58 protein-coding genes and 1 tRNA gene (2 of these 59 running past the window's edge) are annotated in these 55916 nt (G+C 60.3%); 33 read left to right on the forward strand and 26 right to left on the reverse strand.

Annotation, left to right across the window (positions count from 1 at the left end; all coding sequences use genetic code 11):
• On the forward strand, positions 1-159 hold the 3' portion of the coding sequence (locus tag ACP7C6_RS09100; RefSeq protein WP_010208093.1) for a SlyX family protein. It extends 48 nt beyond the left edge of the window; only the last 159 of its 207 coding nucleotides appear in the window; its start codon lies beyond the left edge, outside the window; it ends in the stop codon at positions 157-159.
• 69 nt (positions 160-228) lie between these two features.
• On the opposite strand, the gene ACP7C6_RS09105 is transcribed toward ACP7C6_RS09100, so the two are convergent.
• The gene (locus tag ACP7C6_RS09105; RefSeq protein WP_016975455.1) at positions 229-831 is read right to left on the reverse strand and encodes a cold-shock protein; all 603 of its coding nucleotides are present in this window, start codon (positions 829-831) and stop codon (positions 229-231) included.
• A gap of 415 nt (positions 832-1246) precedes the next feature.
• Here ACP7C6_RS09105 and ACP7C6_RS09110 point away from each other — a divergent pair, with 415 nt between their 5' ends.
• From ACP7C6_RS09110 to nadA, 21 genes are all read left to right on the forward strand, one after another.
• On the forward strand, positions 1247-1720 hold the full coding sequence (locus tag ACP7C6_RS09110) for a Dps family protein (protein WP_028617745.1): 474 nt from the start codon (positions 1247-1249) through the stop codon (positions 1718-1720).
• Between the two features lie 180 nt (positions 1721-1900).
• A complete protein-coding gene (locus ACP7C6_RS09115; protein ID WP_028617744.1) occupies positions 1901-2233 on the forward strand; it encodes a ribbon-helix-helix domain-containing protein in 333 nt (110 codons plus the stop codon).
• Positions 2234-2401: 168 nt separating this feature from the next.
• Positions 2402-2623: an FmdB family zinc ribbon protein gene (locus tag ACP7C6_RS09120; protein ID WP_016975453.1), complete on the forward strand. Its 222-nt coding sequence runs from the start codon at positions 2402-2404 to the stop codon at positions 2621-2623.
• Positions 2624-2730: 107 nt separating this feature from the next.
• Complete coding sequence (aspS, locus tag ACP7C6_RS09125) at positions 2731-4506, forward strand: aspartate--tRNA ligase (protein ID WP_028617743.1); 1776 nt, start codon at positions 2731-2733, stop codon at positions 4504-4506.
• A gap of 135 nt (positions 4507-4641) precedes the next feature.
• Entirely contained in the window at positions 4642-5388 is a 747-nt protein-coding gene (locus ACP7C6_RS09130) for a YebC/PmpR family DNA-binding transcriptional regulator (RefSeq protein ID WP_028617742.1), read from the forward strand.
• Positions 5389-5528: 140 nt separating this feature from the next.
• Positions 5529-6053, forward strand: a complete 525-nt coding sequence (ruvC, locus tag ACP7C6_RS09135; RefSeq protein ID WP_016975450.1) for a crossover junction endodeoxyribonuclease RuvC — start codon at positions 5529-5531, stop codon at positions 6051-6053.
• A gap of 67 nt (positions 6054-6120) precedes the next feature.
• The gene (gene ruvA / locus ACP7C6_RS09140; RefSeq protein ID WP_003175802.1) at positions 6121-6732 is read left to right on the forward strand and encodes a Holliday junction branch migration protein RuvA; all 612 of its coding nucleotides are present in this window, start codon (positions 6121-6123) and stop codon (positions 6730-6732) included.
• A complete protein-coding gene (gene ruvB, locus ACP7C6_RS09145; RefSeq protein ID WP_003193867.1) occupies positions 6733-7791 on the forward strand; it encodes a Holliday junction branch migration DNA helicase RuvB in 1059 nt (352 codons plus the stop codon).
• Positions 7792-7930: 139 nt separating this feature from the next.
• The gene (gene ybgC, locus ACP7C6_RS09150; RefSeq protein ID WP_015885610.1) at positions 7931-8386 is read left to right on the forward strand and encodes a tol-pal system-associated acyl-CoA thioesterase; all 456 of its coding nucleotides are present in this window, start codon (positions 7931-7933) and stop codon (positions 8384-8386) included.
• A gap of 1 nt (position 8387) precedes the next feature.
• On the forward strand, positions 8388-9083 hold the full coding sequence (tolQ, locus tag ACP7C6_RS09155) for a protein TolQ (RefSeq protein ID WP_010208111.1): 696 nt from the start codon (positions 8388-8390) through the stop codon (positions 9081-9083).
• Positions 9084-9106: 23 nt separating this feature from the next.
• A complete protein-coding gene (tolR, locus tag ACP7C6_RS09160) occupies positions 9107-9559 on the forward strand; it encodes a protein TolR (RefSeq protein ID WP_161634127.1) in 453 nt (150 codons plus the stop codon).
• A complete protein-coding gene (gene tolA, locus ACP7C6_RS09165; RefSeq protein ID WP_426108642.1) occupies positions 9559-10632 on the forward strand; it encodes a cell envelope integrity protein TolA in 1074 nt (357 codons plus the stop codon). The genes tolR and tolA overlap by 1 nt, the downstream gene beginning before the upstream one ends.
• 17 nt (positions 10633-10649) lie before the next feature.
• The gene (gene tolB, locus ACP7C6_RS09170) at positions 10650-11930 is read left to right on the forward strand and encodes a Tol-Pal system beta propeller repeat protein TolB (protein ID WP_032864323.1); all 1281 of its coding nucleotides are present in this window, start codon (positions 10650-10652) and stop codon (positions 11928-11930) included.
• 55 nt (positions 11931-11985) lie between these two features.
• On the forward strand, positions 11986-12486 hold the full coding sequence (gene pal / locus ACP7C6_RS09175; protein ID WP_003209827.1) for a peptidoglycan-associated lipoprotein Pal: 501 nt from the start codon (positions 11986-11988) through the stop codon (positions 12484-12486).
• Between the two features lie 6 nt (positions 12487-12492).
• A complete protein-coding gene (ybgF, locus tag ACP7C6_RS09180) occupies positions 12493-13326 on the forward strand; it encodes a tol-pal system protein YbgF (RefSeq protein ID WP_016975447.1) in 834 nt (277 codons plus the stop codon).
• A 164-nt stretch (positions 13327-13490) separates the two neighbouring features.
• Positions 13491-14138, forward strand: a complete 648-nt coding sequence (queE, locus tag ACP7C6_RS09185; protein WP_010208116.1) for a 7-carboxy-7-deazaguanine synthase QueE — start codon at positions 13491-13493, stop codon at positions 14136-14138.
• Positions 14139-14154: 16 nt separating this feature from the next.
• Positions 14155-14829: a 7-cyano-7-deazaguanine synthase QueC gene (gene queC / locus ACP7C6_RS09190; RefSeq protein ID WP_028617741.1), complete on the forward strand. Its 675-nt coding sequence runs from the start codon at positions 14155-14157 to the stop codon at positions 14827-14829.
• Between the two features lie 63 nt (positions 14830-14892).
• Positions 14893-14968 (forward strand) — tRNA-Lys (locus ACP7C6_RS09195).
• Positions 14969-15284: 316 nt separating this feature from the next.
• Positions 15285-16571, forward strand: a complete 1287-nt coding sequence (locus ACP7C6_RS09200; RefSeq protein ID WP_028617740.1) for an OmpP1/FadL family transporter — start codon at positions 15285-15287, stop codon at positions 16569-16571.
• A 117-nt stretch (positions 16572-16688) separates the two neighbouring features.
• Entirely contained in the window at positions 16689-18263 is a 1575-nt protein-coding gene (locus ACP7C6_RS09205; protein WP_426108644.1) for a lactate dehydrogenase, read from the forward strand.
• 233 nt (positions 18264-18496) lie between these two features.
• Positions 18497-19555: a quinolinate synthase NadA gene (nadA, locus tag ACP7C6_RS09210; protein WP_338575642.1), complete on the forward strand. Its 1059-nt coding sequence runs from the start codon at positions 18497-18499 to the stop codon at positions 19553-19555.
• A 39-nt stretch (positions 19556-19594) separates the two neighbouring features.
• Here nadA and ACP7C6_RS09215 read toward each other — a convergent pair whose 3' ends face one another.
• The 12 genes from ACP7C6_RS09215 to arcD (ACP7C6_RS09270) all read right to left on the reverse strand — a co-directional run bounded on the left by ACP7C6_RS09215 (position 19595) and on the right by arcD (ACP7C6_RS09270) (position 33936).
• Positions 19595-20083, reverse strand: coding sequence for an RDD family protein (locus tag ACP7C6_RS09215; RefSeq protein WP_068935013.1), 489 nt, complete (start codon positions 20081-20083; stop codon positions 19595-19597).
• Between the two features lie 95 nt (positions 20084-20178).
• Positions 20179-20391, reverse strand: coding sequence for a cold-shock protein (locus tag ACP7C6_RS09220; protein WP_003365337.1), 213 nt, complete (start codon positions 20389-20391; stop codon positions 20179-20181).
• A 389-nt stretch (positions 20392-20780) separates the two neighbouring features.
• Entirely contained in the window at positions 20781-21905 is a 1125-nt protein-coding gene (gene gcvT / locus ACP7C6_RS09225) for a glycine cleavage system aminomethyltransferase GcvT (protein ID WP_028617736.1), read from the reverse strand.
• A gap of 39 nt (positions 21906-21944) precedes the next feature.
• Positions 21945-23321, reverse strand: a complete 1377-nt coding sequence (locus tag ACP7C6_RS09230; protein WP_122685505.1) for an L-serine ammonia-lyase — start codon at positions 23319-23321, stop codon at positions 21945-21947.
• A gap of 133 nt (positions 23322-23454) precedes the next feature.
• The gene (gcvP, locus tag ACP7C6_RS09235; protein WP_308907955.1) at positions 23455-26301 is read right to left on the reverse strand and encodes an aminomethyl-transferring glycine dehydrogenase; all 2847 of its coding nucleotides are present in this window, start codon (positions 26299-26301) and stop codon (positions 23455-23457) included.
• Between the two features lie 10 nt (positions 26302-26311).
• Complete coding sequence (gene gcvH / locus ACP7C6_RS09240; RefSeq protein WP_015885597.1) at positions 26312-26695, reverse strand: glycine cleavage system protein GcvH; 384 nt, start codon at positions 26693-26695, stop codon at positions 26312-26314.
• Positions 26696-27014: 319 nt separating this feature from the next.
• The gene (locus ACP7C6_RS09245) at positions 27015-28523 is read right to left on the reverse strand and encodes a sigma-54-dependent transcriptional regulator (RefSeq protein WP_122685499.1); all 1509 of its coding nucleotides are present in this window, start codon (positions 28521-28523) and stop codon (positions 27015-27017) included.
• A 164-nt stretch (positions 28524-28687) separates the two neighbouring features.
• Positions 28688-29050 carry a DUF5064 family protein gene (locus ACP7C6_RS09250; RefSeq protein ID WP_068935005.1) on the reverse strand — a complete coding sequence of 121 codons (363 nt, stop codon included), beginning with the start codon at positions 29048-29050 and terminating at the stop codon, positions 28688-28690.
• A gap of 18 nt (positions 29051-29068) precedes the next feature.
• Entirely contained in the window at positions 29069-29998 is a 930-nt protein-coding gene (gene arcC, locus ACP7C6_RS09255) for a carbamate kinase (RefSeq protein ID WP_028617731.1), read from the reverse strand.
• 140 nt (positions 29999-30138) lie between these two features.
• Complete coding sequence (locus ACP7C6_RS09260; RefSeq protein WP_016973242.1) at positions 30139-31149, reverse strand: ornithine carbamoyltransferase; 1011 nt, start codon at positions 31147-31149, stop codon at positions 30139-30141.
• Between the two features lie 69 nt (positions 31150-31218).
• A complete protein-coding gene (arcA, locus tag ACP7C6_RS09265; RefSeq protein WP_028617730.1) occupies positions 31219-32475 on the reverse strand; it encodes an arginine deiminase in 1257 nt (418 codons plus the stop codon).
• Positions 32476-32508: 33 nt separating this feature from the next.
• Positions 32509-33936, reverse strand: coding sequence for an arginine-ornithine antiporter (arcD, locus tag ACP7C6_RS09270; RefSeq protein WP_028617729.1), 1428 nt, complete (start codon positions 33934-33936; stop codon positions 32509-32511).
• A gap of 449 nt (positions 33937-34385) precedes the next feature.
• Here arcD (ACP7C6_RS09270) and arcD (ACP7C6_RS09275) point away from each other — a divergent pair, with 449 nt between their 5' ends.
• Both arcD (ACP7C6_RS09275) and ACP7C6_RS09280 read left to right on the forward strand, forming a co-directional pair.
• A complete protein-coding gene (arcD, locus tag ACP7C6_RS09275) occupies positions 34386-35813 on the forward strand; it encodes an arginine-ornithine antiporter (protein WP_236318648.1) in 1428 nt (475 codons plus the stop codon).
• Positions 35810-36673, forward strand: coding sequence for a DNA-3-methyladenine glycosylase family protein (locus ACP7C6_RS09280; RefSeq protein ID WP_426108645.1), 864 nt, complete (start codon positions 35810-35812; stop codon positions 36671-36673). The genes arcD (ACP7C6_RS09275) and ACP7C6_RS09280 overlap by 4 nt, the downstream gene beginning before the upstream one ends.
• 114 nt (positions 36674-36787) lie before the next feature.
• Here the strand turns inward: ACP7C6_RS09280 and ACP7C6_RS09285 are convergent, their stop codons facing one another.
• The 7 genes from ACP7C6_RS09285 to ACP7C6_RS09315 all read right to left on the reverse strand — a co-directional run bounded on the left by ACP7C6_RS09285 (position 36788) and on the right by ACP7C6_RS09315 (position 42296).
• Entirely contained in the window at positions 36788-38137 is a 1350-nt protein-coding gene (locus tag ACP7C6_RS09285) for a CoA transferase (RefSeq protein WP_305382558.1), read from the reverse strand.
• Positions 38138-38177: 40 nt separating this feature from the next.
• Complete coding sequence (locus ACP7C6_RS09290) at positions 38178-39521, reverse strand: sensor histidine kinase (protein ID WP_122685488.1); 1344 nt, start codon at positions 39519-39521, stop codon at positions 38178-38180.
• A gap of 68 nt (positions 39522-39589) precedes the next feature.
• On the reverse strand, positions 39590-40054 hold the full coding sequence (locus ACP7C6_RS09295) for an LTXXQ domain-containing protein (protein ID WP_016975427.1): 465 nt from the start codon (positions 40052-40054) through the stop codon (positions 39590-39592).
• A 145-nt stretch (positions 40055-40199) separates the two neighbouring features.
• Complete coding sequence (locus ACP7C6_RS09300; protein ID WP_028617724.1) at positions 40200-40877, reverse strand: response regulator transcription factor; 678 nt, start codon at positions 40875-40877, stop codon at positions 40200-40202.
• A gap of 7 nt (positions 40878-40884) precedes the next feature.
• Positions 40885-41292: a translation initiation factor 2 gene (locus ACP7C6_RS09305; protein ID WP_028617723.1), complete on the reverse strand. Its 408-nt coding sequence runs from the start codon at positions 41290-41292 to the stop codon at positions 40885-40887.
• Positions 41293-41398: 106 nt separating this feature from the next.
• Positions 41399-41698 (reverse strand): YciI family protein, encoded by a 300-nt coding sequence (locus ACP7C6_RS09310; RefSeq protein ID WP_015885584.1) that lies wholly within the window; start codon positions 41696-41698, stop codon positions 41399-41401.
• 1 nt (position 41699) lies between these two features.
• A complete protein-coding gene (locus ACP7C6_RS09315; protein ID WP_068934994.1) occupies positions 41700-42296 on the reverse strand; it encodes a septation protein A in 597 nt (198 codons plus the stop codon).
• Positions 42297-42383: 87 nt separating this feature from the next.
• On the opposite strand from ACP7C6_RS09315, the gene ACP7C6_RS09320 reads away from it, so the two are divergent.
• From ACP7C6_RS09320 to rluB, 6 genes are all read left to right on the forward strand, one after another.
• Positions 42384-43247, forward strand: coding sequence for a PHP domain-containing protein (locus ACP7C6_RS09320; protein WP_028617721.1), 864 nt, complete (start codon positions 42384-42386; stop codon positions 43245-43247).
• A 13-nt stretch (positions 43248-43260) separates the two neighbouring features.
• Positions 43261-43890 (forward strand): L-threonylcarbamoyladenylate synthase, encoded by a 630-nt coding sequence (locus ACP7C6_RS09325; RefSeq protein ID WP_016975422.1) that lies wholly within the window; start codon positions 43261-43263, stop codon positions 43888-43890.
• Positions 43891-43950: 60 nt separating this feature from the next.
• Entirely contained in the window at positions 43951-44709 is a 759-nt protein-coding gene (locus tag ACP7C6_RS09330) for a segregation and condensation protein A (RefSeq protein ID WP_171905498.1), read from the forward strand.
• Between the two features lie 12 nt (positions 44710-44721).
• On the forward strand, positions 44722-45654 hold the full coding sequence (scpB, locus tag ACP7C6_RS09335) for an SMC-Scp complex subunit ScpB (protein ID WP_068934990.1): 933 nt from the start codon (positions 44722-44724) through the stop codon (positions 45652-45654).
• A 38-nt stretch (positions 45655-45692) separates the two neighbouring features.
• Positions 45693-45884 carry a DUF1289 domain-containing protein gene (locus ACP7C6_RS09340; protein WP_028617718.1) on the forward strand — a complete coding sequence of 64 codons (192 nt, stop codon included), beginning with the start codon at positions 45693-45695 and terminating at the stop codon, positions 45882-45884.
• 144 nt (positions 45885-46028) lie between these two features.
• On the forward strand, positions 46029-47240 hold the full coding sequence (rluB, locus tag ACP7C6_RS09345; protein WP_068934988.1) for a 23S rRNA pseudouridine(2605) synthase RluB: 1212 nt from the start codon (positions 46029-46031) through the stop codon (positions 47238-47240).
• A gap of 193 nt (positions 47241-47433) precedes the next feature.
• Here rluB and ACP7C6_RS09350 read toward each other — a convergent pair whose 3' ends face one another.
• Entirely contained in the window at positions 47434-48393 is a 960-nt protein-coding gene (locus tag ACP7C6_RS09350) for a hypothetical protein (RefSeq protein ID WP_028617717.1), read from the reverse strand.
• Between the two features lie 73 nt (positions 48394-48466).
• Complete coding sequence (locus ACP7C6_RS09355) at positions 48467-48604, reverse strand: hypothetical protein (protein WP_003175756.1); 138 nt, start codon at positions 48602-48604, stop codon at positions 48467-48469.
• A gap of 638 nt (positions 48605-49242) precedes the next feature.
• Between ACP7C6_RS09355 and ACP7C6_RS09360 the strand changes: the two genes are divergently transcribed.
• Entirely contained in the window at positions 49243-50664 is a 1422-nt protein-coding gene (locus ACP7C6_RS09360; protein WP_095017415.1) for an amino acid permease, read from the forward strand.
• Between the two features lie 109 nt (positions 50665-50773).
• A complete protein-coding gene (gene arfB, locus ACP7C6_RS09365; RefSeq protein ID WP_016975416.1) occupies positions 50774-51187 on the forward strand; it encodes an alternative ribosome rescue aminoacyl-tRNA hydrolase ArfB in 414 nt (137 codons plus the stop codon).
• On the opposite strand, the gene ACP7C6_RS09370 is transcribed toward arfB, so the two are convergent.
• From ACP7C6_RS09370 to ACP7C6_RS09380, 3 genes are all read right to left on the reverse strand, one after another.
• Positions 51184-52380: an MFS transporter gene (locus ACP7C6_RS09370; protein ID WP_338575670.1), complete on the reverse strand. Its 1197-nt coding sequence runs from the start codon at positions 52378-52380 to the stop codon at positions 51184-51186. The genes arfB and ACP7C6_RS09370 overlap by 4 nt on opposite strands.
• A gap of 104 nt (positions 52381-52484) precedes the next feature.
• Positions 52485-52667 carry a hypothetical protein gene (locus ACP7C6_RS09375; protein WP_028617713.1) on the reverse strand — a complete coding sequence of 61 codons (183 nt, stop codon included), beginning with the start codon at positions 52665-52667 and terminating at the stop codon, positions 52485-52487.
• A gap of 350 nt (positions 52668-53017) precedes the next feature.
• Positions 53018-53329 (reverse strand): DUF962 domain-containing protein, encoded by a 312-nt coding sequence (locus ACP7C6_RS09380; protein WP_016975413.1) that lies wholly within the window; start codon positions 53327-53329, stop codon positions 53018-53020.
• Positions 53330-53490: 161 nt separating this feature from the next.
• Between ACP7C6_RS09380 and ACP7C6_RS09385 the strand changes: the two genes are divergently transcribed.
• The gene (locus tag ACP7C6_RS09385; protein WP_028617712.1) at positions 53491-54549 is read left to right on the forward strand and encodes an AraC family transcriptional regulator; all 1059 of its coding nucleotides are present in this window, start codon (positions 53491-53493) and stop codon (positions 54547-54549) included.
• On the opposite strand, the gene ACP7C6_RS09390 is transcribed toward ACP7C6_RS09385, so the two are convergent.
• Positions 54506-55916 carry the 3' portion of a TrkH family potassium uptake protein gene (locus tag ACP7C6_RS09390; RefSeq protein ID WP_028617711.1) on the reverse strand. The gene runs 44 nt beyond the window's last position, so the window shows 1411 of its 1455 coding nt (coding positions 45-1455); its start codon lies off the right edge, out of view; its stop codon occupies positions 54506-54508. The genes ACP7C6_RS09385 and ACP7C6_RS09390 overlap by 44 nt on opposite strands.

The following is a 55916-nucleotide window of genomic DNA, read 5'->3' on the forward strand; positions in this document are numbered from 1 at the left end:
CAGGACGACACCATCGAGACTCTCAATGACATCCTTGTCACCCAGCAGCGCGCCGTCGAACGCCTGCAACTGCAGATGACCGCGTTGCTCAAGCGCCAGGAAGAAATGGGCGGTCAGTTCGAAACGTCCGAAGAAGAAGCGCCGCCGCCTCACTATTAATAGGCGTGCATAAAAAAACCGCGACCCAGCCAGGCTGGGTCGCGGTTTTTTTTGCTACGAAGCTGAGTATCAGCGACGCGGCAGTGCAGCGATCACGTCTTCGGCCTGCAGGCCTTTGTCGCGATTCATGACGGAGAATTCCACACGCTGGCCTTCCACCAGGACGCGATGGCCTTCGCCGCGAATGGCCCGGAAGTGGACGAAGATATCGTCGCCCGAATCACGGGAAATAAAGCCGAAGCCTTTGGATGTGTTGAACCACTTGACGGTACCGGTATCCCGATTGGTCATGTCGTAGGTTTGCGACGAGGCCGCAGGGGACGAACGGTAGAAGCTGATGGCCAGGTGAAGAACAATGGCGGCCACAGCAATCACCAGGCTGAGCAGGATGGCCGGGTGGCCGCCGACTTCAGGCATGGGCGCCAGGAGGGTGAGGGTTTGTACGACGACAGTCAGAACTAACAGCGCGCTGACCAGGTTTTGCAGTTGATGACGTGTGCCTTTGTTCCAGTAAGGGATCACCGGTGCCAGCGTCAGGTTAAGAAGGCCGAACAAGGCCAGGTACAGAGCGTCGTGTTGTTCCAGATACGGCAGGCTTTCAGGCTGCAGGCTCGGGATAAAGGACAGCAGCAAAGCTGCAACGCCCGTTAGCAGGTGGACGATTTTCAACATTTTGATTAACTCACGTTAAGACGGATCACAAGGAAGAGCTGACTGGCACGGTTCGCTTCTGAACAATGGGAGGCGTTGGGCACGTGCGCGGGGTATCAGCCTATGCCGCTGCCGCAGAAAATAACGGCGTCGACACGCCGCCTATTTAACAGCAAAGGCTGTGCCTACTCAAATCAAGCATTTCGGGGTGTTGCAAGGGTGACGGCATTTCTGCGTCAAACGCTTGTCCTAGACACGTGCGGGCTTTTCCAGCAGCCTGCTGGGACGTTTCCCACATGGACTGAAGGCTTGGGCCGTGTCGTTCTGGCAGGCCAAGGCGGGACGAATTGCCGCGCCGGGCTGCGCATCACCGGCACACTTGCTAGAGTGGTCCTGCACCGGATCAATGAATGCTTGTCAATTGAAGGGGATAAACATGGCAATCGATATCGGTATCAGTGAAGAAGATCGTAAATCCATCGTCGACGGGCTTTCGCGACTGCTTTCGGATACCTATGTACTGTACCTGAAGACCCACAACTTCCATTGGAACGTCACGGGCCCCATGTTCCGCACGTTGCACCTGATGTTCGAAGAACAGTACAACGAGCTGGCGCTGGCCGTGGACTCCATTGCCGAGCGTATCCGTGCCCTGGGCTTCCCGGCACCGGGTGCCTACTCCATCTACGCCCGTCTTTCTTCCATCAAGGAAGAAGAAGGTGTGCCGAGTGCTGAAGACATGATCAAGCAATTGGTAGAAGGCCAGGAGGCGGTCACTCGCACCGCGCGCGGTATCTTCCCGCTGCTCGACAAGGTCAGCGATGAGCCGACGGCCGACCTGTTGACCCAGCGCATGCAGGTTCACGAAAAGACCGCGTGGATGCTGCGTTCCCTGCTCGAAAATCAGTAAACAACTGGCCTGAGCGGCGCCTTCCCAGCGCCGCTCGCTTGTTTCCGCGCATTTCCTGGCGTTGTCCTACGCCGATCAACTCCGCGTCTTCTGGCTGCCGCACTCTGCCTGCTGTTTTATAGGGTGATTGCCCAATGGGACACCCCATGGGCGGCTGTTTGGCAATGGAGTGTCAGGTGTATGTCACGCGGAGTGGGTAATGGAGTCATGGAAACCGGTGGTTTTCATAAAATAAAGGTCGACCCCTTTGTTAAAGGGTTCGACATGGGACTGGCCAAGCCATTGTCCCGGTCAGTGAGGCTCAACGGGTTTTCCACGTGCCTGCGGCTGGAGCAGATCTATTGGAATATCCTCACGGAAATCGCCAGGATCAATGCCTGTTCGGTCAGTGCGTTGCTGTCCTATGTGGATCGGGAAGTGCACTTGCGTCATGGCGGCGTGAAGAACTTCAGTGGGTTGGTCAGGGTGGTGTGTGTGGTTCACGCCCTGAAAGAGCGTGTTCAACCTTCTTAGCTACCGGGCTTCGGGGTCATGTCCTCCTTTAAGGCGGGCAAGGCCCCTGGGCAGAAAGCCGGCTGCGCTACCTCGATTTACCAGATATAATCCCGCGCTTTGCTGCGCGTGCCGGGTTGTTCCGGAGCAGGCGTGGCGCAGTAACGTTCTGATCGCCGAGACATCGCCATGCCCATGTACGACTATCAATGTGCTTCCTGTGGTCATCAGTTGGAAGCCATTCAGAAGATCAGCGCCGCGCCGCTGGTCGATTGCCCGGCCTGCCAAGCGCCGCAGCTCAAGAAAATGTTGTCCATGCCAGGCTTCCGCCTGAGCGGCAGCGGCTGGTACGAAACCGACTTCAAGACCGGCTCGAAGAAGAACCTGGCGGGCGGCGACAAAGCAGACTGAGTTGAACTCTACGCGCAGGCTCCTGCATTATCCGTCCCCTGCTTTAATGCACGGTGACGAGGCAAGCCTCCACCGAATTTCGAATTACGAGAAGTGAAACCACTACCATGATGCGCAGCCATTATTGCGGCCAACTGAACGAGACCCTGGAAGGTCAGGAAATCACCCTTTGCGGATGGGTTCACCGTCGCCGCGACCACGGCGGGGTGATCTTCCTCGATATCCGTGATCGTGATGGTCTGGCCCAGGTGGTGTTCGATCCGGATCGCGCCGAGAGCTTCGCCGCCGCCGATCGCGTGCGCAGCGAATACGTCGTGAAGATCACCGGCAAGGTACGCCTGCGTCCGGCCGGTGCCGTGAACAAGAACATGGCCTCCGGCGGCATTGAAGTGCTGGGCTATGAACTGGAAGTGCTGAACGAATCGGAAACCCCGCCGTTCCCGCTCAACGAATACTCCGACGTCGGCGAAGAAACCCGCCTGCGTTATCGCTTCCTGGACCTGCGTCGTCCGGAGATGGCCGAGAAGCTGCGCCTGCGTTCGCGCATGACCACCAGCATCCGCCGCTTCCTCGACGAAAACGGCTTCCTGGACGTTGAAACCCCGATCCTGACCCGGGCCACCCCGGAAGGTGCGCGTGACTACCTGGTACCGAGCCGTACCCATGCAGGTTCGTTCTTCGCCCTGCCGCAATCGCCGCAGCTGTTCAAGCAGTTGCTGATGGTGGCCGGCTTCGACCGTTACTACCAGATCGCCAAGTGCTTCCGTGACGAAGACCTGCGCGCTGATCGCCAGCCGGAATTCACCCAGATCGATATCGAGACCAGCTTCCTCGATGAGAAAGAGATCATGGGCCTGACCGAGCAGATGATCCGTAATCTGTTCAAGGAAGTGCTGGACCTGGAGTTCGGCGATTTCCCGCACATGACCTTCGAAGAAGCCATGCGCCGTTACGGTTCCGACAAGCCAGACCTGCGTAACCCGCTGGAACTGGTGGACGTGGCCGACCAACTCAAAGCAGTCGACTTCAAGGTGTTCAGCGGCCCGGCCAATGACCCTAAGTGCCGCATCGCCGCCCTGCGCGTGCCTGGCGGCGCGAGCATGCCGCGCAAGCAGATCGACGACTACACCAAGTTCGTCGGCATCTACGGTGCCAAGGGCCTGGCGTACATCAAGGTCAACGAGCGCGCCAATGGTGTTGACGGCCTGCAATCGCCGATCGTCAAAAACATCCCGCTGGACAACCTGAACGCGATCCTCGACCGCGTCGGTGCAGTCGACGGCGATATCGTGTTCTTCGGCGCCGACAAGGCCAAGATCGTCAGCGAGGCCCTGGGCGCACTGCGCATCAAGCTGGGTCACGACCTGAACCTGCTGACCTGCGAATGGGCCCCGATGTGGGTCGTTGACTTCCCGATGTTCGAAGAGAACGACGACGGCAGCTTCAGCGCCTTGCACCACCCGTTCACTGCGCCGAAGTGCTCGCCGGCCGAGCTGGAAGCCAACCCGGCGGGCGCGCTGTCCCGCGCCTACGACATGGTGCTCAACGGTACTGAGCTGGGTGGCGGTTCGATCCGTATCCACCGCAAGGAGATGCAACAAGCGGTCTTCCGCCTGTTGGGCATCAACGAAGCGGAACAGGAAGAGAAGTTCGGCTTCCTGCTCGACGCCCTGAAATACGGCGCGCCGCCGCACGGTGGCCTGGCGTTCGGTCTGGACCGCCTGGTGATGCTGATGACCGGCGCCCAGTCGATCCGTGAAGTGATCGCCTTCCCGAAAACCCAGAGCGCTGCGGACGTCATGACCCAGGCTCCGGGTGTGGTGGATGCCAAGGCACTGCGCGAGTTGCACATCCGCCTGCGTGAGACGCCTAAGGCTGAGTAAGGCTGCTGCGTGAAAGCGCACTGAGGTTTACGCAGTCTAAAAAGGCGCATCTTCGGATGCGCCTTTGCGTTAAAGGACTATTCCTCGCCTGGGGCGGGGTTGATCAAGGTTTCTATAGAATTTCGGAGTTGTGTTATGGCTGGCCATTCCAAGTGGGCGAACATCAAGCACCGCAAAGAGCGTCAGGATGCCAAGAAAGGCAAGATCTTCACCAAGTGGATCCGCGAGCTGACCGTCGCCGCCCGCCAGGGCGGTGGTGACCCCGGCTCCAACCCGCGTCTGCGCCTGGCGTTGGACAAGGCGCTTGGCGCCAACATGAGCCGCGACATCATCGACCGCGCCGTGGCCCGTGGCGCCGGTGCTGCCGATACCGACGATATGGTCGAACTGAGCTACGAAGGCTACGGCCCGGGCGGCGTGGCGGTGATGGTCGAGTGCATGACTGACAACCGCAACCGCACCGCGGCAGCCGTACGCCACGCGTTCAGCAAGTGCGGTGGCAACCTTGGCACCGACGGTTCGGTGGCTTACCTGTTCGAGCGCAAGGGGCAGATCACCTTCGCCCCCGGCACGGATGAAGACGCGCTGATGGAAGCGGCGATGGAGGCGGATGCCGACGACGTGGTGACCAATGAAGACGGTTCCATCGACGTGTTCACCTCGTTCGCCAGCTTCTATGCCGTGCGCAATGCCCTTGAAGCCGCGGGTTTCAAAGGCACCGACGCGGAAATCGTGATGCTGCCGACCACCAGTGCCGAGCTGGACCTGGATGGCGCGCAGAAAGTGCTGAAGATGCTGGATATGCTGGAAGACCTGGATGATGTGCAGAACGTGTATTCCAATGCCGACATCCCGGAATCCGTCGCCGAACAGCTCTCCTAGGCACACCGCTCCCCTGTAGGAGCCGGCTTGCCGGCGATAGGGCCCTTGAGGACGCCATCGCCGGCAAGCCGGCTCCTAAGGGGTTTCATGTCACCCTGCATGTTTTATGCTGGTTTCTCTTTACCTTATCTGCAGGCGTTATGACTTTAATCCTAGGTATCGACCCCGGTTCGCGCATCACCGGTTTTGGCGTGGTGCAACAGACCCCGCGCGGCTGTGTCTACGTCGCTTCGGGCTGCATCCGCACCGGCGCGGGCGAGTTGGCCGAGCGCCTGCAGATTGTCTATCGCGGCGTGCGTGAAGTGATCCAGACCTACGGACCGGTCACCATGGGCATCGAAAAGGTGTTCATGGCAAAAAATGCCGACTCCGCGTTAAAGCTTGGCCAGGCCCGTGGCGCTGCCATCGTTGCCGGGGCGGAGGAGGGCATGGAGATCGCCGAGTACACGGCGACCCAGGTCAAGCAGGCCGTGGTCGGCACCGGTGCGGCGAATAAAGAGCAGGTGCAGATGATGGTCATGCACATGCTCAAGCTCACTTCAAAACCGCAGATCGACGCCTCCGACGCCCTGGCCATTGCCATTTGCCATGCGCACACCCGCTCCAGCTTGCTGCCTCATGGGCTGGGTACGGCACGCAGTCGTGGCGGGCGGCTGCGTCTCTGATAGCATCAGCGCAATCGTAATTTCCGGTCAGGCCATGCGCTGACCCCAAGCTTTAAGGATCTGAACCGTGATTGGACGCTTGCGCGGCACCCTGGCTGAGAAACAGCCGCCGCACCTGATTCTGGATGTAAACGGGCTGGGGTATGAGCTGGAAGTGCCCATGACCACCCTGTATCGCCTACCGTCGGTCGGTGAGCCGATTACCCTGCACACCCACTTGGTGGTGCGCGAAGACGCGCAACTACTCTATGGTTTCATCGGCAAGCGCGACCGTGACTTCTTCCGCGAGCTGATCCGCCTCAACGGCGTGGGCCCGAAACTGGCCTTGGCGTTGATGTCGAGCCTGGAAGTGGATGAGCTGGTGCGCGCGGTTTCGGCCCAGGACACGTCGGCGCTGACCAAGGTGCCGGGTGTCGGCAAGAAGACTGCCGAGCGCCTGCTGGTGGAACTCAAGGACCGCTTCAAAGCCTGGGAAGTGGTACCGAGTATGTTCGCCCTGGTGCCGAATCAGCCGGATATGCCGGCGGGCCAAGTTGCCAGCGCCGAAAGCGATGCCGTCAGCGCGCTGATTTCCCTGGGCTACAAGCCGCAGGAAGCCAGCAAGGCCGTGTCGGCCATCAAGGACAAGAACCTGAGCAGTGAAGACATGATCCGCCGCGCCCTGAAGGGAATGATTTAAGTGATTGAAGCTGATCGTCTGATTGCAGCCACTGGCCCGCGCGACCGTGAAGAGGTCCAGGACCGCGCCATCCGCCCCCTGAGCCTGGCCGAATACATCGGTCAGCCCACCGTGCGTGAGCAGATGGAGTTGTTCATCCAGGCTGCGCGCGGGCGCAGTGAGTCCCTGGACCACACGCTGATCTTCGGGCCGCCTGGGTTGGGCAAGACCACCCTGGCCAACATCATCGCCCAGGAAATGGGCGTATCGATCAAGTCCACCTCCGGCCCGGTGCTGGAGCGTCCGGGGGATCTGGCGGCGTTGCTGACCAACCTCGAGCCCCATGACGTGCTGTTTATCGACGAGATTCACCGGCTTTCGCCGATCGTCGAGGAAGTGCTGTACCCGGCGATGGAGGACTTCCAGCTCGACATCATGATTGGCGAAGGCCCGGCGGCCCGTTCGATCAAGCTCGATCTTCCGCCTTTCACCCTGGTGGGGGCCACCACCCGCGCCGGTATGTTGACCAACCCTTTGCGAGACCGTTTCGGCATTGTTCAACGTCTAGAGTTCTATAGCACGGCGGACTTGGCAACCATCGTCAGTCGTTCGGCGAGCATTCTCGGTTTGCCGCTGGACCCGGAAGGCGCGTTTGAAATCGCCCGCCGGGCCCGTGGTACGCCTCGGATCGCCAACCGTCTGCTGCGCCGTGTGCGGGACTTTGCCGAGGTGCGGGCCAAGGGGCATATCACCAAGGCGGTGGCCGATCTGGCGTTGAACCTGCTGGATGTGGATGAGCACGGCTTCGATCACCAGGATCGGCGTCTACTCTTGACCATGATCGAGAAGTTTGACGGCGGTCCGGTAGGCGTCGACAGCCTGGCCGCGGCCATCAGCGAAGAACGCCATACCATTGAGGATGTGCTGGAGCCATATCTGATCCAGCAGGGTTACATCATGCGTACGCCGAGGGGGAGAGTCGTCACGCGCCACGCCTATCTGCACTTCGGGTTAAACATTCCGTCACGATTGGGCGAGATGCCTGTAGTAGACGAATTCCTCGATGCAGTGGACGATTAAAAGCTTCACGCCAGACGATTTATCCGAGGTTTGTGCTGTCCTAGTGGCTGGTGTCGTCATTCAGTCACTCGAAATGTTTCGATGGATTAAAAAACAGTTGCCCAGCCGGATTGGCAACCTGAGGAGTAAGCACTAGAGTATGCGCGCGCAAAACGGGGATCAGTCGTTCGCACATCGCTGTCGCGTTTATTACGAGGACACCGATGCGGGCGGCATCGTGTATTACGTCAACTACCTCAAGTTCATGGAGCGGGCTCGAACCGAGCGGCTACGGGAGCTGGGCTTTGCCCAATCCCAGCTGGCAGGGGAGGACCTGTTATTCGTCGTGCATTCCAGCGAGGCGCGCTATCACGCGCCGGCGCGGCTGGACGACGAACTGTTGGTCAGCGCTGAAGTAATCGAATTGAACCGTGTCAGCCTGCGTTTCAAGCAGCAGGTCAGGCGGGCAACGGATGCAACGCTGCTCTGTGAGGGGCAGTTCCTGGTGGCCTGTGTGCGCACCAATAGTTTGAAACCCCGGGCCATTCCCGAAGCTCTACGTGCGGCCTTTGCCGACGTAAGCGGCGCGGGTAAACAATCAAAGCAGGAGATTTAGCGTGGAACCTACCGTCGTCGACCATTCCTCCATGTGGAGCCTGGTCAGCAATGCCAGTGTTGTGGTTCAACTGGTCATGCTGACCCTGGTAGCCGCATCGGTTACCTCTTGGGTCATGATTTTTCAGCGCAGCAATCTGTTGCGTGCCGGTCGACGTGCCCTGGAGAGCTTTGAAGAGCGCTTCTGGTCGGGTATCGACCTGTCCAAGCTTTACCGTCAGGCAGGCAGCAACCCGGACCCGGATTCGGGCGTCGAGCAGATCTTCCGCGCCGGCTTCAAGGAATTCTCCCGCCTGCGCCAGCAGCCAGGTGTTGACCCGGAAGCGGTCATGGAAGGTGTGGCTCGTGCCATGCGCGTTGCCATTTCCCGTGAAGAAGAGAAGCTTGAGCAAAGCTTGCCGTTCCTCGCCACCGTCGGCTCCGTAAGCCCTTACATCGGCTTGTTCGGTACCGTGTGGGGGATCATGAACTCCTTCCGTGGCCTGGCCCAGGCCCAGCAAGCGACCCTGGCTACCGTGGCTCCTGGTATTGCCGAAGCCCTGATCGCCACCGCGATCGGCCTGTTCGCTGCTATCCCCGCAGTAATTGCCTACAACCGTTTTGCTGCTCGCGGCGAGAACCTGATTGGCCGTTACTACACCTTCGCCGATGAATTCCAGGCGATCCTGCACCGTAAAGTGCACACCAGCGAAGAATAAGCAGGTATCTCACGATGGCTTTAATCACTCGAGCTCGAACCAAGCGCAAGCCGGTCGCCGAGATGAACGTAGTGCCTTACATCGACGTGATGCTGGTGCTGCTGGTTATCTTCATGGTGACCGCGCCGATGCTCAACCAGGGTGTGAAGGTTGACCTGCCCAAGGTTTCCAGCGAAGCCTTGCCGCAAGACAACAACACCCAGGTGCTGACCATTTCGATCAAGTCCGACAAGACCTATTACTGGAACCTTGGCAGCGAAGTCGACACTCAGAAGCAGCAGGACAAGGCCCTGACCTTGCCGGCGATGACCGACGCGGTGACCAAGATCATTCGTTCCGGCAACGAAGGCGGCAAGCACACCCAGGTCTTCATCCGCGGTGACAAGGCGGTCGACTACGGCTCCGTCATGGGCGCCATGGGCGGGCTGCAGAAGGCCGGCGTGGGTAACGTTGGCTTGATTACCGAGGCGCCCTGATGCAGCAACAGCGAGAGCCGTCCGCCTCGGAAAGCTACTTCTGGCCTAGCGTCTGGGCAATTGCCCTGCACGTCCTGGTGTTTGGCATGCTGTTCGTCAGCTTTGCCATGACTCCGGACCTGCCGCCAGCCAAGCCGATCGTGCAGGCGACCCTGTATCAGCTGAAATCGAAAAGTCAGGCCACCACCCAGACCAATCAGAAGATTGCGGGTGAGGCCCAGAAGTCGGCTGCGCGCCAGACTGAAGTCGAACAGATGGAACAGAAGAAGGTCGAGCAGGAAGCGGTGAAGGCTGCTGCGGAACAAAAGAAAGAAGAGGCGGCTCAAAAGGCCGAGGAATCGAAAAAGGCTGAGGAAGCCAAGAAAGCGGACGAGGCGAAAAAGGCTGATGAAGCCAAGAAAGCCGAGAAAGCTGCCGAAGCCAAAAAGGCCGAAGAGAAACAATTGGCTGATATAGCCAAGAAGAAGTCTGAAGAAGAAGCCAAGAAGGCTGCTGAAGAAGAAGCCAAGAAAAAGGCCGCTGAAGACGCCAAGAAGAAAATAGTCGAAGACGCGAAGAAGAAAGCCGCCGAAGACGCCAAGAAAAAAGCTGAAGCAGACGAGGCGAAGAAAAAAGTCGCCGACGACGCGAAGAAGAAAGCTGCCGCCGACGCCCAGAAGAAAAAGGCCCAGGAAGCAGCGCGCAAATCCGCCGAAGAGAAAAAGGCCCAGGCCTTGGCAGACTTGCTCTCCGACACGCCGCAGCGTCAGCAAGCCTTGGCCGATGAACGTGGTGATGAAGTCGCGGGCAGTTTCGACGACCTGATTCGGGCGCGGGCAGCAGAGGGATGGACACGTCCACCTTCGGCACGTAAAGGCATGACAGTAGTGCTGCAGATCGGCATGTTGCCGGACGGTACGGTGACTTCGGTCAGCGTGTCCAAGTCCAGTGGTGACGGTTCGTTCGACAGTTCGGCGGTTGCCGCGGTCAAGAATATTGGCCGGTTGACCGAGATGCAGGGAATGAAACCAAGCGACTTCGCTCCCTATCGTTCATTCAAGATGACATTCACACCTGAGGATCTAGCCTTGTGAGAAACCTTCTTCGAGGAATGCTTGTCGTTATTTGCTGTATGGCAGGGATAGCGGCGGCGGATGAAAAGAACATCCTGGTCACCAGCGGTAGCGATCGGGCCACCCCGATCGCGGTAGTGCCGTTCGGCTGGCAGGGCGGCAGCGTGCTGCCGGACGACATGGCCCAGATCGTCAGCGACGACCTGCGCAACTCCGGTTACTACGCACCGATTCCAAAAGGCAACATGATCAGCCAGCCGAACCAGGCCAGCGAAGTCGTGTTCCGCGACTGGAAAGCGGTAGGTGCGCAGTACCTGATGGTCGGCAATATCACGCCGGCCGGTGGTCGTCTGCAAATCACCTACACCTTGTTCAACGTGGCGACCGAACAGCAGGTCTTGACCGGCAGCGTTTCGGGTACTGCCGAGCAGATCCGCGACATGGCCCACTACATCTCGGACCAGTCGTTTGAAAAGCTCACCGGTATCAAGGGTGCGTTCTCGACGCGTCTGCTGTACGTAACGGCTGAACGTTTCTCTGTAGACAACACTCGTTACACTTTGCAGCGCTCGGACTACGACGGTGCACGGGCTGTGACCTTGCTCCAATCCCGTGAGCCAATCCTGTCGCCGCGCTTCGCGCCGGACGGCAAGCGTATTGCCTACGTGTCCTTCGAGCAGAAGCGTCCGCGTATCTTCGTCCAGCACATTGATACTGGCCGTCGTGAGCAGATCACCAACTTCGAAGGCCTCAACGGTGCACCGGCCTGGTCGCCGGATGGTTCGCGCCTGGCGTTCGTGCTGTCCAAGGATGGCAACCCGGATATCTACGTGATGAACATGGCTTCGCGCCAGATTTCCCGCGTAACCAGCGGCCCGGGCATCAACACCGAACCGTTCTGGGGCAAGGATGGTTCGACCATCTACTTCACCTCTGACCGAGGCGGCAAGCCACAGGTCTACAAGGCGAACGTGAATGGTGGTGGGGCAGAGCGTGTTACTTTTATCGGTAACTACAACGCCAACCCTAAGCTTTCGGCCGATGAAAAGACGTTGGTGATGATTCACCGTCAGGATGGTTTCACTAATTTCCGGGTTGCGGCCCAGGATTTGCAGCGCGGAACCGTAAAAATCCTCACAGATACCAACCTTGATGAGTCAGCCACTGTTGCGCCCAACGGCACCATGGTAATCTACGCCACCCGCCAGCAGGGCCGGGGAGTCTTGATGCTCGTGTCCATAAATGGACGCGTAAGGCTCCCACTTCCTACCGCACAAGGCGAAGTCAGAGAACCATCCTGGTCCCCTTACCTGAACTGACGCGGCGCTACAAAAAGAAGTACTTAACACACTGGGGTTCATTAGGAGTTTCACGATGGAAATGCTGAAGTTTGGTAAGTTTGCTGCTCTGGCTCTGGCTCTGTCCGTAGCCGTTGGTTGCTCGTCTAAAGGCGGCGACAATGCCGGTGAAGGCGCAGCTGTTGATCCAAACGCTGGTTACGGCGCTAACACTGGTGCGGTTGACGGCTCCCTGAGCGAAGAAGCTGCTCTGCGCGCTATCACCACTTTCTACTTCGAATACGACAGTTCGGACCTGAAACCAGAAGCCATGCGCGCTCTGGACGTTCACGCGAAGGACCTGAAAGCTAACGGCGCTCGCGTTGTACTGGAAGGTAACACTGACGAACGTGGTACTCGTGAGTACAACATGGCACTGGGCGAGCGTCGTGCGAAAGCCGTTCAGCGCTACCTGGTACTGCAAGGTGTTGCTCCAGGCCAACTGGAACTGGTTTCCTACGGTAAAGAGCGTCCAGTTGCTACTGGCCACGACGAGCAGTCCTGGGCTCAAAACCGTCGCGTCGAACTGCGTAAGTAATTCGTCATGCGAACGTGCCGTCGTGCTCTAACTGTATTGGCTCTCAGCCTCGCACCGCTTGCGGTGTGGGCTGCGGTTCCTGTGGAAGATAGCAACTCTGGCTATAACAATAGCGGGAGCAGTTATCCGCCAGCAGGTTATGGCACGAACGGCGCCTATGCGGGGGGAGCGGCTACGTCCGCTCCCTCGGCACAGGGCGAACTGTTCAACCAGCTGCAACGCATGCAGGATCAACTGGCGCAGCAACAAGGCACCATTGAAGTACTGCAGAACCAAGTGAACCAGCTGAAGCAAGAAGGCCTGGAGCGTTACCAGGATCTTGATCGACGCATTGGAGCCGGCGTTCAACCTGCCGCAACTCCTGATAATTCTTCTGCCGGTGGCGCGCCAAGCGCTGCTGCCGGTGGTGCAGCAGCAGGGGCGGCTGCCAGCCAAGCCCCTGCCGCGAGCAGCGAACCGGGTGATCCGGCTAAGGAAAAGCTGTATTACGATGCAGCCTTCGACCTGATCAAAGCCAAGGATTTCGATAAGGCCAGCCAGGCATTTACCGCTTTCCTGCGTAAATACCCGAACAGCCAGTACGCGGGCAACGCCCAATACTGGTTGGGTGAAGTCAACCTGGCCAAGGGTGATCTACAGGGCGCGGGCCAGGCATTTGCCAAGGTCAGCCAGCTGTACCCCAAGCATGCCAAGGTGCCGGATTCGCTGTACAAACTCGCTGACGTAGAACGCCGCCTGGGTCATACCGACAAGGTCAAAGGCATTCTGCAGCAGGTTGTGGCCCAATATCCGGGGACTTCCGCTGCCCAGTTGGCCCAACGGGATCTGCAACGCTTGTAAGCGATGCAGCCCGTTTAGAAGAAACCCGCGCCTGTCGCGGGTTTTTTCGTTAGAATCCACGCCCTTTTATGAAACACGCTTTTTGGGGTCTACGCGTTGGCGGGGTCCCTCAAAGTGCCTGACGGAGGCGGACAGCCTGTTTAGCTGTTACGCCCGTGGCGACTATGCAAGACACATTACGTATTACCGAAGTTTTTTACTCGTTGCAGGGTGAAACGCGAACGGCTGGCCTGCCCACAGTATTCGTGCGCCTGACCGGTTGTCCCTTGCGTTGCCAATACTGCGACAGCGCCTACGCCTTCAGTGGCGGCACGGTGCGCACCCTCGATGACATCCTGGAGCAGGTCGCCGGCTACAAGCCGCGCTACGTCTGTGTGACCGGCGGCGAGCCGTTGGCCCAGCCCAATGCCATCCCGTTGCTCAAGCAGCTGTGTGATGCCGGCTACGAGGTCTCCCTGGAGACCAGTGGCGCCTTGGACATCTCTGCGGTCGACCCCCGTGTCAGCCGCGTGGTCGACCTCAAGACCCCCGACTCCAAGGAAGCGCACCGTAACCGCTACGAGAACATCGAGCTGCTGACGGCCAACGATCAAGTCAAGTTCGTGATCTGCTCCCGCGACGACTACGACTGGGCGAACTCCAAGCTGATTCAATACGGGCTGGACCGCCGCGCAGGCGAAGTACTGTTTTCGCCAAGCCACCATGACCTGAACGCACGCGACCTCGCTGATTGGGTGGTTGCGGACAATCTCCCGGTGCGCCTGCAATTGCAGCTGCATAAATACCTTTGGAACGACGAGCCAGGACGCTGATATGACTGAACACACAATGGATCAAAAACGCGCGGTAATTCTGCTGTCCGGCGGCCTCGACTCGGCCACCGTGGTGGCCATGGCCCAGGCGCAAGGCTACAGCTGCTACACCATGAGCTTCGACTACGGCCAGCGTCACCGCGCCGAGCTGAACGCCGCCGCGCGTGTTGCCCGTGAGATGGGCGTGGTCGAGCACAAGGTGATCGGCCTGAACCTCAACGGCATCGGCGGCTCGGCGCTGACCGACAGCAGCATCGATGTGCCGGAAGCGCCCAGCGAAGGCATCCCGGTGACCTACGTGCCGGCACGCAACACCGTGTTCCTGTCCCTGGCCCTCGGCTGGGCAGAAGTGCTCAACGCTCGCGACATCTTCATTGGCGTCAACGCAGTGGATTACTCCGGTTACCCGGACTGCCGCCCAGAGTTCGTCGAGTCGTTCGAGCGCATGGCCAACCTGGCGACCAAGGCCGGTGTAGAAGGGCAGGGCTTCCGTATCCTGGCGCCGCTGCAAAACCTCAGCAAGGCCGATATCGTCAAGGCTGGTGTAGGACTTGGCGTGGATTATTCGCTGACTGTTTCCTGCTATCAGGCAGACGATGACGGCCGTGCTTGTGGGAAATGCGACAGCTGCCGACTGCGTGCAGAAGGCTTCCAAGCGGCCGGAATTACTGACCCAACGCGTTATTTCTGATTTATTTCAAATAAGGTGTTGAATAATCCTTAGAAATCAGTATTATACGCGCCACCACACAGCGGGTCGTTAGCTCAGTTGGTAGAGCAGTTGGCTTTTAACCAATTGGTCGTAGGTTCGAATCCCACACGACCCACCATTTTTGGCGGTTTAGAAAATCCGGAAGGCCCACGCAAGTGAGGATTTCCGGGTTTTTTTTTGCCTGCTGGAATACAGAGAAAGCCCCAGGCATACGAAGTGCCTGGGGTTTTTTGTATCCGAGCCATTGTCAGGCTCTGTTCAAAACCAATGGGTCATGATCAGGCTTCAAGGTCATTATTGGGGATGAAAAACAGCTAAAGTCTTTGAATATCCTAGGATTGTCCGACAATCACCCGCATGAAAAACTCTTCATAAACCCCTCGCTCGAACGTTGGTAGCTTCCTCGTCGCTGCCCCACAATTCGAGTCCTAATAATGAATAACAAAACTCTTAAAGGCGCCTTGGCGCTCGCCGTTTCCCTTGCCTCAACCCAGCTGTTCGCCGGTGGATTCGCGCTCAATGAACAAAGTATCAGTTCAATGGGCACGGGTTATGCCGGTCGCTCCTCATCGGCCGAAGACGCCAGTACCGTGTTTGGCAACCCCGCCGGTATGTCTCGCCTGAAGCAGAATGAAGTCAGTCTCGGTGCGACTTACCTCGATGCCAAAACCGATATCAAAGACGCCAGTTCCTCGCAGTTCGGTGCCGACAACCCAGGCACCAACAAGGGCGATATGGTGCCCGGCATTGCCGTGCCGATGGGGTATCTGGTCACGCCTATCGATGAGCACTGGGCGTTCGGTTTAGGCATCTATGCCCCGTTCGGCTTGGTGACCGACTATGAGCACAGCTTCCAGGGCAATGGCTTCGGCAACAAGAGCAAGGTTCAGGTCATCACCGTGCAGCCGACGGTCAGCTATGCCTTCAACGACAAGGTGTCGGTAGGCTTCGGCCCGACCTTCAATCGCATCAATGGCGAGCTGGACTCCAATGTGCCGCTGGGTGGCGGCGCGGGCGAAAGTGTGAAGGTCAAAGGCGACGACAACGCCACCGGGTTCAACGCCGGTATCCTGGTGCAACCCCTCGAAAGTACGCGTATCGGCGTGACCTACCACTCGCAAGTGGTCTACCACCTCACCGGCAAGACCCACGCCTCCGGGGTGATCTCCGATGCCTTCGACGGTGGGCCCCAGCACTATGACGCCAGCTTGAACGTCACCACGCCATCCTCGGTGGATTTTTCGGTCACCCATCAACTGAATGACGACTGGACCCTCTACCTCGGCAGCACCTACACCCGTTGGAGCCAGTTGAAGAAGATCACCATCAACAACGATGGCGTGTCCGATCTCACTGCTCAATTTGGTGGCCTTGGCTCGATCACCGAGCAACAGCACTGGCATGACACCTGGTCCCACGCCATCGGCGCGGCGTATCGGGTCAACAAACAACTGGTGCTACGGACCGGCTTCTCGGTGGACCAGACGCCGACTAATAACACCGACCGTTCCGTGCGAATTCCTACGGGTGACCGCACTGTTTTCAGCCTGGGCGCCGGTTGGACGCCTGTCGACAACCTGACCTTCGATGTGGCGTATTCCTACCTCAAGGAAGAGCCGATCAAGGTCCGTCAGAACCTTTCCCAGGTGGGCCTGACCTACGATGCCAAGTATGAAAACAGCGCCAATGGCTTCGGCGGATCGGTGACCTACCGCTTCTGATGTTCGCAAAACCGCAAAGAGCCAGTTTTTTGGCATGGCTCTTTGCTATCTATGTGCTGTCAATCGATCGAAGTCTTGGTTAAATTGAGCATTGCTCAGCTCAAGACAGGGATCGTCATGACCACGCTTTCGCCTATTAATACTGGCAATACGCTTATCGTCCGTCCGACAGAAACGCCGCCTGCAACCCTGACGCACAACATTGAAGTCAGCCTGAAGAGGCCCTCTTCAGTCGTCAGCCTGGGCAACGTCGTCTCCGATACGCTTTCCGACACCTATTCCCGTCGCGGGCAACTACCGGGTCAAGAGACCGTGCGCGCCTGGGAAAGTGACAGCCAGGACGCGCTCAGCAAATCGCTCAACGCCAACTTCAATTCGCAGTCGACGGCCAACCGCTTCAGTGGCTTGGGTGCTGGCCTGATTGCGCAGTTCGCCAAGGGCGGGGCAGGGGTTTCCCAATCGGTGATGTTCGCGAGTGCCGACCGCGCGGCGAACGCAGGTGAAATCAAAGTTGATCAGGGTCTGCTGCACACCAAGGCCGACAACCTGGTCAGCCTCAGCATCAAGACCGCCAGCGGTAAGACCGTCACCTTCAGCCTCTCGAGCCAGACCGATGGCCTGGGCGTGCAGGCCACAGTAGACGGTGGCACCTTGAGCGATGAGGAGCTCAAGGCTATCGGCAAACTGGGCAGCGCCTTCCAGTCCGCCGTAGATGGATTGACGGCAACGCCGCCGAAGCTCGACCTGAGCCAACTGACGCAGTTTGATACCAAGCTGCTGGCGTCGGTGGACCTCAATGCCAAGCTCAAATCCCTGGACGGCCAGGACCTGAGCCTGGCCTTCCATGCGGACAGCCAAAGCCGCACCACCCGCATGAGTGGCCCGCTCGGCGAGTTGAACCTGGCCGTCGACCTGAAAAACGCCGCGATCCTCGGCAACGCCAAGCAACAGGCCAAGGCCCTGCAAAGCTATCTCGCCCAATTCGACCGGGCACAGGAGCGCGGCAGTGCCAAGCCAGAGCTGATGGCGATGTTCAAAGACGCCTTCAGCGCCATGAATAGCCATTATCCACAGGGCGTTACCCTGCCCGAAGCGTTGACGCGCAACTCAACCGATCAGGGCTTGCTGACCGGCTTGGCGGACTTCAAGGCATCCATCAAACAGGCCAGCGAATCGCCGAACCCAATGCGTCCGTCTGAGGTGGACAGTTTCGCCTATGAGGTTTCGCAAAAGACCCGCGTCGGCGGCACCAGTACCTTGGATCGCAGTGTCAGCCAGGACCAGCAGTCGAGCCTGTCCGCGAGTTTCCATAAAGGGCTCAAGGGCGGCAAAGCGCCTGCCCTGGACGGCAACGCAGAGTCGCAGAACTATCGCTACATACAAGTGCAGGACACGGCCAGCAGCTCGGCCAAGCTCTCCTACAAGGACGGCCTGCTGGCCAGTGCAACCCTCGATCAAAGTGCCAGCCAGAACACCCGCACGCAGCAGTATGTGATGGGCAAGTTGGTGGAAGACACCACGGTGCCGAAAGAGGCGTCGGTCAAGCGCGACTACCTGGTGCTGCTCGAATACGCCGCCAAGGAAAGCAAGAAGTCCAAGGATGCGCTGGAGGAGTCCACTGTTAAAGAAGCCCTGGTCAGCCTGCATGCTTCGGTAATGTTGCAGGAAGATCCGTCCGCACTGGCACGCTGACGCGGCTGTAAAAAAGGCGTCTCCAGTGATGGAGGCGCCTTTTTTTGCCCGACAGACGCACCGACGAATGCCAGATTAGGCTTTTGAAAGCCTTGGATATTCTGTAGCCTTGCGCAGCTTCACTTTAACCCGTGCTTGATGAACACAATCACTTCGTCCGGCGGCGCCCGAAGGGCTCCAGAGCCGGTGGTACACTCGACTTTCGCGCAACTGCGCCTGCAGGTCTTGCGAACATGACGCAAATTTCCGAACGCCTTCTGGTTCAAGCCCACCTCGACGCCAAGCAGCCCAAGGCTCTCAGCGCTGACGAAGAGGCGAGCCTGCGTACCGCCATCGCCGCCGAGCTCAAGGCTCAAGACGCGGTGCTGGTTGCCCACTTCTACTGTGACCCGGTGATCCAAGCCCTGGCCGAAGAAACCGGTGGCTGCGTCTCCGACTCCCTGGAAATGGCCCGCTTCGGCGCCGCCCACCCGGCCAAGACCGTACTGGTCGCCGGCGTGCGTTTCATGGGCGAGACCGCCAAGATCCTCACCCCGGAAAAACGCATCCTCATGCCCACTCTGGAAGCCACGTGTTCCCTGGACCTGGGTTGCCCGGTGGAGGAATTCTCGGCGTTCTGCGACCAGCATCCCGAGCGCACCGTGGTGGTGTACGCCAACACCTCGGCGGCGGTCAAAGCCCGAGCGGATTGGGTGGTGACTTCCAGCTGTGCATTGGAAATCGTCGAAAGCCTGATGGACAACGGCGAGACGATTATCTGGGGTCCGGACAAGCACCTGGGCACCTATATCCAGCGTCAGACCGGTGCCGACATGCTGCTGTGGGACGGTGCCTGCATCGTCCACGAAGAGTTCAAGTCCAAGCAGCTTGAAGACATGAAGGCGTTGTACCCGGATGCAGCGATTTTGGTGCACCCGGAATCGCCGACGGCGGTGATCGAATTGGCGGATGCCGTAGGTTCGACCAGTCAATTGATTGCTGCCGCTCAGCGCCTGCCGAACAAAACCTTCATCGTCGCCACTGACCGCGGCATTTTCTACAAGATGCAGCAGCTGTGTCCGGACAAGGTCTTTGTCGAGGCGCCTACCGCCGGCAACGGCGCAGCGTGCCGCAGTTGCGCGCATTGCCCGTGGATGGCGATGAACACGCTGGAGCGCACGCTGCAGTGCCTGCGTGAGGGCAGCAACGAGATCTTCGTCGAGCCGTCCGTGATTCCGCAGGCAGTGCGCCCGCTCAAGCGCATGTTGGATTTCACCCAGGCCGCCCGCCTCAAGCTGGCCGGCAACGCATAACCTTGCAGGAGCCGGCAAGCCGGCTCCTGCAAAGAGCGGTTACTTTCTCTGTTTGGGGATACGAACCAGCTGGCTGTCGGAATAGATGTCATGCCAGCTGCGTTTGCGCTTATCCACCAGCGACCAGATAAATCCCAGCCCCACGCACAACCACGACGCAATCGACACCACAAAGCGCAACAGCGCCTGCCACAGGCTGATCCGTGAGCCATCGGCGTTCTGCACGCGCACGCCCCACACCTGCATGCCCAGGGTCTGCCCGGAATGGGTCCAGAACTTGGCAAAGAAGCCGAACAGCACAAACAACAGGATCGTCGACAGCAACGGGTCGCCGTCCAGCGCGCCGGACTCGGTGAGGGTGCGCATCTTGGCTTCACCGACAAACGCGATCCAGATCAGCTTGTAGGCGAACGCGGTGACGATCAGCAGGGCAGTGCACAACAGGAAGTCATAGAACATCGCTGCCAGGCGACGGCCCAGGCCAACGGCGGGGAACTCGCCTTGGGGGCTCAGCAGGGGTTTTGACATGGCAGGGCTCTCTGATGAAAAAAGCCATTTTACGAGCAAACGCACATAAAAAAGCCCCTGATGTCACCATCAGGGGCTTTTTGTCGCAGGAGGGATCAGCCTTCTGCTTGTACTTCGTCAGCCTGCATGCCTTTTTGGCCTTGCACAGCAACGAACGTCACTTTCTGGCCTTCTTTCAGGCTCTTGAAGCCGTTGCCCTGAATAGCGCGGAAATGCACGAACAGATCCGGACCGCTTTCTGGAGTGATAAAACCAAACCCTTTCTCGTCGTTAAACCACTTGACGGTACCGCTCTGACGTTCAGCCATTTTCTTATTTCCTTGACGCTAAAAATTAATGACAGCCCCTTTCGCATGAAAGAGTACTGGGCTGGGTTGCAGGAAAGTAAGAGACGTCGAACGGGTTGTAGCTAAGTTTGGCTACTGCCCAGGTCCAGGTTCCAAGCGACCCATGCAAACACAGTGGGCAAACTCTACGCCAACTAATGGAGAAAAAACAAGCCCTGCCAAAAGCCCAGGTTTTGCTAGGGCTTATGGCACTTGGGTGGATGTAGTGGATCCCACTTATTCGATAGAGTTGATCACTTGTTATAGCGGGGTCCCTATAAGAAAGACTATCGGGAGTGCACTGTTTTATGGCGATTGCGTTACAAATTAGTGCGCGTTAACGCAGTCGCGTTACTTATAGAAACAGTCAATCAGCCACGGTAGTAACGTTGCGGTACAAATGGCATTTTACTTACACGAAGTGGCACCTTTTTCCCACGTACCAACGCAGACACTTCGGTATCCAGCGCGATGAATGCGCTGTCCAGGTAACCCATGGCCAGCGGGCCGCCCAGGGTCGGACCGAAGCCACCGCTGCACACGGTGCCGATCACGGTGCCGTCTGCGTCGACGATTTCCGCGCCTTCACGTACGGGCGTGCGCTCTTGTGGCAACAAACCTACTCGTTTGCGGCTCACACCGGTTTGCTGCTGGGTGAAGATGTTGTCCGCACCCGGGAAGCCACCGGCACGCGTACCGTCGGCACGGCGGGCCTTGGAGATCGCCCACAGCAGGCTGGCTTCGATTGGTGTGGTGTCGGCGTTCATGTCGTGGCCGTACAGGCACAGGCCAGCTTCCAGGCGCAGCGAGTCGCGGGCACCCAGGCCGATGGCTTGTACTTCGGTCTCGGCCAGCAGGCTGCGCGCAAGGCTTTCGGCATTGGCGGCAGGCACGGAGATCTCGAAGCCGTCTTCGCCGGTGTAGCCCGAACGGCTGACATAACAGTCCACGCCCAGCAGGCGCAGCGTGGCGAACTGCATGAAGGTCATCTTGGTGACTTCCGGTGCCAGGCGCGCCAGTACCTTCACCGCCGCCGGACCTTGCAGGGCCAGGAGTGCACGTTCTTCGAACAGCGGCTCAATGGTGCACAGGTCACCGATATGCTGGCGCAGGTGTGCCAGGTCCTGGTCCTTGCAGGCGGCGTTGACCACCAGGAACAGTTCGTCGTTACCCAGGTTCGCCACCATCAGGTCATCGAGAATACCGCCCTGGTCATTGGTGAACATCGCGTAGCGCTGCATGCCCACCGGCAGGTCGATGATGTCGACCGGCACCAGGGTTTCCAAGGCTTTAGCAGCATTGGCCCCGGTGAGGCGGATCTGGCCCATGTGGGACACGTCGAACAGCCCGGCCTGATCACGGGTGTGCAGGTGTTCCTTCATCACGCCCAACGGGTATTGCACCGGCATGTCGTAGCCGGCGAAGGGCACCATGCGTGCGCCCAGCTCGATGTGCAGGGCGTGCAATGGAGTTTTCAACAGGGTTTCGGTGGACATATTCAGCTCCTGAAAAACGTGCTGGCGCGCCGTTAGGCGTCAGCACTCGATAATGTTGACCGCCAAACCGCCACGGGCGGTTTCCTTGTATTTGCTTTTCATGTCGGCGCCGGTCTGGCGCATGGTGCGGATGACCTTGTCGAGGGACACAAAGTGCTGCCCATCGCCGCGCAAAGCCATGCGCACCGCATTGATTGCCTTGACCGAGCCCATCGCATTGCGCTCGATGCAGGGCACCTGCACCAGCCCGCCAATCGGGTCGCAGGTCAGGCCGAGGTTGTGCTCCATGCCGATTTCGGCGGCGTTTTCCACCTGGGAAACGCTGCCGCCCAAGACTTCGCACAACGCGCCGGCCGCCATGGAGCAAGCCACGCCGACTTCACCCTGGCAGCCAACTTCTGCGCCGGAGATCGACGCGTTTTCCTTGTACAAAATCCCGATGGCGGCGGCGGTGAGCAGAAAGCGCACCACACCGTCTTCGTTCGCGCCGGGGATAAAGCGCATGTAGTAATGCAGCACCGCCGGCACGATGCCTGCCGCTCCATTGGTGGGCGCCGTGACCACGCGGCCGCCGTTGGCGTTTTCTTCGTTGACGGCCAGGGCGTAAAGGTTGACCCAGTCGAGTACCGACAGTGGGTCGCGCAGCGCCGACTCCGGGTGTTTGCACAACTGGCGATGCAGGGCCGCGGCGCGACGCTTGACCTTCAAGCCGCCGGGCAGAATCCCTTCGTTGCGACAGCCCGCGTCCACACAGTCCTGCATCACTTGCCAGATCTTCAGCAGCCCGGCGCGGGTTTCCGCCTCCGGGCGCCAGGCGCTCTCGTTGGTCAGCATCACCTGGCTGATGGACAGCCCGTAGGTGGTGCAATGGCCGAGGAGGTCTTTGGCATGCTTGAAGGGGAAGGTCAGCGCTGTGGCATCCTCGACAATCCGGTCGGCGCCGGCGGCGTCTTCATCCACCACAAATCCACCACCGACCGAGTAGTACTCGCGGCTGCGGATCTGGATATTGGCGGCGTCGAAGGCACGGAAAATCATGCCATTGGGATGGTAGGCGAGGGGTTTGCGAATCATCGCCAGGTGTTCTTTCTCGTTGAACGCAATGCTGTGTTCGCCGAGTAAATTCAAGTGGCCGTCCTTGCGCATCTGCGCCAGGCGGGTGGCCACGGTTTCGGTATTCACAGTGTCCGGGTGTTCGCCTTCCAGGCCCAGCAACACGGCCTTGTCACTGCCGTGGCCTTTGCCGGTGGCGCCCAGCGATCCGTAGAGTTCCACCTTGATGCCGGCGGTAGCGCTCAGCAGGTTGTCACGCTTGAGGCCCTCGACGAACCGAGCGGCGGCGCGCATCGGGCCGACGGTGTGGGAACTGGAGGGGCCGATGCCAATCTTGAACAGGTCGAACACGCTTAAAGACATGGTTGTTCTCCGGTTTCTTATTATTGGGCACGCATTCACGGGGGCACCCGATCTTGTAGTAGCCGGCTTGCCGGCGATGCGGGCCTCGAGGCCGCCATCGCCGGCAAGCCGGCTCCTACAGGGAAGGTTGCGTTTACGCTTCCTGGTAGTTCTCGATCGATGGGCACGCACACACCAGATTGCGATCGCCAAACACGTTGTCCACACGCCCCACCGGCGGCCAGTACTTGCCTTCGATCAAGGATGGCACCGGATACACCGCTTGCTCGCGGGTGTAGGGATGGGTCCACTCGCTCACCAGTTCAGCGGCGGTATGCGGCGCGTTTTTCAGCGGGTTGTCGTCCTTGTCCAAGGTGCCGTTTTCCACCGCGCGGATTTCTTCGCGGATGGCAATCATCGCGTTGCAGAAGCGGTCCAGTTCTTCCTTGGATTCGCTTTCGGTCGGCTCGATCATCAAGGTGCCGGCCACCGGGAACGACATGGTCGGCGCATGGAAGCCGAAGTCGATCAGGCGCTTGGCCACGTCGTCTACGCTGATGCCGCTGCTGTCTTTGAGTGGGCGCAGGTCGAGGATGCATTCGTGGGCCACCAGGCCGTTGCTGCCGGTGTAGAGCACTGGGTAGTGCTCTTCGAGGCGACGGGAGATGTAGTTGGCATTCAGGATCGCCAGTTGCGAAGCGCGCTTGAGGCCCGCACCGCCCATCATGCTGATGTACATCCAGGTGATCGGCAGGATGCTCGCGCTGCCGAACGGCGCCGCACACACCGCGCCTTCCTTGCGCGCCATGGCCGCGTGGCCGGGCAGGAACGGCGTGAGGTGCGATTTGACGCCAATCGGGCCAACGCCCGGGCCACCACCGCCGTGCGGGATGCAGAAGGTCTTGTGCAGGTTCAGGTGGGACACGTCGCCGCCGAACTTGCCCGGTGCGCACAGGCCCACCATGGCGTTCATGTTGGCGCCATCGATGTACACCTGGCCGCCGTTGTCGTGAATGATGCCGCAGATTTCGCGGATACCTTCTTCGAACACGCCGTGGGTGGACGGGTAGGTGATCATCAGCGCGGCGAGGTGGTCACGGTGCTCGATGGCCTTGGCGCGCAGGTCTTCGATGTCCACGTTACCGCGTGCATCGCACGCAGTCACGACCACGCGCATGCCCGCCATGTTGGCGGTGGCCGGGTTGGTGCCGTGGGCCGACGAGGGGATCAGGCAGATGTCGCGGCGCTCATCGCCACGGCTCTGGTGATAGGCGCGGATGGCCAGCAGGCCCGCGTACTCGCCCTGGGAACCGGCGTTCGGCTGCAGGGAAATCGCGTCATAACCGGTGGCGGCGCAGAGCATGGCCTCCAAGTCGGAGGTCAGCTCCAGGTAGCCAGCGCTTTGCTCAGCCGGGGCGAACGGGTGCAGGGCGCCAAACTCGGCCCAAGTCACCGGGATCATTTCGCTGGCAGCGTTGAGCTTCATGGTGCACGAGCCCAGCGGGATCATGGTGCGGTCCAGCGCCAGGTCCTTGTCGGCCAGTTTGCGCAGGTAGCGCATCAGCTCGGTTTCGGAGTGATAACGGTTGAACACCGGATGGCTGAGGACTGGTGACTGGCGCAGCAGCGCGGCCGGCAGGGTGCTGTCTACTTTGGCGGCGAAGTCCGGCAGGGCCTTACCGTCGGCGAAGATTGCCCACAGGGTTTCGATATCGGCCTGGGTGGTGGTTTCGTCCACCGACACACCAAGACGCTCACCATCCACCACACGCAGGTTGATGCGCTGGGCGCGCGCCTTGTCGTGCAGCGCGGCAGTGTTGGCGCCGGTGTTGAGGGTGATGGTGTCGAAGAAGTTTTCCTGCTCGACCTTCAAGCCCAGGGCGGTCAGGCCCTTGGCCAGGATCGCGGTCAGCTGGTGCACACGCTGGGCAATCTGGGTCAGGCCTTTGGGACCGTGGTACACGGCGTACATGCTGGCGATGTTCGCCAGCAGCACCTGGGCGGTGCAGATATTCGACGTGGCTTTCTCGCGGCGGATATGTTGCTCGCGGGTCTGCATGGCCAGGCGTAGGGCCGGCTTGCCGAAACGGTCCACGGATACACCGACCAGACGGCCCGGCATGTCGCGTTTGAACGCATCCTTGGTGGAGAAGTACGCCGCGTGCGGGCCACCAAAGCCCAGCGGCACGCCGAAGCGTTGCGCGCTGCCGATGGCCACGTCGGCGCCGAACTCACCCGGTGGGGTCAGCAGGGTCAGGGCCAGCAGGTCGGCGGCCACGGCCACTAAGCCATTGGCGGCGTGGAAGCGCTCGGTCAGTGCGCGGTAGTCGAACACGTCACCGTTGCTGGCCGGGTACTGCAGCAGCGCGCCGAAGAACGGGCTGACGTCGGTCAGTTCACGCTCATCGCCCACCACCACGTCGATGCCCAAGGGCTCGGCACGGGTGCGCAGCACGTCGAGGGTTTGCGGGTGGCTGTGGATCGAGGCGAAGAAGGCATTGCTGCCCTTGTTCTTGCTCAGGCGCTTGCAGAAGGTCATGGCTTCGGCGGCGGCGGTGGCTTCGTCGAGCAAGGATGCGTTGGCGATCGGCAGGCCGGTGAGGTCGCTGATCAGGGTCTGGAAGTTCAGCAGCGCTTCCAGGCGGCCTTGGGAAATCTCAGGTTGATACGGGGTGTAGGCGGTGTACCAGGCCGGGTTTTCCAGCAGGTTGCGCAGGATCGGCGACGGCGTGTGGCAGTTGTAGTAGCCCTGGCCGATGTAAGTCTTGAACAGCTGGTTCTTGCCGGCGATGGCCTTGATCTTGGCCAGTGCGTCGGCTTCGCTCAGGCCGTCTTCCAGGCCGAGCACGCTGGTGCCCTTGATGCTTTCCGGGATCACGCTGGCGCTCAGGGCTTCCAGGGAGTCGAAGCCCAGGCTGGCGAGCATCTGCTGCTCATCTTCCTGGCGCGGGCCGATGTGGCGGGCGATGAATTCGTTGGCGGTAGTCAGATTAACGGTCATGGCGCGCTCCTCAAGCTTCAGCGTTGGCTTTGATCAGGCGGTCGTACGCATCCTGATCCAACAGCTTAGCCACTGCACTGGCATCAGCGGGTTTAAAGCGGAAGAACCAACCTTCGCCCATCGGGTCTTCGTTGACCAGCTCCGGGCTGCCATCCAATTTGTCGTTCACTTCAAGGACTTCACCGTCCAAAGGCATGTACACGCCGCTAGCCGCTTTGACCGACTCAACGGTGGACGCCTCGGCACCCTTGTCATAGGCCTGCAACTCCGGCAGTTGCACGAAAACCACATCACCCAGCGCGTTCTGCGCGAAAGCGGTGATACCCACGGTGACGCTGCCATCGGCTTCGGCGCGCAGCCATTCGTGATCTTCAGTGAAACGCAACTCGCTCATGGAAACTCCTCGGGGCCAGATTCGTCTGGTGGACGGGATTGGAATAATGGGGAGTTGCTTAGCAATATCGCGGCCAAGGTTGTTAAGTCGTTATAAATCAACGAGTTAAATAAAACGGTTATGACGATATGCCGATTCGCTGTAGCGATTTCGCTACACTCGGGCGTCTGAAAAAAAGCCTATGTGGATCAAAGCCTTGCATGGCGCGCAAAAAACAAGGTTGTAGCGAAATCGTTCCACTGTAGCGCTTTCAGTACACTGGATGTCGTTCCTGGACCAAACTTAACGCTCGAATTGCAATTCCTGTGGGAGCTCGGCTTCAGGGCTTATTTGGAATGCCGTATTTGCGCAGGCGATGGGCGATGGCCGTGTGCGAGGTCTGCAAGCGGCTAGCCAGTTGGCGCGTGGAGGGGTAGTGGGCGTAGAGCTTTTCCAGCAGGCTGCGTTCGAAATCTTCCATGGCCTGTTCCAGGCTGTCGACTTCGCCGTCGCCCTGGCGCGCCATCGAGGTGCCGGCAATGTCCAGGTCGCCGATGTCCACCAGGCTGCTTTCGCAAATGGCGGCGGCACGGAAGATCACGTTCTGCAGTTGACGCACGTTGCCCGGCCAGCGGTTGCCCAGCAGCGCAGGGTAAGTGCCGGGTGCCAGCCGGCACACCGGGCGCTGGATCTGGGCGCAGGCCTGCTGCATGAAGTAACGCGCCAGTAAGAGGATGTCCTGGCCGCGTTCGCGCAGCGGCGGCACTTCGACGTTCAGCACGTTGAGGCGGTAGAACAGGTCCTCGCGGAAGGTGCCCTCGCTGACCATTTTTTCCAGGTCGCGGTGGGTGGCGCTGAGGATGCGCACATTGACCTTCACTTCACGGTCCCCGCCCACGCGCCGGAAGCTGCCGTCGTTGAGAAACCGCAGCAGCTTGGCCTGCAGGTACGGCGACATCTCGCCAATTTCATCGAGGAACACCGTGCCCTGGTTGGCCAGCTCCATCAGCCCCGGCTTGCCACCGCGTTGTGCGCCGGTGAAGGCGCCCGGTGCATAACCGAACAACTCGCTTTCCGCGAGGTTTTCCGGCAGCGCCGCGCAGTTCAACGCCAGGAAGGGTGCACTGTGGCGCGCGCTGATCGCATGGCAGGCACGCGCCACCAGCTCTTTGCCGGTGCCGGTTTCGCCCTGGATCAACAACGGTGCATCCAACGCCGCCACCCGCTGCGCGCGGGCCTTTAGCGTGCGGATGACCGGGGATTCACCGAGCAGCGCGTCAAACCCTTCGGCATGGTCATGGTGCAGCGCCGACAGTTGTTCGCCGATGCGATTGGGCTGATAGAGGGTGAGCAGGGCGCCGGCGTCGGTGATCGGCGTGGCGTCCAACAGCAGGGTCTGACCGTTGACGCTGATCTCGCGCAGCGGCAAGCGAAAGCCATGTTCCAGCAGGGTGTCCAGCAACGCCGGGTCATTGAACAGCTCGCTGATGCTTTCCCCGGCCGGTTCACGACCGTACAGCGCGATCAGCGCCGGGTTGGCCAGCAGGATCTTGCCCGCGCTGTCCAGCGCCAGCACCGGGTCGGTCATGGCGGCCAACAGGGCGTCGAGTTGCAGGTGGCGGCGTTGGCCGGGGAGGATGTCCACCACGGTGACGGCCTGTACGCCGTGCACGCTGAAAAGGGCGTCGCGCAGTTCTTCAAGCACCTCGGCGCTGAGGGTCGGTGCGTCGATGTAGACATTGGGCGGCACCATCTCCACCGCATCCAGGTTGAGATTGCGCCCGCCGAGCAGGGCCAGGACTTCCTGGGTGATGCCGACGCGGTCGATGAAGCTGACGTGGATACGCATGGGACGCTAACAATTCTGGGGAGCGAGAGGCGGCAAGTATGCCAGAGGTGAAAACTGTAGGAGCGAGCTTGCTCGCGAAAAACGTCAACGATAACGCGGGTTGCTTGAATGCACGCGTTGATCTTGCGTTCTTCGCGAGCAAGCTCGCTCCTACAGGGGGGCGGTTATTCCAGGTGTTCGGGCTTGATCGGATCCCCAGGTTTCACATCCAGTTGATGCCGTACATCCTCGAACATCTGGTCGTACTGCTTGTGCATCGAGCCGTTCAACACGGCAATCTTCGGCATGCCGTATTTCTGCGCGATGTTCATCGCATGCCGGGCAAAGTCGAACGCCTGGTCCTTGGGCAGGAAAAACTCCTCCTTAAGGTCCTTGCCCTGCACCGAGCCATGGAGCTTGAACAGCATCCCCTTGCCTTCCTTGGGATCCTGGCTGACTTCGTAGTCGATGCACAGGTTGTAGCTGTAGTCATCCTTGTTCAGCGCGTGACGTTCAACGTGCAGGTGACCCGGTTCAAAGGTGGCCATAGGCGTCTCTCCTCTACTTCACAGATAGGTGATGCCAGGTGTTGCCGTGCTGATGCGCGTACCGGCGCTGCCCTGGACGATGGCTTCGATGTCCGAGAGTGAACCGATGACGGCGGTTTTGCCAGTCTGGCGGGCGAACTCGCAGGCGGCTTGTACCTTGGGGCCCATGGAACCGGCGGCGAAGCCGAGTTTTTCCATGTCGTCCGGGTGGGCTTGGCCGATGGCTTTTTGGGTGGGTTTGCCGAAATCGATAAAAGCGGCGTTGACGTCGGTGGCGATCACCAGCAAATCGGCTTTCAATTGTGAAGCCAGCAGCGACGAACACAGATCCTTGTCGATCACGGCTTCAATGCCGCGCAGCTTGCCGTCCTCGCCGTACATCGTCGGAATACCGCCACCGCCGGCACAAATCACGATACTGCCTTTGTCCAGCAGCCACGTGATCGGGCGAATTTCAAAGATGCGTTTGGGCCGTGGGCTGGCGACCACGCGGCGGTACTTGTCGCCATCCGGGGCTATGGCCCAGCCTTTTTCGGCGGCGAGTTTTTCCGCTTCGGCCTTGGAATACACCGGGCCGATGGGCTTGGTCGGGTTCTGGAAGGCCGGGTCCTTGGCGTCCACTTCGACTTGGGTGAGCAGGGTGGCGAACGGCACTTCGAAGTCCAGCAGGTTGCCCAGTTCCTGTTCGATGATGTAGCCGATCATGCCTTCGGTCTCGGCGCCGAGCACGTCCAGTGGGTACGGCGACACCTGGGTGTAGGCCGCCGCCTGCAACGACAGCAGGCCGACTTGCGGACCATTACCGTGAGCGATCACCAGCTGGTTGCCGGCATGGATCTTGGCGATCTGTTCGGTGGCGATGCGGATATTGGCGCGTTGGTTGTCCGCCGTCATGGGTTCACCACGGCGGAGCAGGGCGTTGCCGCCCAGGGCTACGACGATGCGCATACAGAATGTCCTTCTAGAAAGCTCATGAACAACACGGTCCATGTAGGAGCCGGCTTGCCGGCGATAGTGCCTGTACCTCCAACAGGGATGTCGGCAGGTACATGGCTATCGCTGGCAAGCCAGCTCCTACAGAATATCCGTCAGATATCTGCGAGTGCCGACACCAGAATCGCCTTGATGGTATGCATGCGGTTCTCCGCCTGCTCAAACGCGATGTTGGCCGGCGACTCGAACACGTCCTCGGTCACTTCCACGCCATTGGCCAGGTTTGGATAACGCGCGGCGATGTCCTTGCCCACCTTGGTTTCGCTGTTGTGGAACGCCGGCAGGCAGTGCATGAACTTCACGCGCGGGTTGCCCGAGGCTTTCATCATCTTGGCGTTGACTTGGTACGGCAGCAGTTGCTCGATGCGCTCGTCCCACGCTTCCACCGGCTCGCCCATGGACACCCAGATATCGGTGTGGATGAAGTCCACGCCTTTCACCGCTTCCTTCGGGTCTTCGGTGATGGTGATACGCGCGCCGCTTTCTTCGGCAAACGCCTGGCATTGCTTGATGAAATCTTCGTGCGGCCACAGGGCTTTCGGCGCGCCGATGCGCACGTCCATGCCCAGCTTGGCGCCGATCATCAGCAGCGAGTTGCCCATGTTGTAGCGTGCGTCACCCAGGTAGGCGTAACTGATGTCATGCAGCGGTTTGTCGCTGTGCTCGCGCATCGTCAGGGTGTCGGCGATCATTTGGGTGGGGTGGAATTCAGCAGTGAGGCCGTTGAACACCGGCACACCGGCGAACTTGGCCAGCTCCTCGACGATTTCCTGTTCGAAGCCACGGTACTCGATGGCGTCGAACATCCGGCCCAATACGCGGGCGGTGTCTTTCATGCTTTCCTTGTGGCCGATCTGCGACGACACCGGGTCGATGTAGGTGACGTGGGCGCCCTGGTCATGGGCCGCGACTTCGAAGGCGCAGCGGGTGCGGGTCGAGGTTTTTTCGAAGATCAGCGCGATGTTCTTGCCCTTCAGGTGCGGACGCTCGGTGCCGGTGTATTTGGCGCGCTTGAGGTCGCGGGACAGGTCCAGCAGGTAGTGCAGCTCGCGGGTGGTGTGGTGCATCAGTGACAGCAGGCTGCGGTTGCGCATGTTGAAAGCCATGATGGATCTCCTTCTGTTTAGGTTATCCCCCTGGCCGGCGCCTTATGGGCGACGGCCAAGGCCTGGAAATTAATAGTCGATAGGGTCGCGGATGATCGGGCAGGTCATGCAGTGGCCGCCGCCACGGCCCCGGCCGAGTTCGCCGGCGCTGATGGTGATGACTTCCACACCAGCCTTGCGCAGCAGGGTGTTGGTGTAGGTGTTGCGGTCGTAACCGATCACCACGCCAGGCTCCACCGCCACCACGTTGTTGCCGTCGTCCCACTGCTCGCGTTCGGCGGCGAAGCTGTTGCCGCCGGTTTCGACGACGCGCAGCGCCTTGAGGTTGAGGGCTGCGGCGACGGTGTCGAGGAAGTTGGTTTTCTCGCGCTGGATGTCGATGCCGTGTGGCTTGCTTTCGTCCGGGCGCAGGGTGAACGGCACGATCTGGTTGACCACTTCGGGGAAGATGGTGACCAGGTCGCGGTCGCAGAAACTGAACACGGTGTCCAGGTGCATCGCCGCGCGGGATTTCGGCAGGCCGGCCACGATGACTTTCTCCACCGCCTTGTTCTTGAACAGGTTGCGCGCCAGTTGGCCGATCGCCTGGTGGGACGAACGCTCGCCCATGCCGATCAGGACTACGCCGTTGCCGATGGGCATCACGTCGCCGCCTTCCAGCGTGGAAGCGCCGTGTTCCTGATCCGGGTCGCCGTACCAGATCTGGAAGTCGGCGTTGGTGAACTCCGGGTGGAACTTGTAGATGGCCGAGGCCAGCAGGGTTTCCTGGCGTCGTGCCGGCCAGTACATCGGGTTCAGCGTGACGCCGCCGTAGATCCAGCAGGTGGTGTCACGGGTGAACTGGGTGTTGGGCAGTGGCGGCAAGATGAAGCTGGAATGCCCGAGGAAGTCGCGGAACATCTCGATGGTCTTGCCACCGAAGCTGCTCGGCAGGTCATCGGCCGACACGCCACCAATCAGGAATTCGCTGATTTTGCGCGGCTCCAGGCTGCGCAACCACGAGCTCACTTCATCGACCAGGCCCAGGCCCACGGTGTTGGCGGTGATCTTGCGCTCCAGGATCCAGTCCAGCGCTTCGGGGATGGCGACGATGTCGGTGAGCAGGTTGTGCATTTCCAGCACATCAATATCCCGCTCGCGCATCTTGGTCACAAAGTCGAAATGGTCGCGCTTGGCCTGGGCCACCCACAGCACGTCATCGAACAGCAGTTCATCGCAGTTGTTGGGGGTCAGCCGCTGGTGGGCCAAGCCTGGGGAGCACACCATGACTTTGCGCAGTTTGCCGGCTTCGGAATGTACGCCGTACTTCACTTTTTCCGTGGTCATTACAGATCCTCCAGTGAACAAAAGATTCAGGTGTTACAGGGTCAGGAAGCCGTCGTAGAGCCCATAGGCCGCCACCAGGGCGCCAATGACCACTGCGGCGAAAATCAGCTTCTCGACGTTGGTGAAAATCGGTTTGCCCAGTTCATGCTTGGCCTTGGCGAACAGAATCGCGCCGGGCGCATAGAGCAGGGCGGAGAGCAGCAGGTATTTGGTGCCGCCGGCATACAGCAGCCAGATCGCGTAGATCAGGGCGATGGCGCCGATGAACAGGTCTTTCTTGCGCTCTTTCAGCGCGTTTTCGTAGGTCTCGCCGCGCACCGCCAGTAACAGGGCGTAGGCCGCCGACCACAGGTAAGGCACCAGGATCATCGAGGTGGCGAGGTAGATCAGCGACAGGTAAGTGCTGGCGGAAAACAGCGTGATCACCAGGAACAGTTGCACCATGGCGTTGGTCAGCCACAGGGCGTTGACTGGCACATGGTTGGCATTCTCCCTGCGCAGGAACTCCGGCATGGTGTGGTCCTTGGCGGCGGCGAACATGATCTCCGCACACAGCAACACCCACGACAGCAGCGCTCCCAACAGCGAGATGATCAGGCCGACGCTGATCAGCACCGCGCCCCAGTGGCCCACCACGTGTTCCAACACGGCGGCCATCGATGGGTTTTGCAGCTTGGCCAGTTCGGGTTGGGTCATGATGCCCAGGGACAGCACGTTCACCAGCATCAGGAACAACAGCACGGTGATAAAACCGATCACTGTGGCCTTGCCCACGTCGGAGCGTTTTTCCGCACGGGACGAGAAGATGCTCGCGCCTTCGATGCCGATGAACACCCAGACGGTGACCAGCATCATGTTGCGCACTTGGTTCATCACACTGCCCAGGTCCGGGTTTTTCACGCCCCAGATGTCAGCGGTGAAGATATCCAGCTTGAACGCAAACAGCGCGATCAACACGAACAGCACCAGTGGCACGACCTTGGCGACGGTGGTCACCAGGTTGATGAATGCCGCTTCCTTGATGCCGCGCAGCACCAGAAAATGCACGGCCCACAGCAGCACCGACGCACCGATCACTGCAGCAGGTGTATTTCCCTCTCCAAATAGCGGGAAGAAGTAACCGAGGGTGCTGAACAGCAACACGAAATAACCGACGTTGCCCAGCCAGGCGCTGATCCAGTAGCCCCAGGCTGAAGAGAAGCCCATGTAGTCGCCGAAGCCGGCCTTGGCGTAGGCATACACGCCGCCGTCGAGGTCGGGCTTGCGGTTGGCGAGGGTCTGGAACACAAACGCGAGGGTCAACATGCCGATGGCGGTAATCACCCAACCAATCAACACGGCGCCGACATCGGCACTGGCGGCCATATTTTGCGGCAGTGAGAAGATCCCGCCGCCAATCATTGAGCCGACGACAAGTGCAACCAGTGCGCCCAATCGAAGTTTTCCGGGAGATTCAGACATCGCATAACTCCAATGCAGGAGAAGAGAGACCACAGAATAAATCCGTGCGCTAAACAAACAGCTGACTCAGATCACTTCATTGGCACATTCCATTGTGAATTAATGACTTAGGGTGCAAAGCCGTGGGCAATAGATTTCCTCGCAAAGGTGCTTTCTAGAGCGATCCCTGCGGTATTGGTTAATCATTTAGTGCTACGTGTGGACGTTTTAAGCTAGTCCGTTTTTCCGAATGTGCAAACTTTTCATACAGGCGACAATAAGTAGCCAATACACGACAAAGTAGTTGCCGTATTTAAATTCTAAATAAGCCTAAACCCTATAAACTGTCATGCCCTCGGGTTATTAGCGCCGTGTTTTATCGCGGTCTCTAATAAACGCTACACTCGCTGGGTTAATTAGTTGAGTGCACAGTTGTCAGCTAAAAGCGTTTTATTCATTCAGGAGTGTTCATGTCCCAACCCGCCCAGAAACTTCGGCTCAGTGCCCTGATCGCCCTGGTAGTGGGGTCGATGATCGGCGGGGGGATTTTCTCGTTGCCGCAGAATATGGCCGCTCGCGCCGAGGTGGGCGCCGTGCTGATCGGTTGGGCGATCACCGCCGTGGGTATGTTGACCCTGGCCTTCGTGTTCCAGACCCTGGCCAACCGCAAGCCTGAATTGGATTCGGGCGTGTATGCCTATGCCAAGGCCGGCTTCGGCGACTACATGGGCTTCTCGTCGGCCTGGGGTTACTGGATCAGCGCCTGGATGGGCAACGTGGGTTACTTCGTGTTGCTGTTCAGCACCCTCGGTTATTTTTTTCCGGTATTTGGTCAGGGCAACACGCCGGTGGCTATCGGCTGCGCGTCCTTGCTGCTGTGGGCCGTGCATTTTCTGGTGCTGCGTGGGATCAAGGAGGCCGCGTTTATCAATCAGATCACCACCGTGGCCAAGATCGTGCCGCTGCTGATGTTTATCGTGATTGCCGGCGTGGCATTCAAGGCAGATATCTTCACCCGAGATATCTGGGGCGCGGGCAACCCGACTATCGGCAGCGTGGTGGACCAGGTGCGCAACATGATGCTGGTCACCGTGTTTGTGTTTATCGGCATCGAGGGCGCCAGCGTTTACTCGGCGCGCGCCGAGAAACGCTCGGACGTGGGCCGCGCCACGGTCATCGGTTTTCTGGGCGTGCTGGCACTGCTGGTGCTGGTGAATGTGTTGTCCCTGGGGATCATGAGCCAGCCGGAACTCGCGCACTTGCAGAACCCGTCCCTGGCAGGTGTGCTCGAACACATCGTCGGCCCCTGGGGCGCGATGGCGATCAGCATCGGCCTGGCGGTCTCGTTGCTCGGCGCCTTGCTGTCCTGGGCGTTGCTCTGTGCGGAAATCCTCTACGCCACGGCCCAGGACAAGACCATGCCGGCCTTCCTGAAAAAGGAAAACGTCAACCAGGTGCCGGTCAATGCGCTGTGGCTGACTAATGTGATGATCCAGGTCTTCCTGGTGATCACGCTGTTTTCCCACAGCACCTACACCACCCTGATCTACTTGGCTTCCTCGATGATCCTGGTGCCTTACCTGTGGTCGGCCGCCTATGCGGTGCTGTTGAGCGGGCGCGGCGAAACGTATGAAGGCGCCCACGGCCAGCGCATGAAGGACCTGCTGGTGGGCCTGATTGCCCTCGGCTACGCCGTATGGCTGCTCTACGCCGGGGGCTTGAAATACCTGCTGCTGTCGGCGCTGTTGTATGCGCCGGGTGTGATCCTGTTTGCCCTCGCCAAGCGTGAGCAGGGCCAACCCTTGTTTACCCACATGGAAAAAGGCATTTTCAGCTGCGTGATCGCCGGCGCGGGGCTGGCGGCGTATGGTTTGTACAGCGGGGTGTTGTCGTTGTGAGACTGGCGTATCAGCCACCCTACGACTGGGCGGCAATGGTGGGGTTTCTGTCGGCGCGGGCGATCGGCGGGATGGAGACGGTCGAGGCGGGGGTGTACCGGCGCAGTATCAGCCTCGGCGGGCAGCACGGCTGGATCAGCGTGGCGATGGGGGATGGCGATTGGCTAGACGTGGAGGTGGGTTTTCCAGACCCGGCGGCGTTGCCTGAGATCGAACGGCGTCTGCGCACGATGTTCGATCTGGATGCCCAGCCCCAGTTGATCAACCCGCAACTGGCGACGGACCCATTGATGGCGCAACTGGTCGCAGCGCGTCCGGGCTTGCGTGTGCCGGGCACCTGGGATGGTCTGGAGCTGGCGATTCGCGCGGTGCTCGGCCAGCAAATCACCGTGGTCGCCGCGATTCGTCTGGCGGGCAAGTTAGTGGCGCACTACGGTCAGCCGTTGGCAACGCCGCATGTCGGTATCACCCATGTGTTCCCCGCCGCTGAGGTGTTGGCGGCGGCGGACCTGGCGACGCTGGGCATGCCCAAGGCGCGTGGGCGGACCTTGTCGGGCGTGGCCCAGGCGTTGCTGGATGATCCCCGATTGTTCGAACCCCAGGCCAGCCTCAAGGCTGGTGTGGCACGGTTGGTGGCGTTGCCGGGGATTGGCGATTGGACCGCGCAGTACATCGCCATGCGCCAGATGCGCGAGGCGGATGCGTTTGCGTCGGGGGATATCGGGTTGATCAATGCGTTGGTGGCATTGGAAGGTGGGCCGGTTTCGGCGCGGCAGTTGTTGGCGCGGGCTGAGGCTTGGCGCCCGCTCCGGGCGTATGCGGCGCAGCATTTGTGGACGTCGTTGCAGCGGGCGGATTAAGAGTACCTGTACTGGCCTCTTCGCGAGCAAGCCCGCTCCCCCATTCGACCGCATTCCATGGAGGTACTCGGTCAAAATGTGGGAGCGGGCTTGCTCGCGAATGCGGACTCAAGGTCACCACTGAGGCCGGTGTGAACCCAATTCCCCAGCCGGCAAATCCCACTGCAACGGCGTGCCGCTGATAGCGACCGGTGGCAACAATCGATGTGCCGGGCCCCAGGCTGTCTGCTCCGCCAACAGGCCTTGATCTGCTGGCTCTTCGGCGCGCAACGCTGGCTGCTCCGGCACCTGTCCTGCGTCCACCAGCAACTTCGCCGTGCGCGCCAATGACAACCGTGCCGAACCGCCGCGCCCCGACTTCAAGCGTTCGCTCAAGGCCTGAATCGCACTGGCCGCCATCAAATACCCAGTCGCGTGATCCAGCGCCTGCAACGGTAGGGGCACCGGTTTGTCCGTCTGTTTCCAGGCCATGCCAGCGGCGGCGATTCCGCTGCTCATCTGCACCAGGCTGTCGAAACCACGACGGTTGCGCCACGGGCCGCTCCAACCATAGGCGTTGAGGCTCACGTCGATCAGGCCGGGGGCCAGGGTTTGCAGTCCATCGGCGGTGTAACCCAGCTGTTCCAGGGCATCGGCGCGGTAGCCGTGGAACAGGATGTCGGCTTCCTTGAGCAGGCCTTCGAAAACCTGCCGGCCGTCCGGGCTTTTCAAATCCAGGCGGGCGCAGCGTTTGCCCAGGGTCATTTCCGGTACTACGCCGGGCTCATTCCAGGTGGGCGAATCGATGCGCAGCACGTCAGCGCCCAGGCCTGCGAGAAAGCGGCTGGCCACCGGGCCGGCCAACACGCGGGTCAGGTCCAATACCTTGAGGCCCGCCAGTGGCCGCGCAACCGAGCCGAGCCAGGGCTTGTGGGTGGTGGTTGCAAAGGTCTGGCGCTGCACCAGCTCCTCAGCATTCACTGCCAGCCCTTGAGGATGTGCCTGCCAGGCTTGCCAGTCACGCATCTGCGCGGCGCAACCCCCTTCATCGACAAGCGCCTGCTCCAGCTCGGCGGCGTTCCATTTGGCGACCTTGACGGCCATTTCGGCCCGCTCGGTCACCTTGCCCAGCACACGCTCAGCCGCCGCGCGGTGGTGGGGCGCATTGGTGTGCAGTCGAATCCAGCCATCGGCGCTGGCATAGTCGCCGGCCACCGGGTCCCACAGCGGTGGTGTTTCCCAGCCTACCGGGCGGATCGAAGAAGAAAACCAGAAGGAGGCTAGGCGCCGGTCCACAATGACGCTGGGCAGGCGCCCGGTCTGTTGCTGGATCAGTTGCGCCACCGCTTGGCCGGCAGCGCCAATGCTGGCGCTGGCCAGCTCCGTCACGGCGAAGGTCGAGGGCAGGGCGCCGGCTTCGGTAAAGGTCAGTGGTGTTTGTGGTAGAGCGAGTGCGGCTTGGATGGGAGTCAGCAGGTCAGTCATCAAAGGCCCTCCGTAAGAGAAGGGCCACTATAGAAGATCATCAGGCCGGTGTGACAACCCCAGGTTCCAACGGCAGGTCGATACTGGCAACAAAACCGCCGTCAGGATGATTGGCCAAGATCAGGCTGCCACCATGGCGTTCGGCGGCGCGACGCGCAATCGCCAGGCCCAGGCCATGGCCTTGTGCGGTCTGGCCGGGGGCGCGGTAGAAGGGTTCGCCGAGCTGGCTCAAGTGTTCGGCGTCAACGCCGGGGCCGTGGTCGCGCACGCTGATCAGGATCCGATCACCCTGGCGCTGCGCATGCAGTTCAATCGGCTGGCCCTGTGGATTGAAGCGCTGGGCATTGCGCAGCAGGTTATCCACCGCGCGTTCGATCATGGTCGGCCAGCCCTTCAGGTGCAGGTCGGTTTCGGCGTCCAGTTGCACTAGCTGGTCCGGCGCGCCGAGTTGGGCGTCCTTTTGCAGGGTCTTGAGCAGGGAAGTGAGGTCGACCTCTTCGGCGCTGGCGTTGTCGGCATCGACACGGGCCAGTACCAGGATTTCGCTGATCAAGGCTTCCAGCCGGTCGCATTCACGGGTCAGGCGCGGCCAGAGTTTTTCCCGTTCTTCGGGGCTGGCGCGTTCGGCCAGGGCCAGGGCGATCCGCAGGCGCGCCAGGGGCGAGCGCAGTTCGTGGGAGACATCGCGCAGCAACTGGCGCTGGCTGCCGATCAGGCTTTGCAGGCGGGCGCCCATGCGGTTGAAGTCGGTAGCCAGCACGCCGAATTCATCGCGGCGGTTGGCCAGGCGCGCCAAGCTGTTTTGCTGATAGGTGGCCTGGCCAAGGTCATGCACCGCGCCACGCAAACGGCTGAGGGGCCGGGTGATGGACAGTGTCACCAACAGGCTGAACAGGGTCAGCACCACCAGCGCAATCGCCAACGCGCTCAACGGCCACAAAAGGCTGCTGCGGTGCCAGGCGTCGAGTTCCGGATGGGGGATGCGGTAGATCAGCAGGTAGGTGTCGCCGGTCTTTTCGCTGGTGTACTCGGCGGTCAGGCGGCGCCAGGGCAAGTGGCCGTCCTGGCTGTCATTCTGGCGCGCTTCGAAAGCGGCGGCGCGGCGCGGAAAGGTGCCGCGCACCACCGGCTCGCCGCTTTCATTCAGCACTTGTACGTCGATGTGGTACTGGCGCTTGCGCTGTTGCAGCAGATCCTGGGCGGCATCCTCGCCCTGGGCCTCGTAGAGTTGGGTCCACTCTTCGGCCAGGTTATTGAGACCGGGGTGACGGCTGAGAATCCAGGCGTCTTGATTGAGCATGTGCCCCAGCAGGATCGACAACCCGGCAACCAAGGCGATGGCCAGCCAGAAGCTGGCCAGGATGCGCCAGAACAATGAACGCACAGGAAACCCTCAAACAGGAAAAGCCCAGTGGCGAGGGCCACTGGGCTGGGAGTGTTAACGCGGGTGCATTATTGCGCTTTTTGCGGCTGTTGCGCTTTCCAGGCCTGGAATTCCTTCCATTCGGCGCGACGCTGTTCCTGCTGCTTGACGATCTCGTCGAACTTCTTCTGCTGGTCAGGCTTGAGGACCGCCCGGATGTCCGCCTGGGTTTTCTGCTTGCCGGCGGCGATTTCGTCCTGCATGGCTTTCTGGTCAGCGGCTGGCAGTTTGTCCAAGTACTTCTTGGTCAGGTCTTTGCGAGCGTGCCATTGGTCGCCCATCAACTTGCCGATCTGCTGGCGCTGTTCCTTGCTCAGGTCCAGTTGGCTGAAAGGGCCGCCTTTGCCACGCGGACCGTGTTCACCGCCGTGGCCCGGGCCACCCATCATGTGGCCTTCCGGGCCGCCCATCGGGCCTGGGCCTTCAGGCATTGCCGCCATGGCAACGGTGGGCAGGGCAGCGGCGAACATCAAAGCGATAAGGGTCTTGCGCATGGTGATTCTCCTGTCTCTATTCCGGTGAGTCCGGATGTGAGTAGATTACGGAGATCAAGGTCAGCGGCGGTCAGGTGTGGGTAAAGCTTGGGTAAAGACGATTGGGGGGGCGCTGACAAAACCAGGAGCCCAGGGGCTCCCGATTTCAGAGGCTGTAATAGTAGCCCCGGCTACGCAACGCCACGATCCGTGGCCGGCCGTCCGGGTGTGGGCCGATCTTTTTGCGTAGGTTGCTGACGTGCATATCCAGGCTGCGATCGTAGAGGGTCAGCTTGCGGCCCAGGGCGATCTGCGCCAGTTCCTGCTTGTCCAGCGGTTCGCCGGGCTGGCGCAGCAGGGCTTCCAGCAGGCGGCTTTCGGAAACAGTCAGGGTAAACTCCTGCTCGTCGATACTGACCACGCCGCGCACCGGGCTGAAGCACAGGTCGCCCAATTCCAGCTGCGTCGACACGGCAGCCGGATGGCTGCGGCGCAATACGGCACGCAGGCGGGCAGTCAGCTCGCGTGGGTCGCAGGGCTTGGCCAGGTAATCGTCGGCGCCCAGTTCGAGGCCGAGGATGCGGTCCAGCGGTTCGCCACGGGCCGAGAGCATCAGCACCGGCAGTTCCGGGTGGTCGTTGCGCAATTGCTTGAGCAACTCAAGGCCACTGCCGTCGGGCAGCATCACGTCGAGCACCACCGCAGCCGGGGCGCTGTCGGCCAAGGCTTTGCGGGCGCTCAAGCCGTCATGGCAGGCACGCACCTGGAAGCCTTCCTGGCTCAACCAACTGGTCAGCAGCTCGCAGAGCTCCTGGTCATCATCTATCAGTAACAGCTCGCTCATGACTCACTCAATTTAGCCATTGTCGACGGCGACGGTGCCCACCACTGGCGAAGATCCCGCACAGCAGGGCGATCAGTGCGACGGCCCCGCCGGTGACGAACCATTGCTGTTGCTCGGTCAGCCAGCGGGTCAAGGCGCCGCCCTGTGTCTCTTTGAGTTGCTGGGCCAGGCGTTGGTTCTCTTGGCGAAGGCGACTCAATTGGGCGCTTTCGCGGGCAGCATCTGCGCTTTGCAGTTGCTTGCTCAGTTCTTCACGCTGGCGTTCGCTTTCTTTCAAACGTTGCTGCAACTCGGTGATCTGGGCGCCGACACTCAAGGACAGGGGCGTGGAACTGCCGGTGTTCGAGGTTTCTTCAGCGTGGGCCGAAGCCCCGATCATTACCACTGCCAACAGACACAACTGACGTAAGCGCATCGGAACTCCTGATTCCACACGAATATTCAGAACGTTGTCGGCAGGTTACCGAGAATAATGAGCCATTAGGCGTACGCCGAACCGATAAGGTTCGGCGCGGCCGTTATCAAGGCAGGACTTGCTTGAACGGCTTGATCACGACGTCAGCGTATACGCCGGCGGCGACATAAGGATCAGCCTTGGCCCAGGCCTGGGCATCGGCCAGGGAGGCGAACTCGGCAACGATCAGGCTCCCGGTGAAACCCGCATCGCCTGGGTCGTTGCTGTCTACCGCCGGGTGCGGGCCGGCCAGCACGATACGGCCTTCGGCCTGCAGCTGCTTGAGGCGCTCGACATGGGCCGGGCGTACGCTCAGGCGTTTTTCCAGCGAGTTGGCCACGTCGGTGGCAATGATTGCGTAGAGCATGTCAGTCCTCGGTTTTAGGCGTGGTAGGGGCAACGTCATGCAGGTGGCGCGACAGGTAGATACCCTGGCCTATCAGGAACAACACGGTCATGGCCAGGCTGCCGAACACTTTGAAGTCGACCCAGTAATCCTGGAAGGTAAAGGCCACGAACAGGTTGGCGGCGCCGCAGAACAGGAAAAACACGATCCAGGCCACGTTCAAGCGTGTCCACACCGGCTCCGGCAGGGTCAGCGCATGGCCCATGATTCGCTTGATCAGCAGGCGATCACCAATGAAGTGGCTGCCGATAAAGACCAGCGCGAACAGCCAGTTCACCACCGGCGCTTTCCATTTGAGGAAGGTTTCGCTGTGGAAGGCCAGGGTCAGTCCGCCGAATACCAGGCAGGCAATGAGGGTGAGCCATTGGCTTTTTTCCAGCTTGCGCTGGGAGATGAAGATAGCGCCATAGACGACGATAGAGCTGATGATCAGGACGGCGGTGGCGCTGTAGATGCCCCCGAACGACACCGGGTGACCGGCGATATCGATGACCCTGGGGTCGAGTTTGGTAACGATGAAAAACAGCAACAGCGGGATGAAGTCGATGAATTGTTTCACAGTAAGAGCCAGAAGCTGGATGTGGCGGCATAATAACAAACATCCTTGGTAGCGAAAGCGCCAGCTGACTTGAGGTTACACATCCCCGTGAATGTTGATTTGCACTGCCACAGCACGGCCTCAGACGGCGCCCTGGCGCCCGCGGTACTGGTCGCGCGTGCGTTTGAAAAAGGCGTGCGAGTCCTGGCGTTGACCGACCACGACACCCTCGAAGGTCTCGACGAGGCCCGGGTCGCGGCCCACAGCCTAGGCATGCAGCTGGTCAACGGCGTGGAATTGTCCTGCACCTGGGGCGGCGCCACCATTCATGTGCTCGGCTACGGTTTCGATCAACAGGCCCCGCCGCTGGTGCAGGCCATCGCCGATTTGCACGATGGCCGCTGGCTGCGGTCCGAAGAGATAAGTCGCAAGCTCAGCCTCAAAGGCATGCCCAACGCCCTTGATGGCGCCCGCGCCATCCAGCAGGAACTGGGCGACAGCGGTAATGCACCGGCCCGGCCGCACTTTGCCGACTGGATGGTGCGTGAAGGCTTTGTCAAAGATCGCGCCGAAGCCTTTCGCAAATGGCTGGGCGCCGGCAAGTTGGGCGATGTGAAGCAACACTGGCCGACCCTGGAAGACACGGTCGGGACCCTGCGTGCCTCCGGCGCCTGGGTGAGCCTGGCCCACCCCTGGCATTACGATTTCACCCGCAGCAAGCGCCGCAAGCTGATCAGCGACTATATTGGAGCGGGCGGCCACGCGATCGAAGTGGTCAACGGGCATCAACCCGCCGAACAGGTTGGCAGCCTGGCGATTCTTGCCCGCGAATTTGGTCTGCTGGTCAGTGCCGGCAGTGATTTTCATGGTCCAGGTGGGTGGTCCGAAATCGGCGAGTATCGCCAGGTACCCGAAGACCTGCCGCTCTTGTCGGGGCGATTCAAGCATGACCCCATTACTGCCACCGTCTGAACAGGTAGAGCACGTGAGTCAATTCTTCCAGATTCATCCGGAAAACCCCCAGGCGCGCCTGATCAAACAGGCCGTCGAGATCATTCGCGCCGGCGGCGTGGTGATCTACCCGACTGATTCGTCCTACGCCATCGGTTGCCAGATCGGCGACAAGGGCGCGGTGGAGCGTGTAAGACGCCTGCGCCAGTTGGACGACAAGCACAACTTTGCGCTGATCTGCAGCGATCTGTCCCAACTTGGGCTGTTCGCCAAGGTCGATACCGGCACTTTCCGCCTGCTCAAGGCGCACACGCCGGGGCCCTACACCTTTATTCTCAACGCCACCCGCGAAGTGCCGCGCCTGCTGCTGCACCCGAAGAAGCGCACCATCGGCCTGCGAGTCCCGGAGCATCCTATTGCTCTGGCGCTGCTCGAAGAGCTGGGTGAGCCGTTGATGAGCGTGTCGCTGATCATGCCGGGTGAGGATGAGCCTCTGTACGACCCATACGAAATGCGCCGCCTGCTGGAAAAGCACGTCGACCTGATCATCGACGGCGGTTACGGCGGCAACAAAGCCTCCACCGTGATCAACCTGGCCGACGGCGAACCCGAAGTGATCCGCGTGGGTTGCGGCGACCCGGCGCCGTTCATGGTCGAGGCCTGAATGTCGGCCGTGGAAACCGTCGACAGCCAGGCGGGCGCCCAGCAGGAACTGCCGTTTGCCATGGTGTATGGCCAGGCGGTCATGGAAATGCCCCTGGACCTGTACATTCCGCCGGACGCCCTCGAAGTCTTCCTTGAAGCCTTCGAAGGCCCGCTGGACTTGCTGCTCTACCTGATTCGCAAGCAGAACATCAACATCCTCGACATCCCGGTAGCGGAAATCACCCGCCAGTACATGGGCTATGTCGAGCTGATGCAATCGGTGCGCCTGGAACTGGCCGCCGAGTACCTGGTGATGGCCGCCATGCTTGCCGAGATCAAGTCGCGCATGCTGCTGCCGCGCTCGGAGACGGTCGAAGCCGAAGAAGACGACCCGCGCGCCGAACTGATCCGCCGCCTGCAAGAGTACGAACGCTTCAAGGCCGCCGCCGAAGGCATCGACGGCTTGAGCCGCGTGGGCCGCGACGTCGTAGTGCCGAAACTCGACGCGCCTGAAGCCCGCGCGCGCAAGTTGCTGCCGGACGTGAGCCTGGAAGAATTGCTGATGTCCATGGCCGAGGTGCTGCGCCGTGGCGATATGTTTGAAAGCCACCAGGTCAGCCGCGAGGCGTTGTCGACCCGCGAGCGCATGAGCGATGTGCTGGAACGCCTCAAGGGCGGCGGTTTCGTGCCCTTTGTCGAGCTGTTCACCGCTGAAGAGGGGCGCCTGGGGGTGGTGGTGACCTTTATGGCGATCCTTGAATTGGTCAAGGAATCGTTGGTCGAGCTGGTCCAGAATGAGCCTTTTGCGGCTATCCACGTGCGGGCGCGAGCCGAATAAAGAGCTGAATCGATGAATCTGACTGAACCCCGCGAACTGGCGCCGCTGCTGGAGGCGTTTCTCCTGGCCTCTGGCAAACCGCAATCTTTGGAACGCCTGTTCGAGCTCTTTGAAGAAGCCGAGCGCCCTGAGCCGCCGGTGTTCAAGAAGGCGCTGGAGATCCTGCGCAAGTCCTGCGATGGCCGCGCCTTTGAATTACGCGAAGTGGCGTCGGGTTACCGCCTGCAGATCCGTGAGAAGTTTTCCCCCTGGGTCGGCCGTTTGTGGGAAGAGCGTCCGCAACGTTATTCGCGGGCGATGCTGGAGACCATGGCGCTGATCGCCTATCGCCAGCCGATCACCCGGGGCGAGATCGAGGATGTGCGGGGCGTGGCGGTCAACAGCCATATCGTCAAGACCTTGCTGGAGCGCGAGTGGATCCGCATCGTCGGCTACCGCGACGTGCCCGGCAAACCGGCGATGTTCGCCACCACCAAGGTGTTTCTCGACCATTTCAACCTGAAAAACCTCGACGACCTGCCGCCGCTGGCCGAACTGCGCGAGATGGAGGCCGAGCCGGTGCTCGACTTCGACGACGCCCCGGTGCCCGCGAGCCTGCAGGAATTGGCCGACGCCAGCGCCGAGCCGGAAGAGCCGAAGGACGAGACCAGTTTTCATACGTTGTTGCTGGAATTGGACGACATGGAGCAGGGCATCAAGACTGACTTCGACGACCTGCTGCGTGACGGCGTCGCCGAACCTGAAACTCAACCGAACGTTGAGGCTGAGCCTGAAGTCGAAGCAGAACCTGAGCCAGAGGAAGACATCCTTGGCGTTGCTGAGGCCCGCGAAAAACTCCTCGCCGCCGTCGCCGCTCTCGAACAACCGCCTTTGAGCGACGAAGAAGACGAAGCCCGGGCCCTGGCCGAAGCCATCGAAGCCGAGCGCCGCCAGTTCGAAGACTGACGCTCCCACATTTAGATCTCCAGTGTCAGGTACAAAACATGAGTTCCACCAAAGACCCCTGCATCAGCATCTGCAAATTCAGCGATGACATCTGCGTCGGTTGTGGCCGCAGCAAGCGTGAGATCCGCGCCTGGAAGAAACTCGACAAAGCCGACAAGCGCAGCGTCCTGGCCGAAGCCGAGCTGCGATTGCTGGCCCTGGGCGCCACCGGTCGGCGGAAAAGCAAATGACTTGGCGCTTATCGACTAGTCTGTGATGCGCAACGCGCGTCTTGCGCGTATGATTCGCGACCCTTTGCCGAGCTATTCGGCCAAAGCCCCGCTTTCAACACTCTTCAGGCCACGCCTGAATCGACCCACCGGGAGGTGCTTAAGATGAACGACAAAGACCAGAACGACAGCCAGGAAATCGGCCCAGCAGGCGAAAAACTGCAGAAGGTGCTGGCGCGTATCGGCGTGGGCTCGCGCCGCGACGTCGAAGCCTGGATCACCCAGAAGCGCATCAAGGTCAACGGCGTCGAGGCCACCCTCGGCCAGCGCGTCGACCTGCACGATGCAATCACCATCGATGGCAAGGTCATCAAGCGTGAAGAGGCCGCCGAATCGGTGCGCCGCGTGATCATGTACAACAAGCCCGATGGTGAGATCTGCACCCGTGACGACCCGGAAGGCCGTCCGACCGTGTTCGACAAGATGCCTAAGCCGAAGGAAGGCCGTTGGATCAACATCGGTCGTCTGGACATCAACACCACCGGCTTGTTGATGTTCACCACTGACGGTGAGCTGGCCAACCGCCTGATGCACCCGTCCTACGAGATGGACCGCGAGTACGCCGTGCGTGTACGTGGTGAAGTCGATGATGAGATGATCGAGCGCCTGAAGGCTGGCGTGGTGCTGGAAGACGGCCCGGCCAAGTTCACCGACATCAAGCAAGCGCCTGGTGGTGAAGGTTTCAACCACTGGTACCACTGCGTGGTAATGGAAGGCCGTAACCGTGAAGTACGTCGCCTGTGGGAATCCCAGGGCCTGGTGGTCAGCCGCCTGAAGCGCGTGCGTTTCGGTCCGGTGTTCCTCAACTCCGATCTGCCGATGGGCCGCTGGCGCGAAATGAGCCAGTACGAAGTCGACATTCTCAGCGCCGAAGTCGGCCTGACGCCCGTCGCTATGCCGCAGATGAACGCCAAGAGCAAAGACAAGCTTGAGCGTATGCAGCGTAAATCGTCGCGCCCTGTGGCTCGCACCGAACGGGTTGCCCGCACCCTGCGCCCTGCGCTGAATGCACCGGCGACCGGCGGTCGTATTTCCCGTGAACCGCAGATTGAAGGTGAGCGTCGTCCAACCGCGCCGTCGCGCCAGGAAGGTGAGCGTGCGCCACGTGCGCCGCGTCCTGCTCCGTCGGGTGGTCGCAGCAATCGCGGTGAAGCCGAGCGCCCAGCGGACAACGCCAGCACCAAGCGTCCAGCCAAGCCAGCAGCGAACAAACGCCCTGGCCCGAAATTGGTCGCGGACGAGCCATCGGGCAAGCGCCGTGGCGCCCCAGCCGGTTCGGGTCAGCGTCCGGGTTTTGGTCGCAAGAAGCCGCAGTGATGCGCTAAACGCTGCACAAAAACGCCAACCCTCGGGTTGGCGTTTTTTTTGGATCTGGATTTGAAATGCATTCAATCGTGGGAGCTGGCTTGCCTGCGATGGCGGTGGGTCATTGGGTAAATATGCCAACTGATCCACCGCCATCGCGGGCAAGCCCGGCTCCCACAGGGGCCCTCGTCATCCTGATGTGCTTCTAAAACGCGAAGGTGCCATCAAACACCGGCTTGTCGTCGAGCGCCAATACCCCGCTGGCAAAGATCAAATCCAGGTGATGGCTGCCTTTCTGCCCGCCCCCCAGGCCCAGGTGCAACCCACAATGGCGCTCCTCAAACCCGGCATTGCGCGCATACAGGTCCTTCACGCCTTCATTGGTGCCAATCCCGAGTTCTTCCACACGCCGGTTCGACGGGTTGGCGTTCAGGTACTTATTGAAGTCGTCCGCCAGCCCCGGCACGTCACTGGCCACGCTGCAGATGGTCGAGTTCTCGATCCACAGCTCCAGCGGTGACGCCAGCACGCCATATTTGCGTGCGAACGGGATGGTGCTGAGAAAGGTGCCGACAAACCGCACCTGGCCATTGATGGCCTCGCTGTGGGTGGCGATCTCGCCGGGGGCCAAGTCGTGGTTGCCGATGCCGTTGATATTGGTCCACTTCTTGATGCTGCTCATCGGCGCTTCCAGGCGTGAGCCGTGCTTGTCGGTAAAGCTCAACACCGTGGCCTGGGACATGCGCCGGATCAGCGTGGCATTGAGGTCAGCAATGCGCTGGGGCTCGACGCTGAAGGTGTCGTAGAAGTAGTCGCCGTAATCCTTGAACAGCAGGGACTTTTTCCAGTGCTCAGCCATCACGCCTTGCAGGGCGCGGATAAAGTCCGGGCCTTCGGCGCTTGGGTTGGGCAAGGTCGAGGAATCGTAGAGAAACAGGTACAGGTCGCAGGCTTCAATGGCCTCGGCCAGGGTGTCGCTGGCGGCCAGTTCCAGGCGCTGCACCTGGAAGTTGAAGCGGGCGGCGCTGCTGTGGGTGATCGCCTGGGCGATGGCGTCGTAGCGCTCGGTATGGCCCAGCAGCACGGTGGGGCTACTCAGGCCATTGAGGGCCGGATGGTGCGCGAGGTAGTAGAGAAAGTGTTCGACGGCGCGGGCCTTGTCCATGACGTACTTCCTTCTGTGCCTTGGGTAAGGGGGCAGGTGCCGTGCACGGCACCTGCCGAATGCCTGCCGGTTTTTAGAATGGCCACATCGCGGTGCCGAAGGGCACAACGGCATCGGCTTGCATCATTTCAACGGCGGCCTCATGGGTCGGCGCTTCAAACCAATCGTCGAGTTGCAGTTCGGTTTCCAGGTCGTTTTCCAGTGCTTGCATGGTGTATCTCCTAGAGGACGTTGTTTGAGAACGGCTTGCCAACGGACTTCGCTGGCAAGTGGGAAGAACCTAGGAGAGAGTGTTTCAAAATGCAAAATTTTTATTGACACGGTTTCATTTGGATTTTTTGTTCTGTTTTTTTGAGCGGGCTATTTCTTGAATAAATACAGGGAACTGGCGCGACTAATCTTTCGGAAATTTCCTACCGCCAATTTTTATCGAGATCATGGCTGTAACGTTAATTTTCCGTGCTGTAACGATTAATTTACGAGTAAATGGCGACATTATTGGTCGATCCAGCCCTGTAAGGATTACCTGACAGATCGTCGCACGCTTCTTTCGAGGGCGCCCTCAAGCTGGCGAGCGGTGTACAATCCGCCGCGTTTTACTGTGACCCCCTTGCGTAACCACGCAAAAGGCCAAGACCTCGGGGTGTACCCGCCCTGATCACTCCGCCTGGCCACGAGCCGGACGGGTTCGATTTCGTCACAGATAAAAACAAACAGGTGACGCATGACCGTTAGAAAGACGCTGTACTCCTGGTGCCTGCGCTGGGGTTTGAGCGGCGCTGCTTGAGTCGGTAATTCAAGGCAGCAACCTGCATTCAACATCATCAAACCTTGCGTGAGAGCCTTTTCATGAGTGTTCCCCCTTCCTCTTCAGGCGAGCTAAAACGCGGCCTGAAAAACCGGCATATCCAGTTGATCGCCCTCGGTGGCGCCATCGGCACCGGCTTGTTCCTCGGCTCGGCCGGGGTGCTCAAATCCGCCGGCCCGTCGATGATCCTGGGCTATGCCATTTGTGGCTTCATTGCCTTCATGATCATGCGCCAGCTCGGCGAAATGATCGTCGAAGAGCCGGTCGCCGGTTCCTTCAGCCACTTTGCCCACAAATACTGGGGCGGTTTCGCCGGCTTCCTGTCGGGCTGGAACTGCTGGATCCTGTACATTCTGGTGGGCATGTCGGAGCTGACGGCTGTCGGCAAGTACGTGCACTACTGGTGGCCGGAGATTCCGACCTGGGTCTCGGCCGCAGCCTTCTTCGTGCTGATCAACCTGATCAACCTGGCCAACGTCAAGGTTTTCGGTGAGGCAGAGTTCTGGTTCGCCATCATCAAGGTGGTGGCCATCGTCGGTATGATCGCCCTGGGCAGCTATCTGCTGGTCAGCGGCAGCGGCGGGCCACAGGCCTCGGTGACCAACCTGTGGGAACACGGCGGGTTCTTCCCCCATGGCGTCGGCGGGCTGGTGATGGCCATGGCGATCATCATGTTCTCCTTCGGCGGCCTGGAAATGCTCGGCTTTACCGCCGCTGAAGCGGACCAGCCACGCACGGTGATCCCAAAAGCGATCAACCAGGTGATCTACCGCATCCTGATCTTCTACATCGGTGCTCTGGTCGTGCTGCTGTCGCTGACCCCATGGGACAGCCTGTTGACCACCCTCAACGCCTCCGGTGATGCCTACAGCGGCAGCCCGTTCGTGCAAGTGTTCTCGATGCTGGGCAGCAACACCGCTGCGCATATCCTCAACTTCGTGGTCCTGACGGCGGCGCTGTCGGTGTACAACAGTGGCACCTACTGCAACAGCCGTATGCTGCTGGGCATGGCCGAGCAGGGCGACGCGCCCAAGGCCCTGGCGAAGATCGACAAGCGCGGTGTGCCAGTGCGTTCCATCCTCGCGTCGGCGGCGATTACCCTGGTCGCCGTGTTGATGAACTACCTGATCCCGCAACACGCGTTGGAACTGTTGATGTCCCTGGTGGTGGCCACATTGGTGATCAACTGGGCGATGATCAGCTTCTCGCACTTCAAGTTCCGCCAACACATGAACCGTACCGGCCAGGTGCCGTTGTTCAAGGCGCTCTGGTACCCGTACGGCAACTATGTATGCTTGGCGTTCGTGGTGTTTATCCTGGTGATCATGCTGATGATTCCGGGGATCCAGGTGTCGGTGTACGCGATCCCGGTGTGGGTGGCGTTCATGTGGGTGTGTTACGGCATCAAGAACAAGCGCGTTGCGCAGCGAGCCTTGGAGGTGGCTGCCCCAGCAGTGAAGTGAGGCGTGCGTGAGATAAACCAAACCCGGCCTTGTGCCGGGTTTGTTGTTTCAGGAATGGGCGCGCGCATTCGCGTATCCTTGGTTGCCCCCACAGAGGATCCCGCTGCCCATGCTGGTGATTTCCAACAACGTCCACCTGCCCGACGCCGAGATTGAGCTGACCGCCATTCGCGCCCAGGGTGCGGGTGGGCAGAACGTCAACAAGGTGTCGAGTGCGGTGCACCTGCGTTTTGACATCCCGGCGTCGTCGCTGCCGGAGTTCTATAAGGAGCGCTTGCTGGCGCTGCGCGACAGTCGTATCACCAGCGAGGGCGTGCTGGTGCTCAAGGCCCAGCAATACCGGACCCAGGAGCAGAACCGCGCGGATGCGTTGGAGCGTCTGGTGGAATTGATCCTCAGCGCCACCAAGGTGGAGAAGAAACGCCGCCCGACCAAGCCGACCCTGGGGTCGAAAAAGCGCCGCCTCGAATCCAAGACCAAGCGCGGCAGTATCAAGGCCGGGCGCGGCAAGGTCGACTTCTAGTCGCCACGCGCCTCACGGGCCTTGGGTGCCTGGCGGTACAGGTACACGCTCAGCAACAGACCACCGAGGGCGGCAAGCGCGGCGAACAGGAAGATCGACGCAAAGCCGAAGCCGGCTGCGACAGCCCCGGCGAGTGGTCCGGTGATGCCCAGTGAAAGATCGATAAACAGCGAGTAGGCGCCCACCGCCGAGCCGCGGCTGGAGGCTGGCACCAAGTTGACGGCTTCGACGCCCAAGGCCGGAAACACCAAGGAAAAGCCGAACCCACTCAACGCCGCGCCGGCCAGGGCCAGGTTTGCGTCCGGTGCCAGCCACAGCAACAGCAGGCCGAGGATCTCCACTGACAAGCAGGCAATCGCCACGCGAAAACCGCCGATCCGGTTGATCAGGTTGCCGAACAACAACCGCGCACCGATAAAGCTGGCGCCGAACAGGCTCAGGGCCCACACCGCGTTATCCCAATGCTGGGTGGTGTAATACAAGGTGATGAAGGTGGCGATGGTGCCAAAGCCGATGGAACCCAGCGCCAAGGCGCAACCGTGGGGCAATACGCGGCCCAGCACATTCATGAAGGGCAGGCGTACGCCGGCAACAATCGGTGCAGCGACTTTGTTCCAGGCCAGCAGCAGGCCGACGATGGCCAGCAGGATAATGCTGACCCCCATGCTCCACAGTCCGAAATTTCTCACCAGCAATACGCCCAGTGGTGCGCCGACGGCCAGCGCGCCGTAGCTGGCGATACCGTTCCAGGAAATCACCTTGGCGGTGTTCTGCGCACCGACCCGGCCGATGCCCCAACCGATGGCGCCCGAGCCCACCAGGCTTTCCGCGCTGCCAAGGACCAGGCGGCCGATTAACAAGCTGCCCAGGCTCAAGGCCGGCAGGCTTGAGAACCACGCCGCGAACAGCATGAACACACCGCTCAGGCCACAGCCCACCAGGCCGATCAGCACGGCGCGCTTACTGCCCAGGTTATCGATGATTTTGCCCGCATACGGGCGGCTCAGCAGGGTGGCCAGGTATTGCACGCTGATCACCAGGCCGGCAATCACCGCGCCGTAGCCCAGTTCACTGTGGACATAGCCTGGCAATACGGCGAGGGGAATGCCGATGTTCAGGTAGCCAATGAAGGTGAACAACACGATGGAAACAACTTGCAGCGTGACCGCCATGGGGCGCTGGGTATCGGGCATGGGAGAGGTCCACTGTCGCGGCAGGTAAAGATAGGCTGCTAATGATACCGGTGGTTTGGCTCGCGCAGGGCGGTAAAACGCAAAAACCTCAGCTCAGAAAGACGTCAGGCTTGGGTAGGGGCGAGCAATTGGGTGGTGACCAGGGCGGCCAGTGCGTTTTCCTGGGTGCCGAAACGCTTGAGCAGCAGTGCTTGTTTGTCGGCGCTGAGGCGGTTCCAGATCTCGACCATCTGCAAGGCAGCGTCGAGTAAGGCGGTGTCCGGGTTGTCGGGGAGGGTATCGGTCATGGCGGGCGTCTCGATTGATTCAGGCAGTGTGGAAAGCGCTCAATGTTGCGCTTTCCACACGGTCTGGTACGGCGTCAGTCCTGGCTTTCGCTGTCGACTGGTTTTGCTTCTTTGGCCTCAGGCTGTTTGTCACTGGCCTGCTGCGGTGTTGGCTGCTCTGTAGGGTGCAGGCTTGGGAAGGGGAGATTAGGTATCTCGTGCATCGTCGTCGCTCCTCGCAAGGTCTGTTTTTTCAATCGCAGGTGATTCCGCGCTCTCAAAAAGCCTTGGCAGGATACAGCACTGCAAATGACAAAAAGATTTTAATGTCGGCAGATGGATGAACTTTCATCGTTTAAACGGTCGTTTGGCTAGAAGGGTACCTTGCCCAGGATCATGTCGCGGTACATCACGAAATCCCCCAACAGGCTGTAGAACGGGTGTTGAAAGGTCGCTGGGCGGTTCTTTTCGAAGAAGAAGTGGCCGATCCAGGCAAAGCTGTAACCGGCAATCGGCAAGGCGATCAACAGGAGAAGCGAACCTCTGCCAATGGCATACGCCAAAATGCCGATCACCAGCGTGGTGCCGATAAAGTGCAGGCGCCGGCACGTGCTGTTGGCGTGTTCGCTCAGGTAATACGGGTAGAACTCAGCAAAGCTGTTGAATCGCTTGACGTTTTCCACGGTGACCGGCCCTTTTGATTGTTGTACCGCCCAACAGATGTTCGGCGGGGAGCTTATTTGAGTCTAGAGTGATCAGTGGTAACAGCCAGTGACAATAGATGCCACTTTAGTATCCTTGGCTTCCTGGCTGCCGTTTGAGCCTGCTTTATTAAGAAGACGCCATGAGCGAACGAACAACGTCTGCAAGCTGGGCGATGGGGATAGTCAAGGCATTGGAAATGGACGGCCTGGATTGCCGCGCCTTGTTCAAGCAGCTCGGCCTCGACTACGCCGCCCTGAGCGACCCCGATGCACGGTTCCCGCAGGATTCCATGACCCGCCTGTGGCAGCGGGCGGTGGAGCTGTCGGGCAACCCGGCGATCGGCCTGAACATGGGCAAAGTGGTGCGCCCGGCGTCATTTCATGTGGCCGGTTATGCGTTGATGTCCAGCAATACCCTGGCCGAAGGCTTCATGCGCCTGGTGCGCTACCAGCGGATCATCGCTGAAAGCGCCGACCTGAGTTTCAGATTGGTCCCCGAAGGTTATGCGCTGATTCTGACGGTACACGGTGACCACCTGCCACCCACCCGGCAAAGTGCCGAAGCTTCGCTGGCCAGTGCCTTGGCCCTGTGTGGCTGGCTGACCGGTCGCACGCTGCAGCCTCGAAAAGTGGTGCTGCAAGGTGAGCAACCGGCGGACCTGGCACCCTATAAACAAGCCTTCCATGCGCCGCTGGAATTCAACGCGCCCTATGACGCGCTGATTTTCGAACAGGCGGACATGGACGCGCCGCTGCCCACGGCCAATGAGGCCATGGCCCTGCTGCATGATCGATTTGCCGGTGAATACTTGGCGCGTTTCTCGGAAAGCCGCGTGACCCACAAGGCGCGGCAGGTGTTGTGCCGCCTGTTGCCCCAGGGCGAGCCCAAGCGTGAAGTGGTAGCCCAGACGCTGCACTTGTCCCAGCGCACCTTGCAGCGGCGCTTGCAGGAGGAGGGCACCAGCTTCCAGACCCTGCTCGATGACACCCGCCGTGAACTGGCCGAGCAATACCTGGCGCAGCCCAGCATGACCCTGCTGGAAATTGCCTACCTGCTGGGCTTTGCTGACCCAAGCAACTTCTTCCGCGCATTTCGACGCTGGTTTGATGCCACGCCCGGCGAATACCGGGCGCGGTTGCTGGAAGTGTCAGGCGTCAGTGGCGCCAAAACGCCGGAATGCACAGAACAAAGACCGTAATGATCTCCAGCCGGCCGAGCAACATGCCCAGCGACAGGATCCACTTCGCCGCATCCGGCAGGCTGGCGAAATTACCCGCCGGGCCAATGGTTTCGCCCAGGCCCGGGCCTACGCCCGAGACAGTACTCGCGGCACCGGTCAAGGCAGTCATCCAGTCCAGGCCCAGCAGCGACAAGGCCAGGGCAATGGCGCAGATGGTGATGGCGAAGAAGAACGAAAAGGTCAGGATCGAGCGTACGATTTCTTCGTCAAGACGGTGGCCGTTGTACTTCTGCTTGATCACCGCACGTGGGTGAATCAGCTGGTTCAAGTTGGCTTTAAGCAGGATATAGGCGACCTGGAACCGGAAGATCTTGATCCCGCCCGCCGTGGAGCCCGAGCAGCCGCCGATAAAGCCCAGGTAGAAGAACAGCATCAGTGAGAAGTTGCCCCACAGGCTGTAGTCGCCCAGTGCAAAACCTGTAGTCGTCACCACCGACGTGACGTTCAGCGCCACATGACGCAGTGCGTCCAGCCAGTGCAGGTTGGTGGTCCACCAGTACCAGGTGCCGAGCACCAGCCAGGTCACGATCAACAAACCGAGCAGGCCTTGTACCTGCTGGTCCTTGATCAGCGCTCGGCGGTTGCCGCGCAATGTGGCCACGTACAAAGTGAACGGCAAACTGCCGAGGATCATCACCACCACCGCCACCCAGTGCACCGCCGGTTGTTTCCAGTGCGCCAGGGATTCATCAGAGGTGGAGAACCCACCGGTGGAAATCGCCGACATCGCGTGGTTGATCGCATCGAACAAGCCCATCCCAGCCCACCAGAACGCCAGGCTGCCGAGAATGGTAATACCCACGTAGGCCGCTACGATCAGCCGCGCCACCATGTGCGAGCGGGGCATGACCTTTTCCGAGCGGTCCGAGGATTCGGTCTGGAACAGGCGCATGCCACCGATGCGCAGCAGCGGCAGGATCGCTACTGCCATGCCGATAAAGCCGATACCGCCCAGCCAGTGCAGCAGTGAACGCCACATCAGGATGCCCGGCGACATGGCATCCAGGCCGCTCAGCACCGTGGAGCCAGTGGCGGTGATGCCGGACATGCTTTCGAAAAACGAGTCGGTGTAGCTGATGTGCTGGGTCAGCAAAAAGGGCAGCGCGGCGAATATGCACACCACCACCCAGCTTGTAACGGTCAGCAGGTACATGTCCCGCGGGCGCAAGTGCACATGCTCGGGACGACCGGGAATCACCAGGGCCAGGCCGGCGATAAAAGTGATCATGCTGGCCCACAGGAACGAGGGCAGGTCGCTGGTGCGTTCGAAGATCACCAGGGTTGCCATGGGCACAACCATCGCGATCGCAAGGGTGATCAGGAAG

The organism is Pseudomonas sp. TWR1-1-4, from assembly GCF_049897165.1.
Classification (GTDB): Bacteria; Pseudomonadota; Gammaproteobacteria; order Pseudomonadales; family Pseudomonadaceae; genus Aquipseudomonas; species Aquipseudomonas canadensis.

What these genes read in the sequence shown, in the direction of transcription:
- ACP7C6_RS09105 (WP_016975455.1), bottom strand. Translation starts at nt 831, where the DNA reads ATGTTGAAAATCGTCCACCTGCTAACGGGCGTTGCAGCTTTGCTGCTG.
- ACP7C6_RS09110 (WP_028617745.1), top strand. Translation starts at nt 1,247, where the DNA reads ATGGCAATCGATATCGGTATCAGTGAAGAAGATCGTAAATCCATCGTC.
- ACP7C6_RS09115 (WP_028617744.1), top strand. Translation starts at nt 1,901, where the DNA reads ATGTCACGCGGAGTGGGTAATGGAGTCATGGAAACCGGTGGTTTTCAT.
- ACP7C6_RS09120 (WP_016975453.1), top strand. Translation starts at nt 2,402, where the DNA reads ATGCCCATGTACGACTATCAATGTGCTTCCTGTGGTCATCAGTTGGAA.
- aspS (WP_028617743.1), top strand. Translation starts at nt 2,731, where the DNA reads ATGATGCGCAGCCATTATTGCGGCCAACTGAACGAGACCCTGGAAGGT.
- ACP7C6_RS09130 (WP_028617742.1), top strand. Translation starts at nt 4,642, where the DNA reads ATGGCTGGCCATTCCAAGTGGGCGAACATCAAGCACCGCAAAGAGCGT.
- ruvC (WP_016975450.1), top strand. Translation starts at nt 5,529, where the DNA reads ATGACTTTAATCCTAGGTATCGACCCCGGTTCGCGCATCACCGGTTTT.
- ybgC (WP_015885610.1), top strand. Translation starts at nt 7,931, where the DNA reads ATGCGCGCGCAAAACGGGGATCAGTCGTTCGCACATCGCTGTCGCGTT.
- tolA (WP_426108642.1), top strand. Translation starts at nt 9,559, where the DNA reads ATGCAGCAACAGCGAGAGCCGTCCGCCTCGGAAAGCTACTTCTGGCCT.
- tolB (WP_032864323.1), top strand. Translation starts at nt 10,650, where the DNA reads ATGCTTGTCGTTATTTGCTGTATGGCAGGGATAGCGGCGGCGGATGAA.
- pal (WP_003209827.1), top strand. Translation starts at nt 11,986, where the DNA reads ATGGAAATGCTGAAGTTTGGTAAGTTTGCTGCTCTGGCTCTGGCTCTG.
- ybgF (WP_016975447.1), top strand. Translation starts at nt 12,493, where the DNA reads ATGCGAACGTGCCGTCGTGCTCTAACTGTATTGGCTCTCAGCCTCGCA.
- queE (WP_010208116.1), top strand. Translation starts at nt 13,491, where the DNA reads ATGCAAGACACATTACGTATTACCGAAGTTTTTTACTCGTTGCAGGGT.
- queC (WP_028617741.1), top strand. Translation starts at nt 14,155, where the DNA reads ATGGATCAAAAACGCGCGGTAATTCTGCTGTCCGGCGGCCTCGACTCG.
- ACP7C6_RS09200 (WP_028617740.1), top strand. Translation starts at nt 15,285, where the DNA reads ATGAATAACAAAACTCTTAAAGGCGCCTTGGCGCTCGCCGTTTCCCTT.
- ACP7C6_RS09205 (WP_426108644.1), top strand. Translation starts at nt 16,689, where the DNA reads ATGACCACGCTTTCGCCTATTAATACTGGCAATACGCTTATCGTCCGT.
- nadA (WP_338575642.1), top strand. Translation starts at nt 18,497, where the DNA reads ATGACGCAAATTTCCGAACGCCTTCTGGTTCAAGCCCACCTCGACGCC.
- ACP7C6_RS09215 (WP_068935013.1), bottom strand. Translation starts at nt 20,083, where the DNA reads ATGTCAAAACCCCTGCTGAGCCCCCAAGGCGAGTTCCCCGCCGTTGGC.
- ACP7C6_RS09220 (WP_003365337.1), bottom strand. Translation starts at nt 20,391, where the DNA reads ATGGCTGAACGTCAGAGCGGTACCGTCAAGTGGTTTAACGACGAGAAA.
- gcvT (WP_028617736.1), bottom strand. Translation starts at nt 21,905, where the DNA reads ATGTCCACCGAAACCCTGTTGAAAACTCCATTGCACGCCCTGCACATC.
- ACP7C6_RS09230 (WP_122685505.1), bottom strand. Translation starts at nt 23,321, where the DNA reads ATGTCTTTAAGCGTGTTCGACCTGTTCAAGATTGGCATCGGCCCCTCC.
- gcvP (WP_308907955.1), bottom strand. Translation starts at nt 26,301, where the DNA reads ATGACCGTTAATCTGACTACCGCCAACGAATTCATCGCCCGCCACATC.
- gcvH (WP_015885597.1), bottom strand. Translation starts at nt 26,695, where the DNA reads ATGAGCGAGTTGCGTTTCACTGAAGATCACGAATGGCTGCGCGCCGAA.
- ACP7C6_RS09245 (WP_122685499.1), bottom strand. Translation starts at nt 28,523, where the DNA reads ATGCGTATCCACGTCAGCTTCATCGACCGCGTCGGCATCACCCAGGAA.
- ACP7C6_RS09250 (WP_068935005.1), bottom strand. Translation starts at nt 29,050, where the DNA reads ATGGCCACCTTTGAACCGGGTCACCTGCACGTTGAACGTCACGCGCTG.
- arcC (WP_028617731.1), bottom strand. Translation starts at nt 29,998, where the DNA reads ATGCGCATCGTCGTAGCCCTGGGCGGCAACGCCCTGCTCCGCCGTGGT.
- ACP7C6_RS09260 (WP_016973242.1), bottom strand. Translation starts at nt 31,149, where the DNA reads ATGGCTTTCAACATGCGCAACCGCAGCCTGCTGTCACTGATGCACCAC.
- arcA (WP_028617730.1), bottom strand. Translation starts at nt 32,475, where the DNA reads ATGACCACGGAAAAAGTGAAGTACGGCGTACATTCCGAAGCCGGCAAA.
- arcD (WP_028617729.1), bottom strand. Translation starts at nt 33,936, where the DNA reads ATGTCTGAATCTCCCGGAAAACTTCGATTGGGCGCACTGGTTGCACTT.
- arcD (WP_236318648.1), top strand. Translation starts at nt 34,386, where the DNA reads ATGTCCCAACCCGCCCAGAAACTTCGGCTCAGTGCCCTGATCGCCCTG.
- ACP7C6_RS09285 (WP_305382558.1), bottom strand. Translation starts at nt 38,137, where the DNA reads ATGACTGACCTGCTGACTCCCATCCAAGCCGCACTCGCTCTACCACAA.
- ACP7C6_RS09295 (WP_016975427.1), bottom strand. Translation starts at nt 40,054, where the DNA reads ATGCGCAAGACCCTTATCGCTTTGATGTTCGCCGCTGCCCTGCCCACC.
- ACP7C6_RS09300 (WP_028617724.1), bottom strand. Translation starts at nt 40,877, where the DNA reads ATGAGCGAGCTGTTACTGATAGATGATGACCAGGAGCTCTGCGAGCTG.
- ACP7C6_RS09305 (WP_028617723.1), bottom strand. Translation starts at nt 41,292, where the DNA reads ATGCGCTTACGTCAGTTGTGTCTGTTGGCAGTGGTAATGATCGGGGCT.
- ACP7C6_RS09310 (WP_015885584.1), bottom strand. Translation starts at nt 41,698, where the DNA reads ATGCTCTACGCAATCATTGCCACCGACGTGGCCAACTCGCTGGAAAAA.
- ACP7C6_RS09330 (WP_171905498.1), top strand. Translation starts at nt 43,951, where the DNA reads ATGGTGTATGGCCAGGCGGTCATGGAAATGCCCCTGGACCTGTACATT.
- scpB (WP_068934990.1), top strand. Translation starts at nt 44,722, where the DNA reads ATGAATCTGACTGAACCCCGCGAACTGGCGCCGCTGCTGGAGGCGTTT.
- ACP7C6_RS09340 (WP_028617718.1), top strand. Translation starts at nt 45,693, where the DNA reads ATGAGTTCCACCAAAGACCCCTGCATCAGCATCTGCAAATTCAGCGAT.
- rluB (WP_068934988.1), top strand. Translation starts at nt 46,029, where the DNA reads ATGAACGACAAAGACCAGAACGACAGCCAGGAAATCGGCCCAGCAGGC.
- ACP7C6_RS09350 (WP_028617717.1), bottom strand. Translation starts at nt 48,393, where the DNA reads ATGGACAAGGCCCGCGCCGTCGAACACTTTCTCTACTACCTCGCGCAC.
- ACP7C6_RS09355 (WP_003175756.1), bottom strand. Translation starts at nt 48,604, where the DNA reads ATGCAAGCACTGGAAAACGACCTGGAAACCGAACTGCAACTCGACGAT.
- ACP7C6_RS09360 (WP_095017415.1), top strand. Translation starts at nt 49,243, where the DNA reads ATGAGTGTTCCCCCTTCCTCTTCAGGCGAGCTAAAACGCGGCCTGAAA.
- arfB (WP_016975416.1), top strand. Translation starts at nt 50,774, where the DNA reads ATGCTGGTGATTTCCAACAACGTCCACCTGCCCGACGCCGAGATTGAG.
- ACP7C6_RS09370 (WP_338575670.1), bottom strand. Translation starts at nt 52,380, where the DNA reads ATGCCCGATACCCAGCGCCCCATGGCGGTCACGCTGCAAGTTGTTTCC.
- ACP7C6_RS09375 (WP_028617713.1), bottom strand. Translation starts at nt 52,667, where the DNA reads ATGACCGATACCCTCCCCGACAACCCGGACACCGCCTTACTCGACGCT.
- ACP7C6_RS09385 (WP_028617712.1), top strand. Translation starts at nt 53,491, where the DNA reads ATGAGCGAACGAACAACGTCTGCAAGCTGGGCGATGGGGATAGTCAAG.